Origin of the sequence: Pseudomonas sp. NPDC089918 (assembly GCF_050280605.1) — a bacterium.
GTDB lineage: Bacteria > Pseudomonadota > Gammaproteobacteria > Pseudomonadales > Pseudomonadaceae > Aquipseudomonas.
The window spans coordinates 276,357-328,995 of the sequence record NZ_JBNNVP010000001.1 but is presented as its reverse complement, the minus strand read 5'-3'; the positions used below and the strand labels follow the sequence as shown (position 1 = coordinate 328,995).

49 protein-coding genes and 1 pseudogene (1 of these 50 running past the window's edge) are annotated in these 52,639 nt (G+C 57.7%); 14 read left to right on the top strand and 36 right to left on the bottom strand.

Annotated features, from left to right (window positions below; all coding sequences use genetic code 11):
* The 10 genes from ndhC to ACQKPC_RS01505 form a co-directional block, all read right to left on the bottom strand.
* A partial coding sequence (gene ndhC / locus ACQKPC_RS01550; RefSeq protein ID WP_427622874.1) for an NADH-quinone oxidoreductase subunit A occupies positions 1–335 on the bottom strand: 335 nt, incomplete at its 3' end.
* A gap of 649 nt (positions 336–984) precedes the next feature.
* Positions 985–2,310: an isocitrate lyase gene (aceA, locus tag ACQKPC_RS01545; RefSeq protein WP_007905048.1), complete on the bottom strand. Its 1,326-nt coding sequence runs from the start codon at positions 2,308–2,310 to the stop codon at positions 985–987.
* Positions 2,311–2,819: 509 nt separating this feature from the next.
* Positions 2,820–3,581, bottom strand: coding sequence for a secretin N-terminal domain-containing protein (locus ACQKPC_RS01540; protein ID WP_427622873.1), 762 nt, complete (start codon positions 3,579–3,581; stop codon positions 2,820–2,822).
* A 235-nt stretch (positions 3,582–3,816) separates the two neighbouring features.
* Entirely contained in the window at positions 3,817–4,242 is a 426-nt protein-coding gene (locus tag ACQKPC_RS01535) for a GNAT family N-acetyltransferase (RefSeq protein ID WP_007905044.1), read from the bottom strand.
* Complete coding sequence (locus ACQKPC_RS01530; RefSeq protein ID WP_427622872.1) at positions 4,235–5,404, bottom strand: JmjC domain-containing protein; 1,170 nt, start codon at positions 5,402–5,404, stop codon at positions 4,235–4,237. Before ACQKPC_RS01530 ends, ACQKPC_RS01535 begins: the two co-directional genes overlap by 8 nt.
* 86 nt (positions 5,405–5,490) lie before the next feature.
* Positions 5,491–6,861: an adenylosuccinate lyase gene (purB, locus tag ACQKPC_RS01525; protein ID WP_123493780.1), complete on the bottom strand. Its 1,371-nt coding sequence runs from the start codon at positions 6,859–6,861 to the stop codon at positions 5,491–5,493.
* 127 nt (positions 6,862–6,988) lie between these two features.
* Positions 6,989–7,612, bottom strand: coding sequence for a high frequency lysogenization protein HflD (hflD, locus tag ACQKPC_RS01520; protein WP_008068314.1), 624 nt, complete (start codon positions 7,610–7,612; stop codon positions 6,989–6,991).
* A complete protein-coding gene (mnmA, locus tag ACQKPC_RS01515; protein WP_007905035.1) occupies positions 7,609–8,742 on the bottom strand; it encodes a tRNA 2-thiouridine(34) synthase MnmA in 1,134 nt (377 codons plus the stop codon). Before mnmA ends, hflD begins: the two co-directional genes overlap by 4 nt.
* A 59-nt stretch (positions 8,743–8,801) precedes the next feature.
* A complete protein-coding gene (locus tag ACQKPC_RS01510; RefSeq protein ID WP_427622871.1) occupies positions 8,802–9,248 on the bottom strand; it encodes an NUDIX hydrolase in 447 nt (148 codons plus the stop codon).
* A gap of 213 nt (positions 9,249–9,461) precedes the next feature.
* The gene (locus tag ACQKPC_RS01505; protein ID WP_427622870.1) at positions 9,462–11,687 is read right to left on the bottom strand and encodes an NADP-dependent isocitrate dehydrogenase; all 2,226 of its coding nucleotides are present in this window, start codon (positions 11,685–11,687) and stop codon (positions 9,462–9,464) included.
* Positions 11,688–12,180: 493 nt separating this feature from the next.
* On the opposite strand from ACQKPC_RS01505, the gene icd reads away from it, so the two are divergent.
* Positions 12,181–13,437, top strand: coding sequence for an NADP-dependent isocitrate dehydrogenase (icd, locus tag ACQKPC_RS01500; protein ID WP_007905029.1), 1,257 nt, complete (start codon positions 12,181–12,183; stop codon positions 13,435–13,437).
* Between the two features lie 59 nt (positions 13,438–13,496).
* Here icd and ACQKPC_RS01495 read toward each other — a convergent pair whose 3' ends face one another.
* Complete coding sequence (locus ACQKPC_RS01495) at positions 13,497–13,778, bottom strand: cold shock domain-containing protein (protein ID WP_427622869.1); 282 nt, start codon at positions 13,776–13,778, stop codon at positions 13,497–13,499.
* Positions 13,779–14,002: 224 nt separating this feature from the next.
* Here ACQKPC_RS01495 and clpS point away from each other — a divergent pair, with 224 nt between their 5' ends.
* Together clpS and clpA are read left to right on the top strand one after the other, a co-directional pair.
* The gene (clpS, locus tag ACQKPC_RS01490; RefSeq protein WP_015094394.1) at positions 14,003–14,365 is read left to right on the top strand and encodes an ATP-dependent Clp protease adapter ClpS; all 363 of its coding nucleotides are present in this window, start codon (positions 14,003–14,005) and stop codon (positions 14,363–14,365) included.
* 30 nt (positions 14,366–14,395) lie between these two features.
* Positions 14,396–16,666, top strand: coding sequence for an ATP-dependent Clp protease ATP-binding subunit ClpA (gene clpA, locus ACQKPC_RS01485; RefSeq protein WP_007905018.1), 2,271 nt, complete (start codon positions 14,396–14,398; stop codon positions 16,664–16,666).
* A 225-nt stretch (positions 16,667–16,891) separates the two neighbouring features.
* Here the strand turns inward: clpA and infA are convergent, their stop codons facing one another.
* The 4 genes from infA to trxB all read right to left on the bottom strand — a co-directional run bounded on the left by infA (position 16,892) and on the right by trxB (position 19,871).
* Positions 16,892–17,110, bottom strand: a complete 219-nt coding sequence (infA, locus tag ACQKPC_RS01480; RefSeq protein ID WP_002553999.1) for a translation initiation factor IF-1 — start codon at positions 17,108–17,110, stop codon at positions 16,892–16,894.
* Between the two features lie 258 nt (positions 17,111–17,368).
* On the bottom strand, positions 17,369–18,076 hold the full coding sequence (locus tag ACQKPC_RS01475; RefSeq protein ID WP_305446146.1) for an arginyltransferase: 708 nt from the start codon (positions 18,074–18,076) through the stop codon (positions 17,369–17,371).
* Between the two features lie 87 nt (positions 18,077–18,163).
* Entirely contained in the window at positions 18,164–18,844 is a 681-nt protein-coding gene (gene aat / locus ACQKPC_RS01470) for a leucyl/phenylalanyl-tRNA--protein transferase (RefSeq protein WP_427622868.1), read from the bottom strand.
* Between the two features lie 67 nt (positions 18,845–18,911).
* Complete coding sequence (gene trxB / locus ACQKPC_RS01465; protein WP_008068332.1) at positions 18,912–19,871, bottom strand: thioredoxin-disulfide reductase; 960 nt, start codon at positions 19,869–19,871, stop codon at positions 18,912–18,914.
* A 306-nt stretch (positions 19,872–20,177) separates the two neighbouring features.
* On the opposite strand from trxB, the gene ACQKPC_RS01460 reads away from it, so the two are divergent.
* From ACQKPC_RS01460 to cysG, 6 genes are all read left to right on the top strand, one after another.
* Entirely contained in the window at positions 20,178–22,583 is a 2,406-nt protein-coding gene (locus ACQKPC_RS01460; RefSeq protein ID WP_253544878.1) for a DNA translocase FtsK, read from the top strand.
* 68 nt (positions 22,584–22,651) lie between these two features.
* Positions 22,652–23,275, top strand: a complete 624-nt coding sequence (lolA, locus tag ACQKPC_RS01455) for an outer membrane lipoprotein chaperone LolA (protein WP_007904916.1) — start codon at positions 22,652–22,654, stop codon at positions 23,273–23,275.
* A 157-nt stretch (positions 23,276–23,432) separates the two neighbouring features.
* A complete protein-coding gene (locus ACQKPC_RS01450; RefSeq protein WP_008068335.1) occupies positions 23,433–24,755 on the top strand; it encodes a replication-associated recombination protein A in 1,323 nt (440 codons plus the stop codon).
* Positions 24,755–25,129: a fluoride efflux transporter CrcB gene (crcB, locus tag ACQKPC_RS01445; RefSeq protein WP_008008558.1), complete on the top strand. Its 375-nt coding sequence runs from the start codon at positions 24,755–24,757 to the stop codon at positions 25,127–25,129. The genes ACQKPC_RS01450 and crcB overlap by 1 nt, the downstream gene beginning before the upstream one ends.
* A 15-nt stretch (positions 25,130–25,144) precedes the next feature.
* Positions 25,145–26,425, top strand: coding sequence for a serine--tRNA ligase (serS, locus tag ACQKPC_RS01440; protein ID WP_427622867.1), 1,281 nt, complete (start codon positions 25,145–25,147; stop codon positions 26,423–26,425).
* A complete protein-coding gene (cysG, locus tag ACQKPC_RS01435) occupies positions 26,426–27,820 on the top strand; it encodes a siroheme synthase CysG (protein WP_427622866.1) in 1,395 nt (464 codons plus the stop codon).
* 169 nt (positions 27,821–27,989) lie between these two features.
* Here the strand turns inward: cysG and ACQKPC_RS01430 are convergent, their stop codons facing one another.
* The 13 genes and pseudogenes from ACQKPC_RS01430 to ACQKPC_RS01370 form a co-directional block, all read right to left on the bottom strand.
* Positions 27,990–28,988 (bottom strand): glutathione S-transferase family protein, encoded by a 999-nt coding sequence (locus tag ACQKPC_RS01430; RefSeq protein ID WP_427622865.1) that lies wholly within the window; start codon positions 28,986–28,988, stop codon positions 27,990–27,992.
* A gap of 90 nt (positions 28,989–29,078) precedes the next feature.
* The gene (locus ACQKPC_RS01425) at positions 29,079–30,080 is read right to left on the bottom strand and encodes a glycosyl transferase family protein (RefSeq protein WP_427622864.1); all 1,002 of its coding nucleotides are present in this window, start codon (positions 30,078–30,080) and stop codon (positions 29,079–29,081) included.
* A gap of 97 nt (positions 30,081–30,177) precedes the next feature.
* Positions 30,178–30,336 (bottom strand): annotated as a pseudogene (locus ACQKPC_RS01420) (IS3 family transposase); the annotation flags it as partial.
* Positions 30,337–30,425: 89 nt separating this feature from the next.
* Positions 30,426–30,914 carry a thioesterase family protein gene (locus tag ACQKPC_RS01415; RefSeq protein ID WP_007929174.1) on the bottom strand — a complete coding sequence of 163 codons (489 nt, stop codon included), beginning with the start codon at positions 30,912–30,914 and terminating at the stop codon, positions 30,426–30,428.
* Between the two features lie 491 nt (positions 30,915–31,405).
* Positions 31,406–31,594: a hypothetical protein gene (locus tag ACQKPC_RS01410; protein WP_192408072.1), complete on the bottom strand. Its 189-nt coding sequence runs from the start codon at positions 31,592–31,594 to the stop codon at positions 31,406–31,408.
* A gap of 102 nt (positions 31,595–31,696) precedes the next feature.
* The gene (locus ACQKPC_RS01405; protein ID WP_427622863.1) at positions 31,697–32,068 is read right to left on the bottom strand and encodes a DoxX family protein; all 372 of its coding nucleotides are present in this window, start codon (positions 32,066–32,068) and stop codon (positions 31,697–31,699) included.
* A gap of 44 nt (positions 32,069–32,112) precedes the next feature.
* Positions 32,113–33,135, bottom strand: coding sequence for a 4-hydroxy-2-oxovalerate aldolase (gene dmpG, locus ACQKPC_RS01400; RefSeq protein WP_427622862.1), 1,023 nt, complete (start codon positions 33,133–33,135; stop codon positions 32,113–32,115).
* A gap of 11 nt (positions 33,136–33,146) precedes the next feature.
* Positions 33,147–34,088, bottom strand: coding sequence for an acetaldehyde dehydrogenase (acetylating) (locus tag ACQKPC_RS01395; RefSeq protein WP_427622861.1), 942 nt, complete (start codon positions 34,086–34,088; stop codon positions 33,147–33,149).
* 52 nt (positions 34,089–34,140) lie between these two features.
* Positions 34,141–34,932, bottom strand: a complete 792-nt coding sequence (locus ACQKPC_RS01390; RefSeq protein WP_192408086.1) for a 2-keto-4-pentenoate hydratase — start codon at positions 34,930–34,932, stop codon at positions 34,141–34,143.
* Positions 34,929–36,680 carry a bifunctional 3-(3-hydroxy-phenyl)propionate/3-hydroxycinnamic acid hydroxylase gene (locus ACQKPC_RS01385; RefSeq protein ID WP_427622860.1) on the bottom strand — a complete coding sequence of 584 codons (1,752 nt, stop codon included), beginning with the start codon at positions 36,678–36,680 and terminating at the stop codon, positions 34,929–34,931. Before ACQKPC_RS01385 ends, ACQKPC_RS01390 begins: the two co-directional genes overlap by 4 nt.
* A gap of 12 nt (positions 36,681–36,692) precedes the next feature.
* Positions 36,693–37,688, bottom strand: coding sequence for a VOC family protein (locus ACQKPC_RS01380; RefSeq protein ID WP_427622859.1), 996 nt, complete (start codon positions 37,686–37,688; stop codon positions 36,693–36,695).
* A 24-nt stretch (positions 37,689–37,712) separates the two neighbouring features.
* Complete coding sequence (locus tag ACQKPC_RS01375) at positions 37,713–38,582, bottom strand: alpha/beta fold hydrolase (protein WP_427622858.1); 870 nt, start codon at positions 38,580–38,582, stop codon at positions 37,713–37,715.
* Between the two features lie 251 nt (positions 38,583–38,833).
* Complete coding sequence (locus tag ACQKPC_RS01370; RefSeq protein ID WP_192408094.1) at positions 38,834–39,439, bottom strand: TetR/AcrR family transcriptional regulator; 606 nt, start codon at positions 39,437–39,439, stop codon at positions 38,834–38,836.
* A 192-nt stretch (positions 39,440–39,631) separates the two neighbouring features.
* Between ACQKPC_RS01370 and ACQKPC_RS01365 the strand changes: the two genes are divergently transcribed.
* The 5 genes from ACQKPC_RS01365 to ACQKPC_RS01345 all read left to right on the top strand — a co-directional run bounded on the left by ACQKPC_RS01365 (position 39,632) and on the right by ACQKPC_RS01345 (position 45,866).
* The gene (locus ACQKPC_RS01365) at positions 39,632–40,705 is read left to right on the top strand and encodes an amidohydrolase family protein (protein WP_192408096.1); all 1,074 of its coding nucleotides are present in this window, start codon (positions 39,632–39,634) and stop codon (positions 40,703–40,705) included.
* Positions 40,706–40,812: 107 nt separating this feature from the next.
* Positions 40,813–42,108 carry an OmpP1/FadL family transporter gene (locus tag ACQKPC_RS01360; protein WP_427622857.1) on the top strand — a complete coding sequence of 432 codons (1,296 nt, stop codon included), beginning with the start codon at positions 40,813–40,815 and terminating at the stop codon, positions 42,106–42,108.
* A 123-nt stretch (positions 42,109–42,231) separates the two neighbouring features.
* The gene (locus ACQKPC_RS01355) at positions 42,232–42,480 is read left to right on the top strand and encodes a hypothetical protein (protein WP_192408100.1); all 249 of its coding nucleotides are present in this window, start codon (positions 42,232–42,234) and stop codon (positions 42,478–42,480) included.
* Between the two features lie 147 nt (positions 42,481–42,627).
* Positions 42,628–44,484 carry a DUF1302 domain-containing protein gene (locus ACQKPC_RS01350; RefSeq protein ID WP_427622856.1) on the top strand — a complete coding sequence of 619 codons (1,857 nt, stop codon included), beginning with the start codon at positions 42,628–42,630 and terminating at the stop codon, positions 44,482–44,484.
* A gap of 14 nt (positions 44,485–44,498) precedes the next feature.
* Positions 44,499–45,866, top strand: coding sequence for a DUF1329 domain-containing protein (locus ACQKPC_RS01345; protein WP_427622855.1), 1,368 nt, complete (start codon positions 44,499–44,501; stop codon positions 45,864–45,866).
* Between the two features lie 289 nt (positions 45,867–46,155).
* On the opposite strand, the gene ACQKPC_RS01340 is transcribed toward ACQKPC_RS01345, so the two are convergent.
* From ACQKPC_RS01340 to tusD, 8 genes are all read right to left on the bottom strand, one after another.
* Positions 46,156–46,638, bottom strand: coding sequence for a TetR family transcriptional regulator (locus tag ACQKPC_RS01340; protein WP_427622854.1), 483 nt, complete (start codon positions 46,636–46,638; stop codon positions 46,156–46,158).
* The gene (locus ACQKPC_RS01335) at positions 46,635–48,515 is read right to left on the bottom strand and encodes an integrase (RefSeq protein WP_427622853.1); all 1,881 of its coding nucleotides are present in this window, start codon (positions 48,513–48,515) and stop codon (positions 46,635–46,637) included. The genes ACQKPC_RS01340 and ACQKPC_RS01335 overlap by 4 nt, the downstream gene beginning before the upstream one ends.
* Positions 48,512–50,188 (bottom strand): hypothetical protein, encoded by a 1,677-nt coding sequence (locus ACQKPC_RS01330; RefSeq protein ID WP_427622852.1) that lies wholly within the window; start codon positions 50,186–50,188, stop codon positions 48,512–48,514. The genes ACQKPC_RS01335 and ACQKPC_RS01330 overlap by 4 nt, the downstream gene beginning before the upstream one ends.
* On the bottom strand, positions 50,188–51,333 hold the full coding sequence (locus ACQKPC_RS01325; protein WP_427622851.1) for a tyrosine-type recombinase/integrase: 1,146 nt from the start codon (positions 51,331–51,333) through the stop codon (positions 50,188–50,190). Before ACQKPC_RS01325 ends, ACQKPC_RS01330 begins: the two co-directional genes overlap by 1 nt.
* A gap of 140 nt (positions 51,334–51,473) precedes the next feature.
* Positions 51,474–51,809: a TusE/DsrC/DsvC family sulfur relay protein gene (locus ACQKPC_RS01320; RefSeq protein ID WP_007904907.1), complete on the bottom strand. Its 336-nt coding sequence runs from the start codon at positions 51,807–51,809 to the stop codon at positions 51,474–51,476.
* Positions 51,806–52,099 carry a sulfurtransferase complex subunit TusB gene (gene tusB, locus ACQKPC_RS01315; RefSeq protein WP_427622850.1) on the bottom strand — a complete coding sequence of 98 codons (294 nt, stop codon included), beginning with the start codon at positions 52,097–52,099 and terminating at the stop codon, positions 51,806–51,808. Before tusB ends, ACQKPC_RS01320 begins: the two co-directional genes overlap by 4 nt.
* Positions 52,099–52,461 (bottom strand): sulfurtransferase complex subunit TusC, encoded by a 363-nt coding sequence (tusC, locus tag ACQKPC_RS01310; RefSeq protein WP_427622849.1) that lies wholly within the window; start codon positions 52,459–52,461, stop codon positions 52,099–52,101. The genes tusB and tusC overlap by 1 nt, the downstream gene beginning before the upstream one ends.
* Position 52,462: 1 nt before the next feature.
* On the bottom strand, positions 52,463–52,639 hold the 3' end of the coding sequence (tusD, locus tag ACQKPC_RS01305) for a sulfurtransferase complex subunit TusD (RefSeq protein ID WP_427622848.1). The gene runs 216 nt beyond the window's last position; the window shows 177 of its 393 coding nt (coding positions 217–393); its start codon lies beyond the right edge, outside the window — the gene reads right to left on this strand; its stop codon occupies positions 52,463–52,465.

The following is a 52,639-nucleotide window of genomic DNA, read 5'->3' as shown; positions in this document are numbered from 1 at the left end:
ATGTCGATGAAGTCGATGACGATCAGGCCGCCGATGTCGCGCAAGCGCAACTGACGGGCGATTTCTTCGGCAGCTTCAAGGTTGGTCTGCAGTGCTGCTTCGATATCGAAGATCACGAAGAGCATCGCGACCAGATAGAATTTGGCAGAGAGCCGCAAGCGGGCGCCACCGGTAGGTAGCATGCCGGACTCGAACGGTTCGTTTTTGCTGCGGCCCCAGGCTTTTGACCCGAGGAGGCTGGAGACGCCGAGCATGAAGGCGCAAAGGCCGCCGACACCCAGAAGGAAAATGGCAAAGCCCCAGTTGTGGGCCATGAGTCCGGTCGCTTCGGGCATGCTGGAAATCCTTAACAGAGAGCAAAGGTCTCTGAGCTTGAAAAGAAACAAAGCAGTGACGATATGTCGCAGCAATCAATCGCGGTGATTTTATGGCTAAACACCGAGCAAGTAAAATTCAGATAGCGAAATTATTTACAAGAATAAGGACATAGCGTGCCTCCAAAGCCCTGTAGCCCATGCCGCTCGGGCATTAGCGGGGGTTTTGTCAAATATGTTTTGTAGGGAATGTAACGAACATACTTGCCGCTAAATGATAATCAATATTATTTGTCACAGTTTTTAAACTGTTTAACGGGTGAGTGGCTGGGAAGTTGTCTTATATGCGCGTTACTGCAAGTAGCGAGCACGGTCGTTTTACCTGATTTTCCGGGTCATGAAACTGCTCTGGATCAATGTTTTTCGCAGGATTTTGTGGGTTGACGCGTTCCCTGTGGGAGCCGGGCTTGCCCGCGATGGCGGTGTATCAGACGCAGTAGATGTTGACTGGCAGGTCGCCATCGCGGGCAAGCCCGGCTCCCACAGGGTTTTGCAGTGGTCAAAAAATCGCAGGCAAAAAAACGCCCCGAACCAGTCGGGGCGTCAGATATGCAGCGCTGCGGTTAGCTTTTACTCGGTCCGCAACGGCCGTTTACTCAGGCGAAGCAGATCAGTGGAACTGTTCTTCTTCGGTCGAACCGGTCAGCGCGGTTACCGAGGACGTGCCACCTTGAATCACGGTGGTCATGTCGTCGAAGTAGCCGGTGCCCACTTCCTGCTGATGAGCCACGAAGGTGTAACCCTTGGCAGCGTCAGCGAACTCTTGCTCTTGCAGCTTCACATAGGCAGTCATGTCGTTGCGGGCGTAGTCGTGCGCCAGGTTGAACATGCTGTGCCACATGTTGTGAATGCCGGCCAGGGTGATGAACTGGTGCTTGTAACCCATGGCGGACAGTTCGCGCTGGAACTTGGCGATGGTCGCGTCGTCCAGGTTTTTCTTCCAGTTGAAGGAAGGCGAGCAGTTGTACGAAAGCAGTTGGTCCGGGTATTCCTTTTTGATCGCTTCAGCGAAGCGACGAGCCTCGTCCAGATCCGGCTTGGCGGTTTCGCACCAGATCAGGTCGGCGAACGGCGCGTAGGCCAGGCCGCGAGCAATGGCCTGGTCGAGACCGGCGCGCACTTTGTAGAAACCTTCCTGGGTGCGTTCGCCAGTCACGAATGGCTGGTCATACGGGTCGCAATCGGAAGTCAGCAAGTCGGCAGCGTTGGCGTCGGTACGGGCCAGGATGATGGTCGGTGTACCGGCAACGTCAGCTGCCAGACGAGCAGCGGTCAGCTTCTGCACAGCTTCCTGGGTAGGAACCAGTACCTTGCCGCCCATGTGGCCGCATTTTTTCACGGAAGCCAGTTGGTCTTCGAAGTGAACGCCGGCGGCGCCTGCTTCGATCATGCTCTTCATCAACTCGTAAGCGTTCAGTACGCCACCGAAACCGGCTTCAGCGTCAGCCACGATCGGCGCGAAGTAGTCGATGTAGCCTTCGTCGCCCGGGTTCTTGCCGGCTTTCCACTGGATCTGGTCAGCGCGACGGAACGAGTTGTTGATGCGCTTGACCACGGTCGGAACCGAATCCACCGGGTACAGCGACTGATCCGGGTACATCGATTCGGCGGAGTTGTTGTCCGCAGCTACTTGCCAGCCCGACAGGTAGATCGCCTGGATACCGGCCTTGACTTGTTGCACAGCCTGGCCGCCGGTCAGGGCGCCCATGCAGTTGACGAAATCTTTCTCAGGACGGAAGGACGGCTTGGCACCCTGGGTTACCAGGTTCCAAAGCTTGTCGGCGCCCATTTTTGCAAAGGTGTGCTCAGGTTGAACCGAGCCACGCAGGCGGACGACGTCAGCAGCGGAGTAATTGCGTGTCACGCCTTTCCAGCGCGGGTTTTCAGCCCAATCTTTTTCGAGGGCTGCAATTTGCTGTTCGCGTGTCAGTGCCATGGGGATAAACCTCGTCGCGTCTTTAATCGAAAGTGGTTCTGGGTGGACAATTCCTGCGTGCCAAATACGCATTTTAAAGGGGCGTAAAGGCTGCTCGCTGACCAGAAGCTTAGGCGGTCAAGTCGGGTTCGGCGGGGATGGCGACGGGATGAACGATGGGCTCGAGGGGAAGTGAGCAGGTAAGGGCGAACTGGCGAGCGCATTCGGGCGTCGTGGGCCTTGGTGCGAACTTCAGTGTGGAGCCGGGTTACCTAATTACGCTTCCGTCCCTCGGGACAACTTCGTTCCAGTCGGCAACCTCGTCAAACACACCTTGTGGGCGGTACAGACACGAATCGGCTCGCGGGGTAGGTGCGAACAGCAACTCGAAAGCCCTTGCCAGGGCCTCTGATTAGCGGGAGCGAGGCCATCATGCCTTTGCTTTTTTGGCTCGTCAAACGTTTTGTAGTGCTTTTTTTTAAGCACTACATCTTTGGTCTAATACGACTAATCAGTCAGTTTTCGGTGGTTTAGTCCAAAGTATCGACTTTCACCCGCAGGGTCATGTCGTCCCGGCCCTGAGTCGAGTAGCTGCGGGTCTGGCCCTGTTTGTCGGCCTGAGTCTGGCGGTTCACGCCGGCCAGGGTGATCCATTCACCCAGTCGACCCGTGACAGTTGTGTCGGTACTTTGCACATTCACTACATCAGGACGTTCCTGGCTCATCCGGTCACGGTTAGTACTGATTGCCAGATGAACGATGTCGCCGGTGACGCTCGCGGTGACGTAGAAGCCTTGGGTGACATTGCGGTATTCGGTCTGGCTGCGCAGGTCGCCATAGCTGTCGGTCTGGGTGCTGGTGAGCGGCATGCTCTGGCCGACCTGGATCAGCGCCGGTGTGCCTTCGCTGGCCTGAACCTGCTGGATACCGCCGTTGCGGCTGTCGGTGCTGCGGTTGATGATGCGAGTCTGGCTCGGCTTGGCACCGTTTACCGAATAACCCTGATCACCCTGGAAGTTGTTTTCGTTGGTATCGACGGTGATCAGCAAGCGCTTGGCGGCCACATCGAGTTGGCTGATCAAGGCCTTAAGTTCGTCGATCGTGCGCTGTTCTGCGTTGACGATGAGCTGATTACCATAGGCGCTGACCTGGCCGTCCTTGCCAATGAAATTCTGCGCCACCGGCAACAGGTCGGCGCTGGTGCGATAGTTCAAGGGCACGATCTCGGTGGCGGCCATGACCGAAAAACTGCAGGTCAGCAGCAGCGTGGTGAGCAGGGTGCGTAGGGACATATCCGTTATCTCCGGCCTTTAAAGTCTTGATATTGCCAGTTTGTCGGCCTGCGGTGGGGCAAGTTGAATCGTAGACAGCAAAACGCCCCGACATCCGAGGATGGCGGGGCGTGATCGTTCCCACGCTCCGCGTGGGAATGCAGCCTGTGATGCTCCGCGTCACTGCCGCGAGGGGACGCGGAGCGTCCCAAGAGGCATTCCCACGCGGAGCGTGGGAACGATCAGTTACAGGGATTCAGGCGGAGTGACGCACCATGTCCACATGCGGAATCCCGGCTTCCAGGAATTCCTCACTGACCATGCTGAAGCCCAAACGCTCATAGAACGCCGTGGCCTGCACTTGCGCGCTCAGCATCTGCTGCTTCAGTCCGCGCTCTTCGGCTTCACCGATCACCGCTTGCATCAGCGCATCGCCGACTTTCAAGCCGCGCCAGTCCTTCAGCACCGACACCCGGCCGATGTGACCATCTGGCAACAGCCGAGCGGTGCCGATCGGGAAGTCGCCTTCAAAGGCCAGGAAGTGGACTGCCGTTGCGTCATCAGCATCCCATTCCAGCTCAGGCGGAACGGATTGCTCAGCGATGAACACCGTCTCACGAATGCGCCGGATCTCGGCGTTATCCTTTTGCCAGTCTGCGACACGTACGTGAATTTTATTCATCAGCAAACCCCAGGCTGCCTTGCTTGACCAGCTCACACAGCAGGCCGCGGCCGTCTTCGTCGTTCAGCCACTCGCCAAGGTTGTCGACGTGCAGCGCATCGGCGGCGCAGATCATCTTCAGCAGTTCGCGCAGTTTGCCCGGCAGGTAACGGCTCTGGCCGCTGGCAAACAGCAGCAGGTCATCATCGACTTCAGACCAGGCCAGGCGCGCGCTCGGGTTGCGGATCAGCACCGCGCCTTGTTCCAGGCTGGCGAGAAAGTCTTCTTCTTCGACTTCTTCCGGGCCGACGACCAGTTCCGGGTAACGCGGCTCGGTCATGTACTGGCCGAACCAGGTCAGCAGCAGGCGCTCGTCGCTCATGTGCTCGGCCAGCAAAGCTTTCAGGCGATCAAGGGCGTCGTGCTGAATCTGGTGTGGATCGACCGCCGGCAGGGCGTCGGCATCGGTGTAGCGCTCTTCATCGGTCAGGAACTGGCTGAGGAAGTCGGTGAAGTGAGTCAGCACTTCAGAGGCGCTCGGTGCACGGAAACCGACCGAGTAAGTCATGCAGTCGTCAACGGCCACACCGCAGTGAGCCAGACGGGGCGGCAAGTAGAGCATGTCGCCCGGCTCCAGAACCCACTCATCGGTGGCTTCGAAGTCGGCGAGGATGCGCAGGTCCGCGTGTGGCAGCAGCTTGCTCTCGGAATCGCACATCTGGCCGATTTTCCAGTTGCGCTTGCCGTGGCCCTGCAGCAGGAACACATCGTAGTTGTCGAAGTGCGGGCCAACACTGCCACCCGGGGCGGCGAAGCTGATCATCACATCGTCGACGCGCCAGCTCGGCAGGAAGCGGAAGTTCTCCAGCAGCTCAGCGACCTCCGGCACGAACTGGTCGACCGCTTGAACCAGCAGGGTCCAGTCACGTTCCGGCAGTTTGCTGAATTCGTCTTCGGCGAACGGACCACGGCGCAATTCCCAAGGACGCTCGCCGTTCTCGATTACCAGGCGCGATTCGACTTCTTCTTCCAGCGCAAGGCCGGCCAGTTCGTCGGCGTCGATCGGGCTTTCGAAATCAGGGATCGCCTGACGGATCAGCAGGGGTTTTTTCTGCCAGTAGTCACGCAGGAATTCGCGCGCCGTGATGCCGCCCAGAAGTTGAAGAGGAATGTCAGGATTCATGTGTAACCTATTGAAAAAAAGCACTTTTCAGACGGGAATAAAAACGCCCGGCGCTGCCGGGCGTCTCAAACGGGTAAAGCGGTCGATCAGATGCGTTTGGCTTGCGCTACAGCGTTGCCGATGTAGTTGGCCGGGGTGAGCAGTTTCAGCTCGGCCTTGGCTTGCGCAGGCATGTCCAGGCCATCGATGAAGGTCTGCAGCGCTTCAGGGCTGATGCCCTTGCCGCGAGTCAGCTCTTTCAATTTCTCGTACGGGTTTTCGATGTTGTAGCGGCGCATCACAGTCTGGATCGGCTCGGCCAATACTTCCCAGCACGCGTCCAGGTCAGCAGCAATCTTCTGCTGGTTGAGCTCCAGTTTGCTGATGCCTTTGAGACTGGCTTCGTAGGCAATCACGCTGTGGGCGAAGCCGACACCGAGGTTGCGCAGTACGGTGGAGTCGGTCAGGTCGCGCTGCCAGCGGGAGATCGGCAGCTTGCTCGCCAGGTGCTGGAACAGTGCGTTGGCGATCCCGAGGTTGCCTTCGGAGTTTTCGAAGTCGATCGGGTTGACCTTGTGCGGCATGGTCGAGGAACCGATTTCGCCAGCGATGGTGCGCTGTTTGAAATAACCCAGGGAGATGTAGCCCCAGATGTCGCGGTCGAAGTCGATCAGGATGGTGTTGAAGCGCGCGATCGCGTCGAACAGCTCGGCGATGTAGTCATGCGGTTCGATCTGTGTGGTGTACGGGTTGAAGCCCAGGCCCAGCTCGTCTTCGATGAAGGCGCGGGCGTTGGCTTCCCAGTCGATCTCAGGGTAGGCCGACAGGTGAGCGTTGTAGTTGCCGACAGCGCCGTTGATTTTGCCCAGCAGCGGAACGGCGGCGACTTGAGCGATCTGACGCTCCAGGCGGTAAACCACGTTCGCCAGCTCTTTGCCCAGGGTGGTCGGCGATGCCGGTTGACCGTGGGTGCGTGACAGCATCGGTACGTCAGCGAAACGGATCGCCAGTTCACGGATGGCTTCGGCGGTCTGGCGCATCAGCGGCAGCATCACGTCATCACGGCCTTCGCGCAGCATCAGGGCGTGGGACAGGTTGTTGATGTCCTCGCTGGTGCAGGCAAAGTGGATGAATTCGCTGACGGCAGCCAGTTCCGGCAGCTTGGCCGCTTGCTCTTTGAGCAGGTACTCAATGGCTTTGACGTCGTGGTTGGTAGTGCGCTCGATCTCTTTGACACGCTCGGCGTGCTCCAGAGAGAAGTTTTCCGCCAGGGTGTTCAACACCGCGTTGGCTTCGGCAGAGAACGCCGGCACTTCGCTGATGGCAGGGTGAGCGGCCAGGCGCTGGAGCCAGCGCACTTCAACCAGAACGCGAGCACGGATCAGACCGTATTCGCTGAAAATTGGGCGCAGGGCCTGGGTTTTGCCGGCGTAGCGGCCGTCAACAGGGGAAACCGCAGTGAGCGAAGAGAGCTGCATGGGGTGTTCTCGGACAGTCGGGCAACGAAATGGGGCGCGTATCATACATGAAAAAATCCGCCGGTCCGTTGCCAACTGACCGGCGTATTACGCGTTACTGACTACAAAACGGTATTGCGGGCGCGGTTCAGCTGCTGCGCATCAGCGGGTAAAGCTCTTTAAGCAGCTTGCGCCGGCTGATCACCAACTGCCAGCGATGACCGCCCAACTGCCGCCACAGGCGCGCCGATCGAATTCCGGCCAGTAACAGCGCGCGGATCTTCGAGGCATTGCTCGGTTGCTGCAGGTTGCGCATGTCGCCATGCACTTGAATCCGTTGGCGCAGGGTGCTCAGGGTGTCCTGATACAGCGCACCGCAGGCGGCGATCACGTTTTCGTGAGCCGGGCCGAAGTGTTCGACCTGGGACTGAATCTGCGGCAAACGCTTGCCGATCACTTCCAGCATGTCGTCGCGCTTGGCCAGCTGACGCTCCAGCCCCAGCATCGCCAGGGCGTAGCGCAGAGGTTCGCGCTGAAGGGTGCTGGGGTCGCGCTCCAGGGCGCCGATCAATGCGCGGTAGCCTTCACGCAGATTGATGTCGTCACCGCCATAGACTTCCAGCGTGTCCTTGGGGTCGCGAATCAACAGGCTGCCGAGCATGCAGGTCAGGCCGGCTTCGTTGGTCTGGCCGCTCTTGGCGATCTTGTCGACCAGTACGGCGGCGAGAAACACGCCGCCCAGGGCCGTCAGTTGCTCTTGAGTCGGGCTCATGAACGCTGACCCTTGCTGGTCCAGGGTTCGGCCACTTCGATCACGCCGCCGCCGAGGCAGATTTCACCGTCGTAGAACACCACGGATTGACCCGGGGTGACTGCGCGTTGCGGGTCATCGAAGGTCGCGCGGTAGCCGCTGGCGGTCTTTTCCAGCGTGCAAGGCTGGTCGCTCTGGCGATAACGCACCTTGGCGGTCAGCTTGCGTGGCTCGGTCAAATCGATCGGGTTGACCCAATAGATGTCCGAAGCGAGCAGGGCGCGGGAGAACAGATAAGGGTGATCATTGCCCTGGCCAACGATCAGCTCGTTGTGTTCCAGGTCCTTGATCAGCACATACCACGGCTCGTCACCGGCGTCTTTCAGGCCGCCGATGCCCAGGCCCTGACGCTGGCCGATGGTGTGGTACATCAAGCCGTGGTGACGGCCGATGACTTCACCTTCGGTGGTCTTGATCTCGCCCGGCTGGGCCGGCAGGTATTGCTTGAGGAAGTCGCTGAAGCGGCGTTCGCCGATAAAGCAGATTCCGGTGGAATCCTTTTTCTTCGCGGTGGCCAGGTCGTGTTTCTCGGCAATCGCGCGCACTTCGGGTTTTTCCAGCTCGCCGACCGGGAACAGGGTCTTGGCGATCTGTTCACCGCCGACGGCGTGCAGGAAGTAGCTCTGGTCCTTGTTCGGATCCAGGCCCTTGAGCAATTCGGTGCGGCCATCGATGTCGCGGCGGCGCACGTAGTGGCCGGTGGCGATCAGGTCGGCGCCGAGCATCATGGCGTAATCGAGGAACGCCTTGAACTTGATTTCGCGGTTGCAGAGGATGTCCGGGTTCGGCGTTCGACCGGCCTTGTACTCGGCCAGGAAATGTTCGAACACGTTGTCCCAGTATTCGGCGGCGAAGTTGGCGGTATGCAGCTTGATGCCAATCTTGTCGCACACGGCCTGAGCGTCCGCCAGGTCATCCATGGCGGTGCAGTATTCGGTTCCATCGTCTTCTTCCCAGTTCTTCATGAACAGGCCTTCCACCTCATAACCCTGCTCGATCAGCAGGAGAGCGGAAACGGAAGAGTCCACGCCGCCGGACATGCCGACAATAACGCGCTTCTTTTGTGTGTCAGAAGGGGCTGGATCACGCATAGGGATTCAATGAGTGTCTTGAAAAAGGACGCGATTCTAGCAGGCTCAAGCCTGCAAGGCTAAAGAGAAGGGCGGATCAGCTCGAGGCTGAAGTGTTTACCGTCCAGATAATCATCGATACAGCGGATGATCAGCTCACTGCGCCAGTTTGCGCGCTGTTGCAGCAGTTCGTCACGCGTCAGCCATTTTGCGCCGACGATACCGTCATCCAGCTGATAATCCGGGTGGTGTTTGAGCGGTTTTGCGGTGAAGCAGACCCGCTGGTAAGTCACGCCATTGCTCGGGGCGGTGTAGAGATAAATGCCCACCACCCCGGTCGGCTCGACGTCCCAGCCGGTTTCTTCGAGGGTTTCACGCACGGCGGCGTCGATCAGGGTTTCGTCCGGGTCCAGATGGCCGGCGGGTTGGTTGAGTACCGTTTGTCCGTGCTTGGATTCTTCGACCATCAGGAAGCGACCATTGTCTTCGACGATGGTCGCGACGGTGATGTGGGGTAGCCAGTCCATAAGACTTCCTCAATTTGAATGTTGAAACCCGATCCTGTGGGAGCTGGCTTGCCTGCGATGGCGGTGGGTCAGTCGACATCAATGTTGAATGATAAACCGCCATCGCAGGCAAGCCAGCTCCCACAGGTTCGGGTTCTGACAGATAAATATGTATGAACGCCACAAACACAAACCCCGGCACGAGGCCGGGGTTTGTGATGTTCCCTTACAACCTTAAACCAACGCAGCGATCGCGGCGTTGAAGGTGTTGCTCGGGCGCATGGCCTTGCTGATCAGCTCGGCATTGGCGTGGTAGTAACCGCCGATGTCCACTGGCTTGCCCTGCACGGCGTTGAGCTCGGCAACGATGGTCGCTTCGTTCTCGGTCAGGGTTTTGGCCAGTTCGCCGAACTGCGCTTGCAGTGCAGCGTCTTCGGTCTGGGCGGCCAGGGCTTGTGCCCAGTACAGCGCCAGGTAGAAGTGGCTGCCGCGGTTGTCGATGTTGCCGACTTTACGCGATGGCGACTTGTTGTTGTCCAGGAACTGGCCGGTGGCCTGATCCAGGGTCTTGGCCAGCACCAGCGCTTTAGGGTTGTTGTAGGTAACACCCAGATGCTCGAGGGAGGCAGCCAGGGCCAGGAACTCGCCCAGGGAATCCCAGCGCAGGAAATTTTCTTCCAGCAGCTGTTGAACGTGCTTCGGTGCCGAACCGCCGGCGCCGGTTTCGAACAGACCACCGCCGTTCATCAGCGGCACGATCGACAGCATCTTGGCGCTGGTGCCCAGTTCCATGATCGGGAACAGGTCGGTCAGGTAGTCGCGCAATACGTTGCCGGTCACCGAGATGGTGTCCTTGCCTTCACGGGTGCGGTCCAGGGTGAACTTCATCGCGTCGACAGGCGACATGATGCGGATGTCCAGGCCTGCGGTATCGTGATCCTTCAGGTAGGCCTGAACTTTCTCGATCACTACGCCGTCGTGGGCGCGCATTGGGTCCAGCCAGAAAATCGCCGGAGTTGCGCTTGCGCGAGCACGGTTGACGGCCAGTTTGACCCAGTCCTGGATCGGCGCGTCTTTGGTCTGGCACATGCGGAAGATGTCGCCGGCTTCAACCGACTGTTCCAGCAGAGTGCGGCCAGCGCTGTCGGAAACCCGAACCACGCCGTTTGCCTTGATCTGGAAGGTCTTGTCGTGGGAGCCGTACTCTTCGGCTTTCTTCGCCATCAGGCCAACGTTTGGCACGCTGCCCATGGTGGTTGGATCAAAGGCGCCGTTAGCCTTGCAGTCTTCGATCACCGCCTGGTAGATGGTGGCGTAGCAGCGATCCGGGATCACAGCCTTGGTGTCGTGCAGCTGACCATCAGTGCCCCACATCTTGCCGGAGTCACGGATCATTGCCGGCATCGAAGCGTCGACGATGACGTCGCTCGGCACGTGCAGGTTGGTGATGCCTTTGTCGGAGTTGACCATGGCCAACGACGGACGAACGGCGTAGACCGCCTGGATGTCCGCTTCGATTTGAGCTTGCTGCTCAGCCGGCAGGGCTTTGATGCGAGCGTACAGGTCGCCGATGCCGTTGTTCAGGTTGAAGCCGATCTGGGCCAGCACGTCAGCGTGCTTGGCCAGGGCGTCTTTATAGAACTCGGCAACGATCTGGCCGAACATGATCGGGTCGGAGACCTTCATCATGGTGGCTTTCAGGTGAACCGACAGCAACACGCCTTTTTGCTTGGCGTCTTCGATCTCGGCTGCGATGAAGCTGCGCAGCGCGTTTTTGCTCATGACTGCGCAATCGAGAATCTCACCGGCTTGCACGGTGGTTTTTTCTTTCAGGACGGTGGTGGTGCCGTCTTGAGCGATCAGTTCGATTTTGACGGCGTCAGCGGCGTCGATCAGGGCGGCTTTTTCGCTGCCGTAGAAATCGCCGGTGCTCATGTGAGCGACGTGGGACTTGGAGTCTTTGGCCCAGGCGCCCATTTTGTGCGGGTGCTTGCGCGCGTAGTTCTTGACCGACAGCGGTGCACGACGATCAGAGTTGCCTTCGCGCAGAACCGGGTTTACGGCGCTGCCCTTGATCTTGTCGTAACGCGACTTGGCGAGCTTGTCGGCATCGCTGGTCACGGTTTCCGGGTAGTCCGGCAGTGCGAAGCCCTGGGCTTGCAGCTCTTTGATCGCGGCCTGCAGTTGCGGAACCGAAGCGCTGATGTTCGGCAGCTTGATGATGTTGGCTTCAGGCGTAACGGCCAGGTCGCCCAGTTCGGCGAGGTGGTCGGCTACGGCTTTGTCACCCAATTGCTCGGGGAAGCTGGCCAGAATGCGCCCTGCAAGAGAGATATCGCGGGTTTCAACGGCGATATCAGCCGAGGCGGTGAAAGCCTCTACGATAGGCAACAGTGAATAGGTGGCGAGGGCTGGGGCTTCGTCGGTGAAGGTATAGATGATCTTCGAGCGGGTGGGCATATTCGGATTAACTCTCTCTTCTTTGCTAAAGCGTGCGCAGAAACTCGAGGGGCGCCGGGTAAGCGCGTTCGTTCAAAGTCATCCATGAGCCGAATGTCGAGTTTTCTTCGCGGTGATGTTGGGTGCATCAGTCGAGCGTCAAGCGGGTGGACTGCGGTAACAATCCGGCTTATTCGGGCCCAACGTCTTGTAATAGAGCGGTCGGCCGTCGTGACTCTGTGGTCAGCGGCGGCATTATACATAGGTAGCTGGCAATCTGCCGATGGTTCATATGCAACGTTTTTCGTCCATTGGTCTAAAGGTCGCAGGTGAGTGCGACGCGTAGAGTCGTTCGCCGTGCTTGAGTTTGGCGCTTTTCCCTTTGCTTTCAGGCTTGTACGTCGCGAACTGTGCAGCTTTGCGGCAGATGGGTGGAACATAGGGTTTGCGCGCCGATTTAACTGGGGTACGCTCGAACGCAGCCAGATGTTCAATCCAAACAATGGAGTACAGCATGGGATACAAGAAGATTCAGGTTCCAGCCGTCGGCGACAAAATCACCGTCAACGCAGACCATTCTCTCAATGTTCCTAACAACCCGATCATCCCCTTCATCGAAGGCGATGGTATTGGCGTTGATATCAGCCCGGTCATGATCAAGGTTGTCGATGCTGCTGTTAAGAAAGCTTACGGCGGCGAGCGCAAAATTTCCTGGATGGAAGTCTACGCCGGGGAGAAAGCGACTCAGGTTTACGATCAGGACACCTGGCTGCCTCAGGAAACCCTGGACGCGGTCAAGGATTATGTAGTTTCCATCAAGGGCCCTCTGACCACCCCGGTCGGCGGTGGCATCCGTTCGCTGAACGTGGCCCTGCGTCAGCAACTCGACCTGTATGTGTGCCTGCGTCCTGTGCGCTGGTTCGAAGGCGTACCGAGCCCGGTCAAGAAGCCAGGCGATGTCGACATGACCATCTTTCGTGAAAACTCGGAAGACATTTATGCCGGTATCGAATGGAAAGCCGGTTCGCCGGAAGCGACCAAGGTCATCAAGTTCCTTAAAGAAGAAATGGGCGTCACCAAGATCCGTTTCGACGAAAACTGCGGTATCGGCGTCAAGCCGGTGTCCCTGGAAGGCACCAAGCGTCTGGCGCGCAAGGCCCTGCAGTATGTGGTCGACAACGACCGCGACTCGCTGACCATCGTGCACAAAGGCAACATCATGAAGTTCACCGAAGGTGCCTTCAAGGAATGGGCCTACGAAGTGGCCGCTGAAGAATTCGGCGCGACCCTGCTCGACGGCGGTCCGTGGATGCAGTTCAAGAACCCGAAAACCGGCAAGAACGTCATCGTCAAGGACGCCATCGCCGACGCCATGCTCCAGCAGATCCTGCTGCGCCCGGCCGAATACGATGTAATCGCGACCCTGAACCTCAACGGCGACTACCTCTCCGACGCCCTGGCGGCCGAAGTGGGCGGTATCGGTATCGCGCCGGGTGCCAACCTGTCCGACACCGTGGCCATGTTCGAAGCCACCCACGGTACTGCGCCGAAGTACGCCGGCAAGGACCAGGTCAACCCGGGTTCGTTGATCCTGTCCGCCGAGATGATGCTGCGTCACATGGGCTGGACCGAAGCGGCCGACCTGATCATCAAAGGCACCAACGGCGCGATTTCCGCAAAAACCGTGACCTATGACTTCGAACGTCTGATGGAGGGCGCAAAACTGCTGTCGTCTTCTGCGTTTGGTGATGCGTTGATCTCGCACATGTAAACCAGCTGACAAAAAAACCGCCTTCGGGCGGTTTTTTTATGACTGGATGACGAGCTGCGTCAGCTCGACACTGTTTCTTGCCGGGTGGCAGGGGTGCTCTGTTCGTTCGAAGGGGTGGCAGCCGCGATCTTTACTGCATGCAGCCCTTTGGGGCCCTGAATGATCTCAAAGCTAACGATTTGTCCGGCCTTGAGGGTCTTGTATCCGTCCATCACAATGGCCGAATAGTGGGCGAAGAAATCGATTTCCTTTCCATCCTCGTCGCGACCTTCTCTGGCGTCGGTGTTAATGAAACCGAACCCCTTGGCATTGTTGAACCATTTCACCTTACCGACAGCCATACCCATATCCCTCTGCAACAGACTCCATCACTGGAGTATCATCCAGTTAATCCGCAGTCTAATCTTGCAAATAGATTGACTCCGCGGACCTTTTTTACCCACTGTGGGCTCTATTGGTTGTAACACCGATTTTCCGATAGTCAAGGTGACCGGGCAGTCGGAGTTGAAAACGTTCATAACAGCCCCCACCACTGTATTTGCACAACTGACGAACCTTTCTTTCCATGCATGCAATTAGCCAGATTCGACTAACATTCAATCAGGATCGCCCTGATTTACACGACGACGATTCCGCAGGCATTGCTGTTCAGGAGGCTAAGCCTGCTCTACAGGCGCCACCGATGTACAAGGTGGTTTTGTTCAACGATGACTACACACCGATGGATTTCGTCGTCGAAGTGCTCGAGGTGTTTTTTAACCTGAATCGCGAGCTGGCGACCAAGGTCATGCTGGCCGTCCACACAGAAGGACGGGCAGTATGTGGAGTGTTTACCCGCGACATCGCGGAGACCAAGGCCATGCAGGTCAACCAGTACGCCAGGGAAAGCCAGCATCCGCTACTCTGTGAAATCGAGAAGGACGGTTAATCGCCGACCACTTGGGTATGAGGTGAAGCTATGTTAAACCGCGAGCTCGAAGTCACCCTCAATCTTGCCTTCAAGGAGGCTCGTTCGAAGCGTCATGAATTCATGACCGTCGAACACCTGCTGTTGGCCCTATTGGATAATGAGGCTGCCGCCACCGTTTTGCGTGCCTGCGGCGCAAACCTCGACAAACTCAAGCATGATCTGCAGGAGTTCATCGACTCCACCACGCCATTGATCCCTCTTCATGACGAGGATCGTGAAACCCAGCCAACCCTGGGCTTCCAGCGTGTACTGCAACGTGCTGTCTTTCACGTACAGAGCTCGGGCAAACGCGAGGTGACTGGTGCTAACGTGCTGGTCGCAATCTTCAGTGAGCAAGAGAGTCAGGCAGTGTTTCTGCTGAAACAGCAGAGCGTTGCGCGCATCGATGTCGTCAACTACATCGCCCATGGCATTTCCAAAGTGCCAGGGCATGGCGATCACTCTGAAGGTGAACAAGATATGCAGGACGACGAGGGCGGTGAGTCTTCTTCTTCAGGCAATCCTCTGGATGCTTATGCCAGCAACCTCAACGAACTCGCGCGCCAGGGTCGTATCGATCCGTTGGTAGGCCGTGAGCTGGAAGTCGAGCGCGTCGCGCAGATCCTCGCGCGTCGTCGCAAAAACAACCCGCTGCTGGTGGGCGAGGCAGGCGTGGGTAAAACCGCGATTGCCGAAGGCCTGGCCAAACGCATTGTCGACAACCAGGTACCGGATCTGCTGGCCAACAGCGTGGTGTATTCCCTCGATCTGGGGGCTTTGCTGGCCGGGACCAAATACCGCGGCGATTTCGAGAAGCGCTTCAAGGCGCTGCTCAATGAGCTGAAAAAACGTCCGCAGGCGATCCTGTTCATCGACGAGATCCACACCATCATCGGTGCGGGCGCTGCGTCCGGTGGCGTCATGGATGCCTCGAACCTGCTCAAGCCATTACTGTCTTCGGGCGATATTCGCTGCATCGGTTCGACCACGTTCCAGGAATTCCGTGGGATCTTCGAGAAGGACCGTGCCCTGGCTCGGCGCTTCCAGAAGGTCGATGTGTCGGAACCTTCGGTGGAAGACACCATTGGCATCCTGCGTGGCCTGAAAGGCCGTTTCGAAGCGCACCACAACATCGAATACAGCGATGAAGCCCTGCGCGCCGCTGCGGAGCTGGCCTCGCGTTACATCAATGACCGGCACATGCCGGACAAGGCCATCGACGTCATCGACGAGGCGGGCGCCTATCAGCGTCTGCAACCGATCGAGAAGCGCGTGAAACGTATCGAAGTGCCTCAGGTCGAGGACATCGTTGCGAAAATCGCGCGAATTCCGCCAAAACACGTCACCAGTTCCGACAAAGAGCTGCTGCGTAACCTTGAGCGTGACCTGAAACTCACGGTCTTTGGCCAGGATGCGGCGATCGACTCGCTGTCGACTGCGATCAAACTGTCCCGTGCCGGCCTCAAGTCGCCTGACAAGCCAGTCGGTTCGTTCCTGTTCGCAGGGCCGACCGGTGTCGGTAAAACCGAAGCCGCGCGGCAACTGGCCAAGGCGTTGGGTGTCGAGCTGGTTCGCTTCGACATGTCCGAGTACATGGAACGCCACACCGTATCGCGTCTGATCGGTGCACCTCCAGGCTATGTCGGGTTCGATCAGGGCGGTTTGCTGACCGAAGCCATCACCAAGCAGCCTCACTGCGTGCTGTTGCTCGATGAAATCGAGAAGGCGCATCCGGAAGTCTTCAACCTGCTGTTGCAGGTCATGGACCACGGTACGCTGACCGATAACAACGGGCGCAAGGCGGACTTCCGTAACGTGATCGTCATCATGACGACCAACGCCGGTGCCGAGACTGCAGCGCGTGCTTCGATCGGTTTCACCTATCAGGACCACTCGTCCGATGCGATGGAAGTGATCAAGAAGAGCTTCACGCCGGAATTCCGTAACCGTCTGGACACCATTATCCAGTTTGGTCGCCTCAGCCATGAGGTCATCAAAAGCGTGGTGGACAAGTTCCTTACCGAACTTCAGGCGCAGCTGGAAGACAAGCGCGTGCAGCTGGAAGTGACGGACGCAGCGCGCGGCTGGCTGGCAGCGAGTGGGTACGACACGGCAATGGGCGCTCGTCCAATGGCGCGTTTGATCCAGGACAAGATCAAGCGTCCACTGGCCGAAGAGATCCTCTTTGGCGAACTGGCCGACCATGGTGGTGTGGTACACATCGACCTCAAGGACGGCGAGCTGACCTTCGAGTTCGAGACCACGGCTGAAATGGCCTGACGTTAAACCGCAACAAAGCAGAAAGGCGCCGATTGGCGCCTTTTTGCTGTCTGCCATGATCGTTCCCACGCTCCGCGTGGGAATGCAGCCCGGGACGCTCCGCGTCCCTTCAAAAGCCGAACGCAGAGCGTCCGTTGAGGCATTCCCACGCAGAGCGTGGGAACGATCCGCATTCACGCACAAACAAAAACGCCCGGCATAGCCGGGCGTTTTGTATTGACTTGATTAGCGAGCGCGGTAGGTGATGCGCCCTTTGCTCAAGTCATAGGGCGTCAGCTCGACGCGCACTTTGTCGCCGGTAAGAATACGGATGTAGTTCTTGCGCATCTTGCCGGAGATATGCGCGGTTACGACGTGCCCATTTTCCAACTCCACACGAAACATGGTGTTGGGCAGGGTGTCGACGACAGTGCCTTCCATTTCGAAGCTGTCTTCTTTCGACATGCAGTAAAGCCCTCGGTGTCCAATGAATGGCCCGGTGCAACTGCGCCAGGCAAAAGCGGCGTGCATTGTGCCCGAAAAATGGGGTTTAAGCCAAGGGGTTAGTGTCCTGTCTCACAAATACGTTCCTCTTTTGGCGAGTGGCTGTTGTCGTCAGGCAAGGCGCCGCGACGAGTCATAGCCCGCTATGGCAAGGAGCGGCAACGCAGCATGATGACAACAGACGCCGTCAAAAAGGAACAGTATTTGCGAGACAGGGCACTAGCTCAGGATGACCCAACGCTGATTAATCAGCAGTTCGATAGGGCGATATTGGGTCTTGTAGCTCATTTTTTTGCAGTTTTTGATCCAGTAGCCGAGATAGACGGCTTCCAGCCCCAGGCGTCGGGCCTCGCCGATTTGCCAGAGGATTGCATAGCGCCCCAGGCTACGACGCTCCTCCGCAGGTTCATAGAAGGTGTAGACCGCCGACAGGCCGTTGGGCAGCAAGTCAGTGACGGCCACGGCCAGCAGGCGGCCTTCGAGACGAAATTCGTAGAAACGGGAGAATGGCAGATCACGTACCAGGAAGGTCGAAAACTGGTCGCGGCTCGGCGGATACATATCGCCGTCGGCATGACGTTGTTCGATGTAGCGCTGATAAAGGTCGAAGTACTCTTCGCTGAACTTTGGTCTGGCCGGACGCACCTGTAAGTCGGCATTGCGTTTGACAATGCGTTTCTGCTGACGGTTGGGGGTAAATTGCGCCACAGGAATGCGCGCCGGTACGCACGCATTGCAATGCTGGCAATGAGGCCGGTAGAGATGATCGCCACTGCGACGAAAACCCATTTCCGACAGGTCTGCATAGACATGCACATCCATGGGCTGACTAGGGTCGAGGAACAGCGTCGTGGCCTGCTCCTCGGGCAGATAGCTGCAAGAGTGGGGCTGAGTGGCATAAAACTTCAAACGCGCCAACTCGGTCATGATCAACCCTCGGGATAAGCTTTTGATTAGGGGGCGCTCTCAATGAGTTTCCCCGCATTAAGTGTAAGCCACACGCGCCAATGTCGCTCAGCAAACCCAAGTGGCGCGGCCCGGTTGATCCAGGTGCCGCGCAAGGTAGCCGGCAAATTCGCGGCGGGGAATCGCTCGGGCGCCCAGGCTGTGCAGATGATCGGTAGGCATCTGGCAGTCGATCAGCACAAAACCCGAGTCTTTCAGGTGTCGCACCAAGGTGGCGAAGCCATACTTGGAAGCGTTGTCGGCGCGGCTGAACATAGATTCGCCAAAAAATAACTGCCCCATAGCCAGGCCGTAGAGCCCGCCGACCAGCACGCCATCGTCCCAGACCTCCACTGAATGGGCATAACCACGCCTGTGCAGTTCGACGTAGGCATCCTGCATCTCTTGGGTGATCCAGGTGCCGTCAGCGTATTCGCGCGGTGCGGCGCAGGCGCGGATGACCGCGGCAAAATCCCGATCGAAGGTCACTTGATAGCGCTGTTGGCGCAGCAGTTTGTTCAAACTACGGGAGACATGCAGTTCGTCGGGAAACAGTACCGTGCGCGGGTCCGGCGACCACCAGAGAATCGGCTGGCCCTCCGAGAACCACGGGAAGCAGCCGTGACGATAGGCTTGAATCAGACGATCGGCGGACAGATCGCCGCCCGCGGCCAGCAGCCCGTTGGGGTCGCGCATGGCTTTTTCCAGCGGCGGGAAGGTCAGGGTGTTGCGTTGTAACCAAGTCAGCATGGCATCCGGGCTTGCAGAAGGGGAGGGCGGTAGCGGGCCGTTGAGCCCGCCTTGCGGAGGTTAACCGTCAAACGGTGGGGATGTCATCGAGATACTTCTCGGCATCCAGCGCGGCCATGCAGCCGGCCCCGGCGGACGTCACCGCCTGGCGGTAAATATGATCGGCCACGTCACCGGCGGCGAACACGCCTGCAATGTCCGTGGCAGTGGCATCACCTTCGCTGCCGCCCTTGATCAGCAGATAACCGTCGCGCATTTTCAGCTGGCCCTGGAACAGGTCGGTATTGGGCTTGTGGCCAATGGCGATGAATACGCCGGCCAGCGGCAAGTCATTGGTTTCGCCCGTATGGCTGTGCCGCAGGCGGGCACCGGTCACGCCGCTGGCATCGCCCAATACTTCGTCCAGATTCTGGTTCCAGTGCAGGCGGATATTGCCGTTGGCGGCTTTTTCGAAGAGCTTGTCCTGGAGGATCTTCTCCGAGCGCAGTTTGTCGCGACGGTGAATCAGGTGGACTTCCTTGGCGATATTCGACAGGTACAGCGCTTCTTCCACGGCCGTGTTACCTCCGCCGACCACCGCGACCACCTGGTTGCGGTAAAAGAAGCCATCGCAGGTGGCGCAGGCCGAAACCCCTTTGCCGGCAAAGGCTTCTTCCGATGGCAGCCCCAGGTATTGGGCCGAAGCGCCGGTGGCGATAATCAGCGCATCGCAGGTGTAGGTGCCGCTGTCGCCGATAAGCTCGAACGGGCGCTGTTGCAACTTGGCCGTATGGATGTGGTCGTAAACGATCTCTGTGTCGAAGCGTTCGGCGTGTTTTTGCATGCGTTCCATCAGTACCGGGCCGGTCAGGCCTTCGACGTCGCCGGGCCAGTTGTCGACTTCGACGGTGGTGGTCAGCTGGCCACCTGCCTGTATGCCGGTGATGACAACGGGTTTGAGGTTGGCGCGAGCGGCATAAACGGCTGCGCTGTAACCGGCGGGTCCGGAACCCAGAATGATCAGGCGGGAATGCTTCGCTTCAGTCATAAAAACACCTCATAAGCCTTTGTCACAAAAGAGAATGCATGCTCAAATTGGACCGCGCGTACTGTGCTGTTGGCTATGCTGCACCCAAGGGTCTCAAGCATGGCATCGGGTGAACAAACCCGTACAATGCTCGCTTGTAACAGTGTTTGTATCAAAAAAGCGGTGCGTGCCGTATTTCGAAAAACCGGGGCGCAGTGTTAAAAGTAGTCCCAGTTGCGCCTGTTAACTTTTTTACCTGCCTGGATTGGGCAGTTTTTATAGTCATTCAACAGATGGACGCGCCATGGGCGCAGGAAAAGAAGCGTTTTGAAGAAATCCACCGCAGCACCTAAAACAGTCGTCCCGCTCTGGCGCCAGCAATTGCACTACCGGCTCAAGGAAGGTGCATTGATCGCCATCGGCGCCTTGTGCCTGTTCCTGATGATGGCTTTGTTGACCTATGGCAAAGACGATCCGGGCTGGAGCCATAACAGCAAGATCGACGATGTGCAGAACTTCGGCGGGCCGGCCGGCTCTTACAGCGCCGACATCCTGTTCATGGTCCTGGGTTACTTCGCCTACATTTTTCCGTTGCTGCTGGCGATCAAGGCGTATCAGATCTTCCGCCAGCGCCATGAGCCGTGGCAGTGGAGCGGCTGGTTGTTCTCCTGGCGCCTGATCGGCCTGGTGTTTCTGGTGCTGTCGGGTGCAGCGCTGGCCCACATCCATTTTCATGCGGCGACCGGTCTACCGGCCGGCGCGGGCGGCGCTTTGGGCGAAAGCCTCGGCGATCTGGCCCGGAACGCGCTGAATATCCAGGGCAGCACGCTATTGTTCATCGCGCTGTTCCTGTTCGGCCTGACAGTGTTCACCGACCTGTCGTGGTTCAAGGTGATGGACGTCACCGGCAAGATCACCCTTGATCTGTTCGAACTGTTTCAGGGCGCGGCCAATCGCTGGTGGGCGGCCCGTGTCGAACGCAAGCAACTGGTTGCCCAGTTGCGTGAGGTCGATGATCGCGTGCATGACGTGGTCGCGCCGACCGTCACCGACAAACGCGAGCAGGCCAAGGTCAAGGAGCGCCTGATCGAGCGTGAGCAAGCCCTGAGCAAGCACATGTCCGAACGCGAGAAGCAGGTACCTCCGGTGATTGCCCCGGCTCCGCCCAAACCGGCAGCTCCCAGCAAGCGCGTGGAAAAAGAGAAACAGGCGCCGTTGTTCGTCGACAGCGCCGTGGAAGGCACCTTGCCACCGATCTCGATTCTCGACCCCGCGGAAAAGAAACAACTCAATTATTCGCCTGAATCCCTCGCGGCCGTCGGCCACTTGCTGGAAATCAAGCTCAAGGAATTCGGCGTCGAGGTCTCGGTGGATTCGATTCACCCGGGCCCGGTAATTACCCGTTACGAAATCCAGCCCGCGGCCGGCGTCAAAGTCAGCCGCATCTCCAACCTGGCGAAAGACCTGGCCCGTTCCCTGGCCGTGACCAGCGTGCGTGTCGTGGAAGTGATTCCGGGCAAGACCACGGTCGGTATCGAGATTCCTAACGAAGACCGGCAGATCGTGCGGTTCTCCGAGGTCTTGTCGACCCCCGAGTACGATAACTTCAAGTCCCCGGTCACCCTGGCCCTGGGTCATGATATCGGCGGCAAGCCGGTCATCACCGACCTGGCGAAAATGCCGCACTTGCTGGTGGCCGGTACGACCGGTTCCGGTAAGTCGGTGGGTGTGAACGCGATGATCCTGTCGATTCTGTTCAAGTCTGGCCCGGAAGACGCCAAGCTGATCATGATCGACCCGAAAATGCTTGAGCTGTCGATCTACGAAGGCATTCCGCACCTGCTGTGTCCGGTGGTCACCGACATGAAGGACGCCGCCAACGCCTTGCGCTGGAGCGTTGCCGAGATGGAACGGCGCTACAAGCTGATGGCGAAAATGGGCGTGCGTAACCTGTCGGGCTTCAACGCCAAGGTCAAGGAAGCCCAGGACGCCGGCGAGCCGTTGAGCGATCCGCTGTACAAGCGCGAAAGCATCCACGACGAGGCACCCCTGCTGCAAAAACTGCCGACCATCGTCGTGGTCGTCGACGAATTCGCCGACATGATGATGATCGTCGGCAAGAAGGTTGAAGAGCTGATCGCCCGTATTGCCCAGAAGGCCCGTGCGGCCGGCATCCACTTGATCCTCGCGACCCAGCGTCCGTCGGTGGACGTGATCACCGGTCTGATCAAGGCGAACATTCCGACCCGCATGGCGTTCCAGGTATCGAGCAAGATCGATTCGCGGACCATCATCGACCAGGGCGGCGCCGAACAACTGCTGGGCCACGGTGATATGTTGTACATGCCGCCGGGCACCAGTCTGCCGATTCGTGTTCACGGCGCGTTCGTGTCCGATGACGAGGTTCACCGGGTGGTTGAAGCCTGGAAACTGCGCGGCGCGCCGGAATACAACGATGACATCCTCGCCGGTGTCGAAGAAGCCGGTAGCGGCTTTGAAAACGGCGGCGGTGGCGGTGACGATGATGCCGAAACCGATGCGCTCTACGACGAAGCGGTGCAGTTCGTACTGGAAAGTCGTCGTGCGTCCATCTCTGCGGTTCAGCGCAAGCTGAAAATCGGCTACAACCGCGCGGCGCGCATGATCGAAGCCATGGAAATGGCCGGGGTCGTGACATCCATGAACACCAACGGTTCGCGTGAAGTCCTGGCCCCTGGCCCGGTGCGTGACTGATCCGGTTTTGAAAGGGGTGGTGTCTTGAGGCGCCGCCCGCACTCCCACGAATGTTTATGAGGACTCCCATGCGTCTTATCCGCATGTTGCTGCTGCCGGTACTGGCTTTGACCACGCTCTCGGCCCACGCCGATGACAAGGACGTGGCGCGTCTGACTCAACTGCTGGAAAAATCCCAGACCCTGACCGCGCGTTTCTCCCAGCTGACTCTTGATGGCAGCGGCACCCAGTTGCAGGAAACTGCCGGTCAAATGTCCTTGCAGCGCCCGGGCCTGTTCTACTGGCACACCGATGCGCCGCAAGAGCAACTGATGGTGTCCGATGGCAAGAAGGTTTCCCTGTGGGACCCGGACCTGGAGCAGGTCACCATCAAGACCCTCGACCAGCGCCTGACCCAGACTCCGGCCCTGTTGTTGTCCGGTGATGTATCCAAGATCAGCCAGAGCTTCGACATCAGTGCCAAGGAAGCCGGCGGCGTGATCGACTTCACCCTGAAGCCGAAAACCAAAGACACCCTGTTCGACAGCCTGCGTCTTTCGTTCCGCAACGGTCTGGTCAATGACATGCAACTGATTGATAGCGTCGGTCAGCGCACCAATATCCTGTTCACCGGCGTGAAGGCCAACGAGCCGATTCCGGCGTCCAAGTTCAAGTTCGACATCCCTAAAGGGGCGGACGTGATCCAGGAGTAAGACGCATAACCTGTGGGAGCGAGCCTGCTCGCGATAGCGTCGGGTCAGTCAACATTGATGTTGAATGTAATGCCGCCATCGCGAGCAGGCTCGCTCCCACAGGGATCAGCGGTGTTCAAATTATTGACTGATAGGCAGTGAGGTTTCGCAAGTAGTGATGGACCTGTTTCGCAGCGCCCCGATTGCTCAGCCCTTGGCCGCACGCCTGCGTGCGACCAATCTGGACGAGTACGTCGGTCAGGAACACCTGCTCGCTCGCGGCAAGCCTTTGCGTGAAGCGCTGGAGCAGGGTGCCCTGCATTCGATGATTTTCTGGGGGCCGCCGGGGGTGGGTAAAACCACGTTGGCGCGGCTGCTCGCGGAAGTCTCCGATGCGCACTTCGAAACGGTTTCGGCAGTACTGGCCGGCGTGAAGGAAATCCGCCAGGCGGTGGAAGTCGCCAAGCAGCAGGCCGGGCAGTACGGTAAACGCACCATCCTGTTCGTCGACGAAGTGCACCGCTTCAACAAGTCCCAGCAGGATGCGTTCCTGCCATACGTTGAAGATGGCACGCTGATTTTCATCGGCGCAACCACCGAAAACCCCTCGTTCGAACTCAATAACGCGCTCCTGTCCCGGGCGCGCGTCTATGTGCTCAAAAGCCTCGACGAAGCGGCCCTGCGCAAGCTGGTGCATCGCGCGCTGACCGAAGAGCGCGGGCTGGGCAAGCGGCAACTGACCCTCAGCGACGAGGGCTTCCAGATGCTGTTGTCCGCCGCCGATGGCGATGGCCGGCGTCTGCTCAACCTGCTGGAAAACGCCTCGGACCTGGCCGAAGACAACAGTGAAATCGGCGTCGATCTGCTGCAAAGTCTGCTCGGTGACACCCGTCGGCGCTTCGACAAGGGCGGCGAAGCCTTCTACGACCAGATCTCCGCGCTGCATAAGTCGGTGCGCGGTTCCAATCCCGATGGCGCGCTGTACTGGTTCGCGCGGATGATCGACGGCGGTTGCGACCCGCTGTACCTGGCCCGGCGCGTGGTGCGCATGGCCAGCGAAGACATCGGCAACGCCGACCCTCGCGCCCTGAGCCTGTGCCTGGCGGCGTGGGAAGTGCAGGAGCGGCTCGGCAGCCCAGAAGGTGAGTTGGCAGTGGCCCAGGCCATTACGTATCTGGCCTGCGCGCCGAAAAGCAATGCGGTGTACATGGGCTTTAAAGCCGCGATACGCAGCGCCACCGAACATGGTTCGCTCGAAGTGCCGCTGCACTTGCGCAATGCGCCGACCAAGTTGATGAAGCAATTGGGTTATGGCGATGAATACCGTTATGCCCACGATGAACCGGATGCCTACGCCGCTGGCGAAGACTACTTCCCGGACGAGCTCGAACCGCAACGGTTTTATCAGCCCGTGCCCCGCGGCCTGGAACTGAAAATCGGCGAAAAGCTTAATCACCTCGCGCAGCTTGATCGTCTAAGCCCCCGGCAGCGGAGAAAATAGTGATTCCATTGATCGTTGCCGTTTCTGTCGGCGGTGTCGCCGGCACGCTATTGCGCTTCGCCACCGGTAACTGGATCAACGCGAATTGGCCGCGGCACTTCTATACCGCGACGCTGGCCGTTAATATCGTGGGCTGTTTGCTGATCGGCGTTCTATACGGTCTGTTTTTGATTCGCCCGGAGGTACCGTTTGCGGTGCGCGCCGGGTTGATGGTCGGCTTCCTCGGGGGGCTGACGACTTTTTCATCCTTTTCACTGGATACGGTGCGCCTGCTGGAAACCGGGCAAGTGCCGCTGGCCCTGGGCTATGCGGTCATCAGCGTATTCGGCGGGCTGCTCGCCACCTGGGCTGGCCTGTCCTTGACCAAACTTTGATAACGAGAAACCGACATGCTCGATTCCAAACTGTTACGTAGCAACCTTCAGGACGTAGCGGACCGCCTGGCATCCCGTGGCTATGCTCTGGATGTTGCGCGCATCGAAGCGCTGGAAGAACAGCGCAAGACCGTCCAGACCCGCACCGAAGCTCTGCAGGCTGAACGTAACGCGCGCTCCAAGTCCATCGGTCAGGCCAAGCAGCGCGGCGAAGACATCGCGCCGTTGATGGCGGACGTCGAGCGCATGGCGGGTGAGTTGAGCGCCGGTAAAGTCGAGCTGGACGCGATCCAGACCGAGCTGGATTCGATCCTGCTGGGCATTCCGAACCTGCCGCACGAATCGGTGCCGGTCGGCGATGACGAAGAAGGCAACGTTGAAGTGCGCCGCTGGGGCACGCCTAAGGCCTTCGATTTCCCGGTTCAGGACCACGTGGCCCTGGGTGAGAAGTTCGGCTGGCTGGACTTCGAAACCGCCGCCAAGCTGTCCGGCGCCCGTTTCGCCCTGCTGCGTGGCCCGATCGCCCGTCTGCACCGTGCGCTGGCGCAGTTCATGATCAACCTGCACATCAACGAACACGGTTACGAGGAGGCTTACACCCCGTACCTGGTGCAGGCGCCTGCGTTGCAGGGCACCGGTCAGCTGCCGAAATTCGAAGAAGACCTGTTCAAAATCAGCCGCGAAGGCGAAGCCGATCTGTACCTGATCCCGACCGCTGAAGTGTCGCTGACCAACATCGTCGCCGGCGAAATCGTCGATTCGAAACTGCTGCCGATCAAGTTCGTGGCGCACACGCCGTGCTTCCGCAGCGAGGCCGGTGCATCGGGTCGCGATACTCGCGGCATGATCCGTCAGCACCAGTTCGACAAGGTCGAGATGGTGCAGATCGTTGAACCATCGACCTCGATGGAAGCGCTGGAAGGCCTGACTGCCAACGCCGAAAAAGTCCTGCAACTGCTGGAACTTCCGTATCGCACCCTGGCGCTGTGCACGGGCGACATGGGCTTCAGCGCGGTCAAGACCTACGACCTGGAAGTGTGGATTCCAAGCCAGGACAAATACCGCGAAATTTCGTCGTGCTCCAACTGCGGCGATTTCCAGGCCCGCCGCATGCAAGCGCGTTTCCGCAACCCGGAAACCGGCAAGCCTGAGCTGGTCCACACCCTGAACGGTTCCGGCCTGGCGGTCGGTCGTACCCTGGTGGCGGTGCTCGAGAACTACCAGCAGGCCGACGGTTCGATCCGTGTGCCTGAGGTGCTCAAGCCGTACATGGGTGGCCTTGAGGTCATCGGCTAAATGGACTATCTGCCGCTGTTTCATAACCTTCGCGGCAGTCGTGTATTGGTCGTCGGCGGAGGGGAGATTGCCTTGCGCAAATCCCGCCTGCTGGCTGAAGCCGGTGCGCTGCTGCGGGTGGTTGCACCGCAAATCGAACCGCAACTGCGCGAGCTAGTGGTCGGCAGCGGTGGCGAGTGCCTGGTGCGTGGCTACGTCGAGGCGGATCTGGACGGTTGCGGGCTGATCATCGCCGCCACCGACGACGAACCGCTGAACGCGCAAGTCTCCGCCGATGCTCATCGGCGTTGCGTGCCGGTCAACGTGGTGGACGCGCCTGCCCTGTGCAGCGTGATCTTCCCGGCGATCGTCGATCGTTCTCCGTTGATCATCGCGGTGTCCAGCGGCGGCGATGCGCCGGTGCTGGCGCGGTTGATTCGCGCCAAGCTGGAAACCTGGATTCCTTCGACCTACGGGCAACTGGCCGGTCTGGCGGCGCGTTTCCGTACTCAGGTCAAAGGTCTGTTTCCGGATGTGCAGCAGCGCCGGGCGTTCTGGGAGGATGTATTCCAGGGCCCGATTGCCGACCGGCAACTGGCCGGGCAGGGCGCCGAGGCCGAGCGCTTGATGCTGGCGAAAATCAATGGCGAAGCACCTGTCGCTACCGGCGAGGTTTATCTGGTGGGCGCCGGGCCGGGTGACCCCGACCTGTTGACCTTCCGCGCCTTGCGTCTGATGCAGCAAGCCGATGTGGTGCTGTATGACCGTTTGGTGGCGCCGGCGATTCTGGATTTGTGCCGTCGCGATGCCGAGCGGGTCTACGTCGGCAAGCGCCGCGCCGATCACGCCGTGCCTCAGGAACAGATCAACCAGCATCTGGTGGATCTGGCCAAGGCCGGCAAGCGCGTGGTGCGCTTGAAGGGCGGCGATCCGTTCATTTTCGGGCGCGGTGGCGAAGAGATCGAAGAGCTGGCAGCCCATGGCATTCCGTTCCAGGTCGTCCCGGGCATTACCGCGGCCAGTGGTTGCGCGGCCTATGCCGGGATTCCACTGACTCACCGCGATTACGCGCAGTCGGTGCGGTTTGTCACCGGGCACCTCAAGGACGGTTCCACTGATTTGCCGTGGGCCGACCTGGTCGCGCCGGCGCAAACCCTGGTGTTTTACATGGGGCTGGTGGGCCTGCCGATCATCTGCGAGCAGTTGATCAAGCACGGTCGCGCGGCCGATACCCCGGCAGCGTTGATCCAGCAGGGCACCACGGTCAATCAGCGGGTGTTTACCGGCACCCTGGCCGACCTTCCTCGGCTGGTGGCGGAGCATGAAGTACATGCGCCGACGCTGGTGATCGTCGGGGAAGTGGTGCAACTGCGCGAGAAACTGGCGTGGTTTGAAGGGGCTCAGGGGCAGGTCTGATTTGTGGCGAGGGGGCTTGCCCCCGTTGGGGCGCGTAGCGGCCCTGAAAGCGTCGTACGGGGTCTCACTGAAAGTCCGCGTCCGCCGGTTTGCGACTGCTTCGCAGCCGAACGGGGGCAAGCCCCCTCGCCACAGTTGATCGTGATCATTTTCAGGTTTCAGTGTTCTGTCAGGCCTTGCGCCAAACCCCTTTCCCCTTCAACCGCTCCCGATCATGAGCTGCAGTGAAATCCTGCGCCGGCCCTTTAGGCACGATCCCGGTTGGATTGATGGTCTTGTGGCTACCGTAGTAGTGATTCTTGATGTGCTCAAAACTCACCGTTTCGGCTATCCCCGGCCACTGATAAATCTCCCGTAGCCAGTTCGACAGATTCGGATAATCGGCAATCCGCCGCAGGTTGCACTTGAAGTGTCCGAAGTACACCGCATCGAAACGAATCAGCGTAGTGAACAGCCTGATGTCGGCTTCCGTCAGGTATTCACCCGTCAGGTAACGATTCGCGCCCAGCAATTGCTCTAGCCGATCCAGCTCACCAAACAGTTCATCGAACGCTGCTTCATAAGCCTGCTGCGAGGTGGCGAACCCGGCGCGGTACACGCCGTTGTTCACCGCTGGATAAATCCGCTCGTTCATGGCGTCGATTTCGTTTCGCAAGGGCGCCGGGTAGAAATCCAGGTCATTGCCGGTCAGCTCATCAAAAGCGCTGTTGAACATGCGGATGATCTCCGCCGACTCATTGTTGACGATGCGATTTGTCTGTTTGTCCCACAGCACCGGCACCGTGACGCGGCCGGTGTAGTCGGCAGTATCGGCGGTGTAGCGCTGGTGCATGAAATTGAAGTGATCGAGCTTGTCGCCGGTCGAGCCCAGGTTCTTGTCAAAGGTCCAGCCGTTTTCCAGCATCAACCAACTGACTATCGACACGTCGATCAGATTTTCGAGGCCTTTGAGTTTGCGCAGGATCAGCGTGCGATGGGCCCACGGGCAGGCGAGGGATACGTAGAGATGATAGCGACCGGCCTCGGCGGCAAAACCACCGACGCCGGTCGGCCCTGGCTTGCCGTCGGCGGTCAGCCAGTGGCGACGCTGCGCCTGTTCACGCTGGAACGTGCCGTCCTTGCTTTCATACCACTGATCTTGCCAGCGGCCTTCGACTAACAAACCCATGTTCAAAACTCCTCAACCGATAAGCGTTGGAGAGGAGTCTATGCGCATGGGTTCGAACAAAAAGCGCAAAGGTTGGGCGTTTATGATCGGTTAAATCGATTTGTCCCGGGCGTCCCAGTACTGCTGGGCGGTTTCGAACGCTTGCTCGCGAGGCTGACCGAGGCCGCGCAACGCCAGGGCCATGGTCGAAATCAACGCCATTTGCGGGTAGCTATCGACCACGTCGCCACGCCACACCGCTTTCAAATGCTCCGGATCGAGGCTGGCCGGTTTGACGTGGCGCTGGGTCGACATCTGCGGCCACTCTTCATCCCAGCTTTCGCCGCCAGTGGTGCCATACAGGTGACTGTCGGCATCCGGGTTGATCTCGATTTCACCGCCATCGCCCTTGATGACGATGGCAGTGTCGCTGAGCAAACCGCTGGCCTCGCGATGTACGGCCTGATAGCCGGGGTGGAAAATGCTCTGCAGGCCGCAACGGGCGCCCAACGGATTAAGAATCCGCGCCAGGGAATGGATCGGCGAGCGCAGGCCCAAGGTGTTGCGCAGGTCGATCATCCGCTGAAGCTGCGGGGCCCAGTCCACCAATGGCATGAACGCCAGACCGCCCTGATTGAGCGCAACGTCGACCTGCTGCCAGTTGCGGCACAGTGGAATGTTCAGCGTCTCGAGCAGTTGTTCGCTGTACAGCCGACCGGCCGTGTGCGCGCCGCCGCCATGCATGAAGATGCGCACGCCGTTCTGCGCCAGGCACTTGGCCGCCAGCAGGTACCACGGCAAGTGACGCTTCTTGCCGGCATACGTCGGCCAGTCCAGATCAACCGCCAGCGCTGGCGGATTCAGGCGTTCACGCACGGCTTCGGCGAACCCGGCCATTTCCTCGGCGCTTTCTTCCTTGTGCCGCAACAGCATCAGGAAGGCGCCGAGCTGGGTGTCTTCGACCTTGTCGTCGAGTAACAGGCCCATGGCCTCGCGGGCTTCTTCGCGAGTCAGGTTGCGGGCACCGCGTTTACCTTTGCCAAGAATCCGCACGAACTGGGCGAACGGATGCTCGGCGGGCGTTTCGAGGGTCAGTGCTGGATAGTCGGTCATGCGTTCCGGAGCCTTGCTAACTGTTACATGTGGTTTATCTTCCATAAATCAGTCACTTACCTAATTTAACTTTTTCAAAATTTTTTACATCCCGACTTCATAATGAGGCACGTTCAAATGCCTCAGGACTGACACCGCCCAAGTAACTGTGGCGGCGGGTTCGGTTGTAAAACACTTAGATGTAATCGAACACATCAGCGCGATCATCCTGCCTGGTGCTGTAGATCTTCCGCTTGATCCGCTCTCGCTTCAGCGATTGCATTCGACCTGATCATTAGGTTGTACCGCTTGACTGGCAGAAAGTGGCCAGATTTTTGTTCGAGTTCCGTCCGCTGCGCGAAAAAACTACACCTCAGTGCCCTGATCACCAGAGCGATGCGGTCGCCCCCTAAACGGGTTGCTGCCGCCCTGCAGGTCTTGGAAATCTGTGCTGCGCGCTAATGCCTGCAGCGCCGCCAGCAGCAGAGCGGGTGGATTGACCATACGACGCTGTGTCAAATCCAGCCACCCGCCAGTGGATGTTACGCGAGCGGCAAGTTTACCCTTGCGGAAGAATTCGTTGCGCAGACGCATCTGGCTACCGTCTTCGGATAAACCGGCCAAGCACAGCGTACACTCCACTGAATCCAGCAGATGGAATTCGCGGAAATATTCAATCTGGTCATTAATCACCACGGGACCTATACCCAAGCGGCGAAACTCGCTCACGGGAAATCCCTGGCCAGCAAAATACGTCATGCGGACATCCACGGCCTTGTCAAGATAAGCGGTATTGCGCATATGCGAATTGAAATCCATATCGCCCCAGCCGGCGATTAGAGTCTGCTTGAACATTGTACTTCTCCGGGAAAATTACCTTTCAAGTGCGGGGGCAGGGTTTGGCGCATAACGTTGGTTTCAGGGGCCGGCTTTAGCCGGTCCCGAGCGAGTGACTTGAACCATTTGTTAGGGATGAAGACGTCAGGATGTGGACCGGGGCGACGCCTTGGATAGCGGGTGATCTAAGCTATGCCCGAGTATAGCGACAAGGCCACTCGGGCACGGCGATTCCGGCCAGGGTATTGATAGTGCGCCGCGCCAGCACTTCCCGTAGCGCCGGTGTCACTATATGGCGGTGCACATCGATCCTGCCCGCAGTCATAGCGGCTGCGATGGCGGCCTCGCTCTCTTCGACGCTGATGGTCGGGCGCATCTGAGCGCTCTCCGGAACGGAACGCGTGCCTGAAGCGAGCACGCCCGCCCCCACCAGAGCGCCAGCTCCCACTACGAATGTACGACGATTCATGACCACCTCTTGTTCTTGAAATACCGGGCCCCGTCTCGGCTCAGCGATTGCGCATGCTTTCGCCCAGGGACGCCATCGGGCCGGTCGCGGCCCGCTTGATTCGCTCGGCAATGGATTCGCCCTCGAAAATCGGCTGGGCGGTCATCACCTCATCGGTGTGGCGGTACTGCGGGAACAGGTTGAGCGCATGCCCACGACTGATGCCGTACTGGACCTGCTCCGCGAACAAGTCCGACTCAGCCAGCGTACGGCATTGCGCCGATGGAGGCCTGTTGGCCGTTCTTCTCCAGCAACATGCCTTCCAGGCGCAGGTCCAGCGCTGAGAGCTTGGTCAGCTGCTTACCCAGTACGTAGAGCGCAGAGGTGCCGGCTTCGCCAGCATCCAGGCGCATACCAGCAGGATCAGCAACGCTGGAACTGCCTGCAACGCCGGGGTGTAGGCCAGGTGGTAGTAAAGGGCACCGAGCATCAGCGGGATCAGGCAGCCGGCTGCCAGCCGGCGAAGCGGTCTGATATAGAAGGCCAGCACCGCCGCCACTTCGCAAAGACCGACCGCCAAGGCGGTTCCATCGGGTAGCCCCATAGTGGTGAAGCTCTGTGCAACGGCCTGAACCCCGAGCAGTTTGGCGACCCCGGCGGCTCCAACGTACAGCGCCACCAAAGCGACAGCAATTGAATAAGTGTGGTGTTTGAACTTTTGCATGAATGCTCCTGGGCAGCGGGTAGCGCGCTGCCGGATAGGGTGGGTTAATGACGCGCCAGCAGGTCGAGTGCGACATCGACGATCATGTCTTCCTGGCCACCGACCATGCGGCGCCTTCCCAGTTCGACGAGGATGTCCAGCGTCTTGAGACCATACTTGGCGGCAGCGATTTCGGCGTGGCGCAGGAAGCTCGAATAGACTCCGGCATAACCCAAGGCCAGCGTTTCTCGATCGACCCGCACCGGTCGATCCTGCAATGGGCGAACAATGTCGTCGGCGGCGTCCATCAAGGTGTAAAGATCAGTGCCATGGTTCCAGCCCAGACGCTCGGCGGCCGCGATGAACACTTCCAGCGGCGCATTACCAGCACCGGCACCCATGCCTGCAAGGCTGGCGTCGATGCGGTCGCAGCCCTCTTCGACGGCGGTGATGGAATTGGCCACCCCCAGGCTCAGGTTATGGTGAGCGTGCATGCCGGTTTCGGTTTCTGGTTTGAGTACGGCTTTAAATGCGCGGAAGCGGTCGCGGGTGTCCTGCATGTTCATCGCACCGCCAGAGTCGGCCATGTAAACGCATGTCGCGCCATAACTCTCCATCAACTTGGCCTGCTGGGCCAGGTGCTCGGGGGGGATCATATGGCTCATCATCAAAAAGCCGACCGTATCCATCCCCAGCTCGCGGGCGTATTCGATGTGCTGTTTCGAAATATCCGCTTCGGTGCAATGAGTCGCGATGCGCACTACACGCGCACCAGCGCTGTAGGCGGCTTTGAGGTCATGCACCGTGCCGATGCCAGGCAACAATAGGGTCGTGATCTTTGCATGGCTGATGACATCGGCTGCGGCCTCGATCCATTCCAGATCAGTATGCGCTGCGAAGCCGTAGTTAAAGCTTGAACCTTGCAGACCGTCACCGTGGGCTACCTCAATCGAGTCGACCTTGGCCTTGTCCAGGGCGCGGGCAATGTCCTGCACATTCTGGATCGAATATTGATGGCGGATGGCATGGCTGCCATCGCGCAGGGTGACGTCGGAGATGTAGAGTTTTTTACCGGGATTAAAAGTCATGTTTGATCTCCTCAGGCGCTGAGCATCGACTGCGCCATGCGCTCGGCGGTGGCCAAGGCTGCGGACGTCATGATGTCGAGGTTGCCGGCATAGGCTGGCAAGTAATGGGCGGCGCCTTCGACTTCGAGGAACACCGAAGTTTTGAGCCCCGAGAATGCACCCAGACCTGGGATGTGCAGCGGAGCGTTTTCAGGGATCACGTCGAATTGCACTTTTTGTTTCAGCCGATAGCCCGGTACATAGTTTTCTACTGCCGCCGCCATTTCTTCGATGGACGCCTCGACTTCGGCTGGATCGGCCGCTTCAGACAGTACGAACACCGTGTCGCGCATCATCAGCGGTGGCTCGGCTGGATTCATTACGATGATCGCCTTGCCCTTGGTTGCACCTCCAATGATCTCGATTGCTTTGGAGGTAGTTTCGGTGAATTCGTCGATGTTGGCGCGGGTGCCGGGACCGGCGGATTTGCTGGCAATTGAGGCAACGATTTCGGCGTAGTGCACCTTGGCCACACGCGACACAGCGGCGACCATCGGGATGGTGGCCTGGCCACCGCAAGTGACCATGTTGACGTTGAGCTGATCCAGGTTCTGCTCAAGATTGACCACCGGCACACAGTACGGGCCGATGGCCGCCGGGGTCAGGTCGATCAGGCGGATGCCTGGCTGGATCGAGCGCAGGAACGCGTCGTTCTTCACATGGGCGCCCGCCGAGGTGGCATCGAAAACGAAGTCGATGTCGTTGAATATAGCCATGCGTGTCAGGCCTTCAACGCCTTCATGGGTGGTGGCCACCCCCATACGTTGGGCGCGGGCCAAGCCATCGGAAGCGGGGTCGATACCGACCATGACCGCCATTTCCAGGTATTTGGCGTTGCGCAGGATCTTGATCATCAGGTCAGTGCCGATGTTGCCGGAACCGATAATGGCGACCTTGAATTTTGTTTGGCTCATGGATGTAATCTCACAGACTGGCCGGGTCTAAGAGCCCGGCAGAGAAGGGGGCTCAGACGAAGTGGCAGCTGACTTCGCCAAGACGCGTCAGACGCAGGGTCAGGCTGTCGCCGACCGCGACGGGCGTCATCGGCCCGAGCGCCCCGGAAAGCAATACATCGCCGGCCTGCAAGGGGCGGCCCATTTGTGCCATTGTTCGCGCCAGCCACAGGCAGGCGTCGAGAGGGTTGCCTAGGCAAGCGGCACCGACACCAATCGATGCTGCGGCGTTATTTTTCTCCAACAACATCCCTTCAAGTCTCAAATCCAGGGAGGACAGCCGGGTGGGCTGTTTCCCCAACACGTAGAGGGCTGACGAGGCGTTGTCGGCTACTGTGTCCACCAATGTGATGTTCCAGTTCTCAATGGCCGAGTCGACGATTTCCAGGGCTGGAACCACGTAGTCCACGGCCCGAAGCATCTCAGCCAACGTGGTATCGAGATGGGGAAGATCGCGTCCCAGAACAAAAGCGATCTCGCCTTCGGCTTTTGGCTGAATCAATTGGTTGGTCTGAATTTGACCGCCATCCACAATTTCCATGTCGGCGAACAACATGCCGAAATCGGGTTGGTCGACACCCAGTTGCTGCTGCACGGCGGCGGAGGTCAGCCCGACTTTTCGGCCTGTCAGACGACGCCCTTGGGCCAGAGCTAGATTGGTATTGATCTCCTGCACGGCATAAGCGCCAGTCAGGGTATCGACGCCGAAGGAATCTGATATCCGCGCGCAGGGTTTACGCTGTTGGCGGGCAACAGACAGGGCTGCGGCGGCGGATTGCAGCTGCGGCAAAGAAAACAGATTCATGCGCTTTTCCTCATGGCGGCGGGGAAGTTGGCCACGTGTTCGAGACTCGGTGCCCACTGCAACTGGAACTTCAGTTCAGTGATCGCAAGGTCCAGGTCGTTGGCCTTGACCATGGCGAAGGTGAATTTGTCCGGACGCACCACGGCAATAGCACCCGAGGAGAACCCCGAGCGTTTGAACCAGGCAATCATTTCACCGCGCACATCCTCGACCTCCACCAACTCGCAGGTGTTGACACGCTCGACGTTAGCGCCTTGTGGCCGTGTGCCAAACTCGAAGAGGCTGGCATAACGAGTGCCTTGCGCATCGAGCAGTTGCCGGGATGCCGCGCTAAGGTGCTTCCGCGGGTCTACTTGCAGTCCAATCAGCGCATAACCTTCGCCCAGCAAGTCATCGAGCAATACTCGCTGGCCCTTGAACGTGCGTACTTCGGGTTGCGGGATCATCGTGCCTTCAGGGGACCGCCGATGCCTGCGCGGCATTCCTAGATAGCTGTCGAGTCCATAGGTGGGTGCTGGTTTAAAGCGTCCTTCGCGAACGTAACGCCCGAGGAATGGCGTCACCAGGACGGTTTTGACAAGCAAGTTACGCAGCCGGCTGGCAATCGGATTGGACATCGAGACGAAATCTTTCATTTGCACCGAAATGTCGATCATCGCTTTGGCGTGATGAAAACGTTCGGTTCCATAGGTATCGAGCAACCGGTCGTTCGCACGCCCCTTGAGCACAGAGTCCAGTTTCCAGGCAAGGTTGTACGCGTCTCGCACCCCGGAACTCATGCCCTGACCCATGAACTGCGGCGTCATATGCGCGGCGTCTCCGGCAATGAAGACCCGACCTTTACGCCAATCCTTGGCGACCAGCGCGTTGAAGGTGTAGACCAGCTTGCGTTTGACGATGAACTTGTCCGGATCGACGTGTCGACTGATGAGTGCTCGCACGACTTGCGGATCCTCCATCTGCTCCTTCGTCTGGCCTGGCATCAGCATGAACTCGAAGCGGTGAAAGCGGCCGGGTTGAGGGCAGCAGACGGTAGGGCACTCGGGGTCGCAGATGAAGCTGAAGTAAGGCAGATGGCGCAATTCGTCTTCGCCTTCTTTCATTTCCAGGTCGACCACCAGCCAGGGCTCAGGAAAATTCTTGCCGCTCATGCCGATGCCTAGGGCTTCGCGCACCGTGCTGCGACCGCCATCGGCGCCGATTAGATAGCGACCGCGAAGGGTTTGCGGATCCGGGTCGACAGCTGTTTCGTTGCGTGCGTCGCTGGCATCGCTAAAGCGAAAGCTGCTGGTGGCTTGATGGGTGACGGTGACGCCTTCGTCATCCTGTTCGAACTGTGTGAGTTCGCGGCCACGGGCGATCTGAACCGTCGGATAACGCTTGAGCAAATCACTCAAGGTGGTTTCCAGCCAGGGCTGATACAGGAAGTTGATGATTGGCCAGCCATAAGGGCGATCAAGGCGCCAATACTGGCCCAGCACTTTGCCATTCGCGAGGACCCACTGAGCGGGTGTATCCACCTGCATGTTGACCGCTAGGTCGTCGGCGACCCCGGCGGCCTGCATGACACGCATGCATTCGTCATCGGTGTAGACGGCCCGGGCGTTGCCGTAAAATGTCGGCTCGCGCTCGAGCACCACCACCGACAAACCACGTTTGCCCAGTAGATGTGCCAAGGTTGCGCCGGTCGGGCCGAGGCCAGAAATAATCACATCAACGGTCTGCGTATTGTCGTTCTTGTTATTCATGCGATGCCTCTCTTACAGCGGTGAATACTCGGGGTTCAGCAACGAGCGCACGCCGCGGGCGAAATTGCCCAGATTGGTGGAGAATTTGTGCAAGGTGCCGGTTTTCTCCGGACGGTGGCCCCAGAGGCTGATGCCTTGATAGGAGGTCGTCTGCCATTGCGCCTCGTCGACCACCAATGCATTCCAGCCCAGTTCCAGCTCAAAGCCGCTGGGGCTCATCACGTAGAACGATTGCTCGCGGTCATTGGGGTGTTCGCCGATTTCATGGGCCATCTCGAAACCCAGTTTTCGGCAACGCAAAAATGCCTCGGTGAGTTCGCTGACCGAGGTCGTCAACAGGTTCATGTGCTGGACACGAGTGCGAATCGGGTCCATTTGCAGGCCGCGCAGACGAGCAATTGCGATCGAATGGTGGCGCTCGTTGACACGGAAAAAATCGATGTCCAGCGTCAATCCTGCGATGCGTTCGACGATATGATCGCTGGTACGGGCATCAAAGATTTCTTGCCAGAAACGCCGCATCTGTTGTGGTTTACGCGAAGTGATCGCTAGATGCCCCATGCCGGCCTGACCGGTGATAAACCCGGCATTGAGCATGTTCAGCGGTTGGTCAGTGGTCAGCGGTTCCCAGAACAGCTCAACAGCCAGGCGCTTGGGGCCGAGGACGCGCCAGAACTGCCTCACCCCCCGATGTGCTGCCGCGCTCGGGTCGCTGATCTGTACTTCGATACCCAGGCGCTGCAAACGTCTCAGAACTTCATCCAGGGTCGCCTGATCGCGCAGTTGCCAGCCTACGGCGATGAAGTCTTCCTGGTCACCGCGCTGGACGATGATCCGCCGTTGGTGGGTGTCCATACGAAAAGCCAGGGTCTGCTCATCAGCGCAGACCAGATGTAATCCGATGCCGTCCTGGAGTAATGAACGCCACTGCTCCAGGCGATTGGACTCGATCAGTGCATAACCCATGCTGCTGGCGCCGAAAATGTCCAGGCTTTCTCTGTTTGCCATTGATTGATACCCCATCCAGGCAAGTCAGCGTGCAGTGCGGCAACTGAGAAACGCTGCGGTCACTGCGTTGAACTCGTCCGAGCGCTCCCACTGCACCCAGTGTCCGGTTTTGCTGAACAGATAAAGATCGCAATCAGGCATGCGACTGCGCAGGGCTTCACCGCCGCTCGGACGATTGACTTTGTCTTCGGCACCCCAGAGGACCAGGGTCGGTACCTGGCAGTTTTTCAGCCGTGGATCGCGGGTGAAGTCCCAGTGGCGGAAGTTGGGGATGCCCTGGGGTTTACGCAGTGGCGGTGCGGCGATCACTTGCGGATCGATGCTTGCCTGGTAGCGTTCCTGGATCATCGCATCGGTGACTTTACTGCCGTCATAGACCAGGTACTCGCGAATGAAGCGGGTGATCTTCTCCAGTGAGGGGCCTTCGTATGAGTAGTAATCGAGCAGAAGCTTGAGGCCGGGAGTAGGCAGACTTCGTGTCGTATTGACGCCACCGGGCCCCATTAACACCAATGCCGAAACCCGACCTGGTGCATCGAGCGCCATTCGCAGGGCACACGCCCCGCCCAATGAATTACCAACCAAATGAGCGCTGCTTATTTTCAGGGTGTCCAGCAAACCGAGCATCGCACCGGCCAGGTCTCCGAAAGGGTCCTTGCGATCCACACCTTTTGTGGACTGGCCGTAGCCAGGCATATCGGCGACGATTACTCGAAACCGCCGAGATAGTGCTTCGATGTTTTGCGAGTAATTGGACAGACCAGATGCACCAGCACCACCACCATGCAGCATGAGCAATGGATAGCCGGTGCCCATTTCACTGATGAAAATTTGCCGACGGCCGACTTGTACCGTGCGGGAAGTCAAACCTGGGAGGGATTCTTTATTAGTCATTGTCAGCTCCTGTCGTAAAGCGCGCCGTCTGATTGCGGTAAAAATCGCGATAAGGTAGCGCTTTCGATCAAAAATTATCACTAAAGTATAAAAATGAACATATGTGTTCAAATATATTTTTGAGCGAAGCAGGGTGTCAGACGGATGGCAGTGATAATGAAACGAAGGGCGAGCGGAAGCTCGGGGGAGGCGCGAGTCGAGCGGGGCCTCCTTGATTGCGAGTCGAGGCCTCTACAGGAATGAAGAAGGGGTCACACGGGCAGTGGTGGTAATTCCATGATAGCGATGACTCGTGCCTCCTCTGCCGGCACGCCCAGTGCCCGGAGCACAAGCTCCGCCATGTCGGAGCCGGCGTCTCTCCAAGTCTTGTGTCCTTGCACAACCAGCAAGGTGGCAATCAAGACGCTACCGCCGATCATGCCCATCACTGACGGCAGTTGCTCTTGCCGGAAGCTGTACGTTTCGGACGCCAAACCGCTGAGTACATCTTGCATTGGTGGGCCGCTCCACATTTTTTGCAGCGTTAAATTGCTGGCGGCATAACGCACGATGAAGCTGCCCCAGTGAGGTTCCTCATGAGCCCGACGAATATAAAAGCGAATTCCATTGGCCAGACGTTCGGCTGGTGGAGTGTCAGGACTAGCACTCCTGGCAACCCTGTCATTCATCTCTGCGCTAAGGTGGCTGGCCACATCCTCGAATAGCGACTCGACAGAGGCAAGATTGTTGTAAATCGTGCCGCGCGCAACGCCAGCGATCTGCGCGAGTTCACTGACATTGATCTCTTCGACGCTTTTCTCGGCGAATAGCTGGATGGCTGCATCGTGGATTCGTTTTTGAACGCGACTCAGCTTCAAGGGGAAGCACTCCAAAACAAGTAATAATGCATTGAACAGCTGCGTTCAAAATAAATCAACACTGGCGTTTGGTAGGATTGACATATTTGAACAATAGTGTCCAATATTGGACCGAGGATGTGTTTTAGCCCTACCGCCACACTGAGCGCAGGGATTCAGTCGCTCGGTCGAAACCCAGCCAAGAGTATTACCATGTCAATCAAGCAAGGTCGTATCGACGTCCACCACCACATCATCCCGCCATCCTTTGTTGGAACTATGAGCGCTAGGGGGCTGCATAAGGTCGCTGGAGCCCCCCTACCGAGCTGGACGCCGGAGAAATCGATTGAAGTGATGGATGCTAATGGGATCGAGCGGGCAGTCACTTCGTTGTCGGCGCCAGGCGTGCATTTTGGTGGCGGTGTGCAGCAGGCCAATGTACTTGCTCGCAGTTGCAACGAGTTCGCCGCAGATATGCGTTCCCGCTATCCCGCGCGGTTCGGTAATTTTGCGGTGCTCCCCATGCCTTTTACTGAAGCTGCCTGTGCGGAAGCAATATATGCGCTGGATGTCCTCAAGGCCGAGGGCGTCGTGCTGCTAGGCAGTACCGATGGGGTGTTTTTAGGGGATTCGCGGTTTGACGAGTTGATGGCTGAACTTGATCGGCGCAAGACGGTAGTGTTCGTGCATCCAAACATGCACGAAACTAGCGAGAGCATTGGGCTTCAAACCCCCGGTTTTCTAATTGAGTTTCTATGTGATACCACTCGCGCGGCAGTAAACCTGATCCTAAGTGGAACGATGGAGCGTTACCCTGGCATCAACTGGATCCTCGCTCACTCCGGCGGCTTCTTACCTTTCGTGGCTTGGCGTGTCTCATTGGCGAATGCTTTACCGGAGTTTCAGAACGCTGCTCCTCAGGGAGTTATGACCTACATACGTCGTTTTTACTTCGACACAGCCTTATCTCCGTCGCGTTTCTCAATGGCAGCCCTTAAAGAATTGGTTGAGCCATCGCACATTCTGTTCGGCAGTGATTTCCCCTTCGCGCCGGCGCCTGCCACTGCGCTGCAATGTCAGACGCTGGACAGTTCGAATATGTGGTCTCCGTCTATTCAGCACGGAATCAATCGCGGTCATGCCTTGAGCCTTTTCCCGCAGTTTAAACAAGCAAATGAAGTCGTCTCACCTGCGCCCATCTACGAGGGCGAGTCGTTCGCACAACGCTTTAGACGCAGTCTGACTCGACCAATGGGCGCCCTCGCCGAGCGTATGCGTAATCGCTGATTTTTACTTATATGATCATCGTTGACTTTATTTGAACATAATTGTTCAATCTTGTCGTGCGGGCTATCCATTCCCGATGAGTCAAAAAAATAATAAGAGCTTTAGCCATGAAAATAAGAAATCAGCTATGCGCGCTGGGGCTGTGCCTCACGTCCACCCATCTCCTGGCCAATGGCCTGCAAATTAACGAACAAAGCATCAGCTCGGAGGGAAAGGCTTATTCCGGCCGCGCCTCAGACGTTCAGGATGCCACCGTCGTCTACGGCAACCCTGCGGGCATGTCGAAATTGACCGGTGAACACGTCAGTGGCGGTATCAGTATTATCGACGCCAACACTCGTATCAGCTCCGTCAACACGTCGGTGGCAGGTACTTCCCGCGGGGATATGGTGCCTAGCCCCATTGTCGTGCCGTCGGGGTTCTACACGCTGCAACTCAATCAGGATTGGCATGTCGGGTTCGGTGTTTACGCCCCCTTTGGCGGTTCGACCGATTACGAAAGCAGCTTCCAGGGACGCTACCGCAGTTCGCGTACCCAAGTGAAAGTGGTGACGTTGCAGCCGACAGTGAGTTACCGGATAAGCGATCGCTTGTCGGTAGGTTTCGGCCCGACGATTAACCACATCGAGGGGCTTCTCGAAAGCAAGATCGATAACCGGGCAGTGAGAGGGCAAGGCGACGGCACGGTCAAGGTGACGGGCGACGACACAGCGCTGGGTTTTAATGTGGGCATCATGTTCGATCCATTCGATGACCTAACGCTGGGCCTGACCTATCACTCAAAGGTTGATTACACCCTCGAAGGCAAGACGAAAGTGTCTGGAGCCAATGGCCTGCTGGGATCGATTCCGGCGCTGCGCCTGCCAGGGCTCAATGGGAAATATGATGCGAGTCTGGACTTCACCACGCCGGAAACCGTTGATGCTTCAGCGACCTGGCGCTTCAACGATCGGCTGGATTTTTCTGCCGGTGCGCTGTGGAGCCGGTGGAGCCGGGTGCCCGAATTGAATGTCCAAAACGCTGGGGTGCCACGCAACTATGCCGCATTCGACTCGATTGTCGAAACCCTGAAGTGGCGTGACACCTGGTCCTTTTCGACAGGCTTGTCCTACCGCCTGAACAAGCAATGGAAAATTCGTACCGGTATCGCTTACGAGCCGACTCCCATGCCTAACCAGTACACCTCCACCCGAGCACCTACGGGGGATCGGAAAATCTTCACGCTGGGTTTGAACTGGCAGGCTACCGAGCAAATGTCTTTGGATCTGGGGTACGGATATATCCATGAGGACACCGTTAAAGTTTCCCAACCCACTACTCAAGGCGGCTTGCGTCCGGGTTACAGCGCAAAGTATCAGAACAGTATCAACGGGATCGGTTTACAGATGAACTATGCGTTTTGAACGTGAACAAGTGCCGCTTCGTAACACACTGAACTGACCCACCGTTAATGCACCAGCGCGGCCTTGTTAATTAAGGTTGATGGCTAGGCTTTGCCCGCGAAACGGCTACGGAGAACAGTAAAAATGATTGGCCATACCGCTTTTCCTCATACTGTACTGGCGACGCCACAACCGGTGCGTCACCCAAAAACCTCCGTTAAGGCCGCCAGCCTCGCCTACTTGATTTTCGAGCGGTCGGACCTCGATAAGGCCGAGCAATACCTGACCGATTTTGGTTTGATCCTCGCACTGCGTAGCGATGACCAGTTGTACCTGCACGGCACCGGCCCGGCACAGCCTCCAGATCGGGACTGGATGGAGCCGCCCCTATGACGCGACGCTAATCCTCAAGTAATACCGATCGAAATAATCCGAACACCGGCCATTGCCCCGAGCACTGGCCAGTAGGACCTGCTGCGCCCAAAAAACCGCAACAGGTCGGCAACACCTCCACAAAAACAACAAGAGGTAGTGAAGGTTATGATGCGTAAACCTCCAACAGGGCGACAGCTCTATTTGCCGCTGACCGTCGGTCTTGCAAGCAGCATCAGCGCACCCGTGTATGCGGTGAACTTCAGTATTGGCGAAATCCAGGGGCAGTTCGATTCGACGCTGTCGGTGGGCGCCAGTTGGGCGTTGCGCAACCCTGATCCGGAGCTGTTGAACAGCCACAGCGCCGATGATGGCAAACGTAATTTCGGCAAGGGCGACACCTTCTCGAAAGTGTTCAAAGGCATTCATGACCTCGAACTGAAGTACGGCGATTCCGGCATATTTGCGCGCGGTAAGTACTGGTACGACTTTGAACTCAAGGACGAAAGCCGTCTGTTCAAAGACATCGATGACAGCAACCGCAAGGAAGGTGCGAAGGCAGCTGGTGCGCAGCTATTGGACGCTTTTGTTTACCATAATTATCTCATCGGCGATTTGCCCGGTACCGTGCGTGTCGGCAAGCAAGTAGTGAGTTGGGGCGAGAGCACATTTATCCAAGGCGGTATCAACTCGATTAACCCTATCGACATCGCCGCTTTCCGTCGTCCAGGTGCGGAGATCAAAGAAGGGCTGATCCCGGTCAACATGTTTTACTTGTCGCAGAACCTGACCGAAAATCTTACGGCCGAAGCATTCTATCAGTTGGAGTGGGACCAGACGGTCATCGACAACTGCGGCACGTTCTTCTCGCAGAACGATGTATTAGCCGATGGCTGCGGTGGATTACCGGTTGGGCCTATTCTCGACCGAAGTGCCGCAGCACAAGCCGCACTGCGCCCGTTAGGAGTCAATCTGACTTCAGAAGGTATCGAGATTCCCCGCGCCGGTGACCGTGATGCCCGAGACAGCGGCCAGTTCGGCGCTGCGCTACGTTGGTTTGCTCCAGAGCTGGACAGCGAATTCGGCGCTTACTTTCTCAATTACCACAGCCGTCAACCGTATATCAGCGCCGTCACCAGCCCTCATGTAACGGATGTGGGGTTTGCGCCGCAGCTGTGCGGTAATCTCGGTGTGCCGTTGGCCGGTTGTAATCGCTTTCTGGGCAGCGCCACCGGCCAGCAACTGGCCCAAGCCTATCGCCTCGGTACCTCGAAGTACTTCGCTGATTACCCCGAAGACATTCGTCTATATGGTTTGAGTTTTAGCACCAGCTTGTCTACCGGCACAACCTTATCTGGCGAAGTCAGCTATCGGCCAAATATGCCACTGCAAATCAACGCCGTAGACTTGATCAGCGCAGCGATTGGTGTTCCGGCAGCTTCACCTGTGTTGTCTTCCGGTGCGGTGACCTTGGCCAACAGCAGCGATGTCAGTGGCTACCGACGCAAAGAAGTGACCCAGGCTCAAGTCACCGCAACGCACTTTTTCGACCAAGTCATGGGTGCGGATCGCCTGACCCTGATCGCCGAAGTGGGCGCTACCCACATCGGAGGGCTGGAAGGTAAAGGTGGTTTGCGTTACGGCCGCAGCACTGCTTATGGTCAAGGTCGGCTGTATCCAAACAACAGCCTGTGCACCAGCAACAGCGTAACGCCGAACAACTGCAACAACGATGGCTTTGCTACCAGCAACTCCTGGGGTTACCGCGCTCGGGCGATCTGGGAATACAACAACGTCATCCCGGGGGTTGAGCTACGCCCCAACCTCGCCTGGTCACACGACGTTTCCGGTTATGGGCCGGAGCCAGGCTTCAACGAAGGCTCCAAAGCAATCAGCGTCGGCCTTGATGCCACCTACCTGAATACCTACAACGCTAGCCTGGCATACACCGATTATTTCGGTGGGGATTACAACGTCAATATCGACCGTGATTTTCTCGCCCTGAGTCTCGGCGTCTCCTTTTGAGTGGAAGCAACCTAATGAACACAACAGCATTGCTCCGTTTTAACTTCGCCATCGTCATCGCTTTGATGGCCAACAGCGTACAGGCGGCGGTATCGAGCGTTGAAGCGGCGAAACTGGGTAATACCCTGACTCCAATAGGTGCGGAAAAAGCTGGAAATGCCGATGGCAGTATTGCGCCATGGACTGGCGGTCTTGCCAAGAATGCTGGTGAGGTTGGCGCCAACGGTGCACTGAGCGATCCGTTCAATAGTGAGAAACCCCTGTTCACCATCACCGCGCAGAATGCTGCGCAGTATCAGGAGAAACTCACCCCCGGTCAGTTGGCAATGCTTAAACGCTACCCCGGCAGCTATCGCATGCAGGTATACCCAAGTCACCGCAGTGCGAGCCTGCCGGACTCCGTCTACAAAGCGATTGCCAACAATGCGATAAACACGCACCTGATTTCAGGCGGTAATGGTTTGGATAGCTTTGATATGGCTACACCTTTCCCCATTCCGCAAAGCGGTTTGGAAGTGGTGTGGAACCACCTTACACGCTATCGCGGCGGCAGCGTCCGGCGAACCCACGTACAAGCGACGCCGCTGGCAGATGGTACCTTTATGCCGGTGTACTTCGATCAGCAGTTCACCTACCGAGACCAACTCAAGGACTTCGATCCAAAAAATCCCGGTAACGTGTTGTTCTATTACAAGCAACTAGTCACCGCGCCAGCGCGCTTGGCCGGTGATGTGGTGCTGGTTCACGAAACGCTCGATCAGGTTAAAGAGCCACGCATGGCCTGGGTATACAATGCGGGTCAACGCCGTGTGCGTCGCGCGCCACAAATTGCTTACGACGGTCCTTACCCCGCGTCGGATGGCCAACGCGTGGCGGACAACCTGGACATGTTCAACGGCGCACCAGATCGCTATGACTGGAAGCTGATGGGGAAAAAGGAAATCTACATTCCCTACAACAACTACAAACTGGACTCCCCGCAACTGCAATACAACGACGTAGTAAAGGCTGGGCACCTGAATGCTGACTTCACCCGCTATGAACTCCACCGTGTATGGGTAGTGGAGGCGACGTTAAAACCGGGAGAACGGCATCTCTACGCCAAACGCGTGATCTATGTTGACGAAGACACCTGGCAGATCGTATTGGCTGACCACTACGACGCTCGCAACACTCTGTGGCGAGTGGCTGAAGGCTTTATGACGCCGATCTATGACAGGCAGATTCCTTGGTTGGGCGTAGAAGCGTTGTACGACTTGATCAATGGCCGCTATATCGTTTCAGGCCTACGCAACGAAGAAAAAAACCCAATGGAAATCGGCTTTAAAGCCCTCGGAGCGGACTACACACCAGCAGCCTTGAGAAGTGCTGGGATTCGCTAACAAACCTGCTACAACCTGACGCTACTTCGTCGACGGCCATAAGCCTGAGACCTCGCCGCCACCATAATTGGCGGCTTTTTTTTGCCAACTGAATGTTGGCAGCCCCCTAGGCGAGAAAGCTGAACTTCTTTTCCAAAAAAGAAAGAAGGGCACCAGTCTACCGTTTAGGAGCTAAACACAGTGTTAGATGCGCCTAAGCCTAGTTTTCTTGCTTACGCTTCCATTCGGTTCCAGGGTCTTTTTTGTGTTGGACGAGATTTGTCTTCCATTGATAAATTTTTTACCTGGTTTAACTTTTTCGAAGATTTTCGAGATGCAGATGAACGTCGTCGCCGTCTGATGCGAGTTTGCGTGGAGTGGATGAAGTTAGTTCAACCACGTTTTGATTTCTCAACTTAGATTTGAGCGCCTGGTTCTCGTTCAGCAGCACTTCGTTGATGGATGCGATGCTGGCGAGCTTCGCCCGCAGGGCCTCAATCTCTTGACGGTAGCCTGCTGACTTTTGGCGTTCGACGATCAGATCTTGATTTTTCACATCCCGCATAGCGCGGCTGGATCGCCCCTGCTTCTCCCGTATTGTCTCTGCAATTTCTGGGTAGTGATTGTGGATCAATGCCGTCGACACGCCGGCTTCGCGTGCAACGGCAGCGATGGTCAACTTGGTTTCCTGGGTATGAGCCCGCCCCTTTTCGATACGGTAGATCGCTAGCTTGAGTTCCTTTTCTCGATCCACGGCAGGCTTGTAATTGGCTGTTTTGTTCTTATTCTTCATGCGGTCAGATCCTCCGAAGGCATGCCCAACTGAACCAATACGTCTCGGCAGCGGTTCAGGTCGCGAATAACGCGCTGGCGACCTCCTTCTCCAATATCTTTGCAGTGCTGCAGCCCTTTAAGCTCATCGTACAGTCGCTGGTAGAAGGGTGCATGTGTGCTCCCAATCACTGAGTGGTTGCAGCCACTGCAGCGAGAGCGTTCAAGGGTGTTGCCGACGCAGCCGTTGTTGTCCGCTGTACACCAAGCGTGACCGTTGCTGCGGATTGCTGTGCTCTCAGCAATGGACTTCAGCATCGAAGCGTGATCCTTGAAGATCAGTAGGTTTTCTGGCTCCCGCTGCCAGCCCCTAATGGCGCGTCCGTAGCCTCCTGATAGAGATTCATCGCCCATCCAGCTGTCGACGACGCCAAGCTTGATGTCTTCCAGCTCTCCTTGCATTTCCAAGTACAGATCAAGATCAAGATGTTGTCCCCAACTATCGTCCATCGCATAGCCCAAGGTCATGTCCATGGACCAGTGAGCGTAATGCTCTTTGAGGTAGCGTAGGTCGCCAAAGCGGCTATGTGCGGCGTAGTTGGCGAGCTTACGTCGAAATTGGTGACTGGTGAGCTTCCAGGTTAATCCGCAGTCTTCCGCGAATGCTTTTAAGAGGTTGACCCAGCTGCTGTTTGAAAGAGTACGAACCCGATTAGCTTCATTAGGGTAAACGCCCAGAAACAGCGAATTACGATGTGTGTAAGCTTCAGCGATCTGTGGATCTTGCGGGTTGATTCGACGCCGCTGAATGACTTCGTCGGCAATCATCGCTTGGTAAGGCGCAGCCCAGCGCTCCATGACGCGCAGAGCACGCACTGCAGCCTCTGGGATCATCCAGTCGTGGATCCCTTTATCTGTCTTCTCTGACTTAGAGCGCATCCAGTGATAGATCTTGCCCTCATCATCTTCAGTGCGGTGGTGCGCCCCCGATTGCAGGTTAGTCAGTTCATGATTGCGACAGCCTGAGGTGCTCGCCAGGACGACATAGCATGATGTGCGCAAGTCTGACAGGGACTTACTGAAAGTTCTCGCGCCCCCTTCCCAGCCCCTAGCATCCAAATACCTTTTTTTTGCATCGCGCATACTTCTGGTACTTAGGCTTTTGCACTCTGCTGCGACAGCTTCAAGATCATCTCGCAGATCGAGCAGTAGTTTGCCGCGTTCCACTTGTTGATGAGCCTTTTCGAACAATGTGCAGAACACGTCATCTGGAATTAATGGGGTTTTTCCGCCACGGGGCATACCGATAGCGCCGGCCATGGCTCTTGCAGAGGTTTCGGGCCATGGATGCTTAGGTATCTTGTCGTCGGTGTACTGGCTTAGCTCATAAATCGCCTCAACGATTGAGTAACGCTCCAAAAGTGATTCTGGTAGCAACGGCTTGTTAGATTTGGTGATCCTGTGAACCTTGCAGGCCGCGACGTAGGTTGCTGCAATCATAGGCGTCACTTCCCCTAAATGATCCAGCCCAAGGGTCTCTAGATGTCGCAAGAATGGGATTGCCGTTAAAAAAAGGCGACGAATTCCCGCGCCCTTAGGCTGATCGCCTTCAACGCGACCACGCCTCATGTAGCGATAAATTATTGCTTTCATCGCCACCCGAAATGGCTTTGGCATGGTGATGAAGTTTAGGTGTTTCCCACTGGCCCCCACGTTACTGGGCAGGCGGTGTAGCTGCCAAACGTCGTCACCGTAGCGGCTGCGAATGATCCACTGCCCATCCACCTGAATTGCGTTGATGATCAGCATGTCGCGCTCTGAGTCGGACAGCCCACGTATATCGCCAGGCTGAGCGGTGATGGCCTCCCAAGTTAATTCGTCAGAGATTTTTTCACTCATGAAAAGATCTCCAAGCTGGCAATGAGATCAACTGACCAGAAGGGGTGTGGCTGGGTACGGGAGCGCTCACGAGCGGCGTCCACGGCTGCAGCGTTGAAGGTGCCACGGCGAAGCCCCTCAGCGACGATGTAATGGTCGATAAGGCGCGGGATGTGTGCGTACTCGCGTGCCCAGCGCCGCTTGTCCATGCGGGAGCATTCAGTCAGCACGCGGAAGTAGAAGCTGAAAAGCTTGTACAGGTCTTCGGCTGTCACTGCGTAGTGCTTACACCGTAGGCAGTTCATGAAATTTATGCAGGTGGTGCCGTCATGTTTTGGAGCGAACTGACCATTTAATGGGTCGCTACAGCGACCGAGGGGCGTGTCCTTGTAGGTTGCGCCGATGGACGCTGTCAGCAGTTCCTGTACCAGTAGCTCCCCCATGAAGCGCCAGTTTCGACGGGCATCCTCACTTGGCGCGAGATAGTTTTGATCGGCTACTCGCGGAGTGTTCCCCAGAGCGGAGGCGGTGGTTGCGAGATCTCCGTCCGTCAGCTCGAAAATACGGTTTGCGAAGGTTTTCCGTAGGCGGGAGATGTTGATGCGCAGAGGCTTCCCGTCGCAATCCTTCAGATCGTACAGTTCTACGAAGCGGCATATCGCACGATCTAATATGATCGCTTGCAGTGGAGTGACTTGACCGGCTGCATTTGAAGCCCGACTGCGGAATAGCCACACACGTCCTTTGAGGTCGTCCGGCGCTTCTGAATCCAAGGGCTCGGTCAACACCATCACTCGACGGATTAGACGTTCTATGTTGATTCTGACGCTGGGCATTGCCTCCAGGAGCCGTTCGCCTTTCGATTCAGCCCGTAAAGCTACTTTGCTGGTGTTGTAGCCACGCCGCTTCCACAGTACCAAGAAGACGGTGTCGTCTTTAGGATGAGGGCGCAGGCAATTACGGCTCATTTCCAGCAAAGGCGTAAGATTACGTCCGGTGTGGAGGGCTATGACAAGTAAGGCATATGCCAACAGTTCGCCAGTGATAGGAGTTCCATCGACCCATATGGGTTTAATGGCGTGCCGTAAGGCCACTGTAAACTTATGGCGCTCACGCTTCGATAGAGCTGTCTCGCCCTTGTGCTTGCGGTTGGAGTTCGGAAATGGATTGCGTGGGAAAGTGGCCTCATCACCAGATATCACCAATGTGAAAAAACCGCGCTGTCCGAGTGCAACAAGCACTGACTTGGTAGCCGTGTAGTAGTTTTTCTGTCCAGCGGTCGTTAGATCTTGTCCAGATAGGTGTCCAAGATAGCCGTCGACAAGGTTCCGATTTAGATCATCCAACGTCAACGCACGCTCGAAAGCCATCGCTTGGAGTAGGCAATAGTCAAAAAAATTTCTTAATGCATTGCAATAACCAATCACAGTAGCAACCGAGGGGGCGCCATCTTGCCCCGCTAGGAAACGCTCAATTTGACGCTGGCAGGCGTAAGTGATGGCATCAATGCCCGCGCCATACCACCTCGCAAAATCGAAATTTCGTTGGGAACTGTAGTTGCGCCTGAACGACACCATCGTAATCTTTGGAGGGATTGCCTCAGAAAGGATGACCACATTGCCTGCCGTGTCGATGTTGTGCTCGATTTGCGGAATGCTGAGGTCAGTTTTGGCAAATTCCTTTCGCTTTCCCATCAGGCTGCACCTGCCATTTCGTTTAACTCGTCGTCATATGCCAGCACAGCCTCATCGGCCATTTCGTTGATCAGGTGCAAGTACACCATGGTGGTTTGAATCGAGCTGTGGCCAAGCTGCCGCTGAAGGTACACCAGGGGGTCGACCCCGTTCTGGGGGTTGCGCTGAAGATTGACCAAGGTGTGGGTTGCATAGGTATGGCGCAGCATGTGCGTATGGACTTCGATTCCAGCTGATTTCCCGGTCTCGCTGATGATCCGGTTTAGGCTCTTGCCGGCGCTGGAATAAGGTTCTCCCAGATGGTTGAGAAGCAAAGCCTTCTGGTTCTTGCCCAGAGATGCCCGCTCACCACGCACTTTTGACACGTAGCGATAGAGTTCAGCCATGAACTTGCGACTGACCCAGATTTGTCGCTTCTTACTACCCTTGGTCTCCATGCCGCTGCCGTCGTACGGATCAAGCAGAATTCGAAGATTGCGCTCGGTTCGCCCAGCTTTGTCCGGATCGAAAACATACGCCACTGGAAAGGTGGCAAGTTCGTTACGGCGCAGGCCTGTGCGCAGGGCTAGCTGAATCATGATCCGATGATGTGGATTCTCCGCCGCAGCCATAAATGACTTGGCCTGGGCTATGCTCAGGAACTCGGGTAGGGGCTTGTGACGACGCGGCATCACGTCGTTCACCAGCGCTTTGCCTCCGCTGGCATCCACATGCTTAAGGAAGCCTGTTTCGCGCTTCACGATTCGCTCTTCGTGACCGAACGGTAAGCGCTTCACCCAGCCCTTATCCAGGGCGAATTCGTAAAACTTGCAGATGTACGTCAGACGCTGGCGAGTAGTGTTGCGAGCCAGTCCGCACGTCACCAAGCAGTAGTCTCGGTAGGCAGCCACAAGGCTCTTGGCCTCTCCGCGATCTACGTCCCGCCAATCAAGATCATGGGCTTGCAGGAAGCTGAAGAAATCGTACAGTGCCCGTCCAGTGCTAGGCCAGGATTGCTTTGAACCGATGTCCCCGCGAAGGAGGTAGAAGCGGAAGAACTGATTGGCCTGGCTGCAACTCTCCATCGAGTCCCACAGCAGGATCGGAAACCCTTGGTAAGGTTGTCCGGCGATTACGAAATCCTTGGTGCCCCACACAAGCTCCATCTATCACCCTGTCATTGAGCAATCAATCGGTATCCCGTCTGAATGGATTGACTGAAGGCTACTGCTGCAGTCTTCCACTCCCAATCAGATAGACCTATGATTTTAATATCAGATAGATCTAACTACCACAACGCTCCGGATCATAAGCAATTCGTCGGTTTGGGCAGGCCCGCCAGTTTCGCGGCGAGTTTGGCAGGGGTGCCTTTGAACAGTCGGTTCAGGTGCAGGCTGTTGCCCTTGTCGGGGCCGAGTTTCAATGCGGTGTACTTGATCAGCGGGCGGGTCGCCGGGGACAGCTGGAATTCGTCGTAGAAACTGCGCAGCAGTTCGAGAATTTCCCAGTGTTCCGGGCTCAACTCGATGTCTTCGGCAGCGGCGAGGGCGGCGGCCACCTCGGCAGACCAGTCGCTCAGTTCGACCAGGAAACCGTCCTTGTCCAGTTCAATGGCACGGGCGCCGACCGTCATGGATTTCATAGCCAGCTGTTGACCTTGTCGTAGTGAATCGACAGTTCGACGAAGGCCGGGTAATCGATGGCCTTGGCCCAGTCCGGGACTTGCAGAGCCCGCGCTTGAGCATCTTCGGCCAGTACGAACAGATTCAATTGGCGGGCGTGCAGCGCGCCGAACGGCGCAGTGCCTGGCTGCAAGGCATAGGCCGCATCGCCACTGAGCAGCAGCGCATCGTTGGCGCCGATCACGCGCAGGCAACTGCTCAGACGTTCATCGCCAAAAGGGGAATGAGACAACACATGCAAAGTCGACATCAGAGGGTGATCACCTGGTCGTAACGGTCAATAAGGGCGGTGATTTCCTGGGCGGTCAGCACCCGGGCTTCTTCAAGTGACAGGTTTTCAGGGTCCAGGCCACGGGTCGCGGCGCTTTCACCGCAGACGAACAGGTCTTCGACGCCAAACATCGGCAAGGCTTGCAGGTTGGCGCTCAGGTCTTTCTGTTGCAGGGCCTTGGCGTTCTGTTCATTGGCGAGCTGAAACACGCCGTCATCGAGAAACAGCAGGCCGATCGGCAGATCGAAGGCACCACCGGCCAGCACGATGTCCAGCGCTTCGCGCGCATTCGGCCCGGACCACGGCGCCTGACGGCTGATAATCAGCAAGGATTTAGCCATCTCACGTGCCTCCGAAACAGATCAAGCGGTCAGCGTCCTGCACCGCGTCATGCAACTGGCCGAGGCCGGACAATTCCCACGGCGCACCCACCGCTACCGCTTCACGCTGATAGCGCTGGGCTTCTTCCTCGTTCAACACCCCACGGCGCAGGGCGGCGGCGATGCAGACCACGCCATC

What these genes read in the sequence shown, in the direction of transcription:
- ACQKPC_RS01365 (WP_192408096.1), top strand. Translation starts at nt 39,632, where the DNA reads ATGTCAATCAAGCAAGGTCGTATCGACGTCCACCACCACATCATCCCG.
- ACQKPC_RS01475 (WP_305446146.1), bottom strand. Translation starts at nt 18,076, where the DNA reads ATGACCGAGTTGGCGCGTTTGAAGTTTTATGCCACTCAGCCCCACTCT.
- tusC (WP_427622849.1), bottom strand. Translation starts at nt 52,461, where the DNA reads ATGGCTAAATCCTTGCTGATTATCAGCCGTCAGGCGCCGTGGTCCGGG.
- ACQKPC_RS01355 (WP_192408100.1), top strand. Translation starts at nt 42,232, where the DNA reads ATGATTGGCCATACCGCTTTTCCTCATACTGTACTGGCGACGCCACAA.
- purB (WP_123493780.1), bottom strand. Translation starts at nt 6,861, where the DNA reads ATGCAGCTCTCTTCGCTCACTGCGGTTTCCCCTGTTGACGGCCGCTAC.
- ACQKPC_RS01375 (WP_427622858.1), bottom strand. Translation starts at nt 38,582, where the DNA reads ATGACTAATAAAGAATCCCTCCCAGGTTTGACTTCCCGCACGGTACAA.
- icd (WP_007905029.1), top strand. Translation starts at nt 12,181, where the DNA reads ATGGGATACAAGAAGATTCAGGTTCCAGCCGTCGGCGACAAAATCACC.
- clpA (WP_007905018.1), top strand. Translation starts at nt 14,396, where the DNA reads ATGTTAAACCGCGAGCTCGAAGTCACCCTCAATCTTGCCTTCAAGGAG.
- infA (WP_002553999.1), bottom strand. Translation starts at nt 17,110, where the DNA reads ATGTCGAAAGAAGACAGCTTCGAAATGGAAGGCACTGTCGTCGACACC.
- ACQKPC_RS01340 (WP_427622854.1), bottom strand. Translation starts at nt 46,638, where the DNA reads ATGAAGAATAAGAACAAAACAGCCAATTACAAGCCTGCCGTGGATCGA.
- ACQKPC_RS01405 (WP_427622863.1), bottom strand. Translation starts at nt 32,068, where the DNA reads ATGCAAAAGTTCAAACACCACACTTATTCAATTGCTGTCGCTTTGGTG.
- ACQKPC_RS01360 (WP_427622857.1), top strand. Translation starts at nt 40,813, where the DNA reads ATGAAAATAAGAAATCAGCTATGCGCGCTGGGGCTGTGCCTCACGTCC.
- ACQKPC_RS01425 (WP_427622864.1), bottom strand. Translation starts at nt 30,080, where the DNA reads ATGACCGACTATCCAGCACTGACCCTCGAAACGCCCGCCGAGCATCCG.
- lolA (WP_007904916.1), top strand. Translation starts at nt 22,652, where the DNA reads ATGCGTCTTATCCGCATGTTGCTGCTGCCGGTACTGGCTTTGACCACG.
- ACQKPC_RS01505 (WP_427622870.1), bottom strand. Translation starts at nt 11,687, where the DNA reads ATGCCCACCCGCTCGAAGATCATCTATACCTTCACCGACGAAGCCCCA.
- ACQKPC_RS01350 (WP_427622856.1), top strand. Translation starts at nt 42,628, where the DNA reads ATGATGCGTAAACCTCCAACAGGGCGACAGCTCTATTTGCCGCTGACC.
- hflD (WP_008068314.1), bottom strand. Translation starts at nt 7,612, where the DNA reads ATGAGCCCGACTCAAGAGCAACTGACGGCCCTGGGCGGCGTGTTTCTC.
- ACQKPC_RS01320 (WP_007904907.1), bottom strand. Translation starts at nt 51,809, where the DNA reads ATGAAATCCATGACGGTCGGCGCCCGTGCCATTGAACTGGACAAGGAC.
- ACQKPC_RS01330 (WP_427622852.1), bottom strand. Translation starts at nt 50,188, where the DNA reads ATGGGAAAGCGAAAGGAATTTGCCAAAACTGACCTCAGCATTCCGCAA.
- mnmA (WP_007905035.1), bottom strand. Translation starts at nt 8,742, where the DNA reads ATGCGTGATCCAGCCCCTTCTGACACACAAAAGAAGCGCGTTATTGTC.
- ACQKPC_RS01415 (WP_007929174.1), bottom strand. Translation starts at nt 30,914, where the DNA reads ATGTTCAAGCAGACTCTAATCGCCGGCTGGGGCGATATGGATTTCAAT.
- ACQKPC_RS01325 (WP_427622851.1), bottom strand. Translation starts at nt 51,333, where the DNA reads ATGGAGCTTGTGTGGGGCACCAAGGATTTCGTAATCGCCGGACAACCT.
- ACQKPC_RS01335 (WP_427622853.1), bottom strand. Translation starts at nt 48,515, where the DNA reads ATGAGTGAAAAAATCTCTGACGAATTAACTTGGGAGGCCATCACCGCT.
- ACQKPC_RS01540 (WP_427622873.1), bottom strand. Translation starts at nt 3,581, where the DNA reads ATGTCCCTACGCACCCTGCTCACCACGCTGCTGCTGACCTGCAGTTTT.
- ACQKPC_RS01395 (WP_427622861.1), bottom strand. Translation starts at nt 34,088, where the DNA reads ATGAGCCAAACAAAATTCAAGGTCGCCATTATCGGTTCCGGCAACATC.
- ACQKPC_RS01530 (WP_427622872.1), bottom strand. Translation starts at nt 5,404, where the DNA reads ATGAATCCTGACATTCCTCTTCAACTTCTGGGCGGCATCACGGCGCGC.
- serS (WP_427622867.1), top strand. Translation starts at nt 25,145, where the DNA reads ATGCTCGATTCCAAACTGTTACGTAGCAACCTTCAGGACGTAGCGGAC.
- ACQKPC_RS01495 (WP_427622869.1), bottom strand. Translation starts at nt 13,778, where the DNA reads ATGGCTGTCGGTAAGGTGAAATGGTTCAACAATGCCAAGGGGTTCGGT.
- dmpG (WP_427622862.1), bottom strand. Translation starts at nt 33,135, where the DNA reads ATGACTTTTAATCCCGGTAAAAAACTCTACATCTCCGACGTCACCCTG.
- ACQKPC_RS01390 (WP_192408086.1), bottom strand. Translation starts at nt 34,932, where the DNA reads ATGAATCTGTTTTCTTTGCCGCAGCTGCAATCCGCCGCCGCAGCCCTG.
- tusB (WP_427622850.1), bottom strand. Translation starts at nt 52,099, where the DNA reads ATGTCGACTTTGCATGTGTTGTCTCATTCCCCTTTTGGCGATGAACGT.
- aat (WP_427622868.1), bottom strand. Translation starts at nt 18,844, where the DNA reads ATGCTGACTTGGTTACAACGCAACACCCTGACCTTCCCGCCGCTGGAA.
- ACQKPC_RS01510 (WP_427622871.1), bottom strand. Translation starts at nt 9,248, where the DNA reads ATGGACTGGCTACCCCACATCACCGTCGCGACCATCGTCGAAGACAAT.
- ACQKPC_RS01385 (WP_427622860.1), bottom strand. Translation starts at nt 36,680, where the DNA reads ATGAATAACAAGAACGACAATACGCAGACCGTTGATGTGATTATTTCT.
- ACQKPC_RS01535 (WP_007905044.1), bottom strand. Translation starts at nt 4,242, where the DNA reads ATGAATAAAATTCACGTACGTGTCGCAGACTGGCAAAAGGATAACGCC.
- ACQKPC_RS01345 (WP_427622855.1), top strand. Translation starts at nt 44,499, where the DNA reads ATGAACACAACAGCATTGCTCCGTTTTAACTTCGCCATCGTCATCGCT.
- ACQKPC_RS01430 (WP_427622865.1), bottom strand. Translation starts at nt 28,988, where the DNA reads ATGGGTTTGTTAGTCGAAGGCCGCTGGCAAGATCAGTGGTATGAAAGC.
- ACQKPC_RS01380 (WP_427622859.1), bottom strand. Translation starts at nt 37,688, where the DNA reads ATGGCAAACAGAGAAAGCCTGGACATTTTCGGCGCCAGCAGCATGGGT.
- cysG (WP_427622866.1), top strand. Translation starts at nt 26,426, where the DNA reads ATGGACTATCTGCCGCTGTTTCATAACCTTCGCGGCAGTCGTGTATTG.
- clpS (WP_015094394.1), top strand. Translation starts at nt 14,003, where the DNA reads ATGCATGCAATTAGCCAGATTCGACTAACATTCAATCAGGATCGCCCT.
- ACQKPC_RS01450 (WP_008068335.1), top strand. Translation starts at nt 23,433, where the DNA reads ATGGACCTGTTTCGCAGCGCCCCGATTGCTCAGCCCTTGGCCGCACGC.
- aceA (WP_007905048.1), bottom strand. Translation starts at nt 2,310, where the DNA reads ATGGCACTGACACGCGAACAGCAAATTGCAGCCCTCGAAAAAGATTGG.
- trxB (WP_008068332.1), bottom strand. Translation starts at nt 19,871, where the DNA reads ATGACTGAAGCGAAGCATTCCCGCCTGATCATTCTGGGTTCCGGACCC.